This window comes from Meiothermus sp. CFH 77666, assembly GCF_017497985.1.
GTDB lineage: Bacteria > Deinococcota > Deinococci > Deinococcales > Thermaceae > Meiothermus.
The window spans coordinates 171,633-227,269 of the sequence record NZ_JAGDFV010000001.1; the positions used below are offsets into that span (position 1 = coordinate 171,633).

General features: G+C 60.5%; 56 protein-coding genes (2 of these 56 cut by a window edge). 39 read left to right on the forward strand and 17 right to left on the reverse strand.

Going from position 1 to position 55,637, the window contains the following annotated elements; genetic code table 11:
- On the reverse strand, window positions 1-562 hold the beginning of the coding sequence (gene tilS / locus J3L12_RS00770) for a tRNA lysidine(34) synthetase TilS (protein ID WP_208013278.1). It extends 947 nt beyond the left edge of the window; 562 of the gene's 1,509 nt are visible here — the first part of the coding sequence; it begins with the start codon at window positions 560-562; the stop codon falls past the left edge of the window.
- Window positions 563-628: 66 nt separating this feature from the next.
- Here tilS and J3L12_RS00775 point away from each other — a divergent pair, with 66 nt between their 5' ends.
- The gene (locus J3L12_RS00775) at window positions 629-1,744 is read left to right on the forward strand and encodes a tRNA pseudouridine(13) synthase TruD (protein WP_208013125.1); all 1,116 of its coding nucleotides are present in this window, start codon (window positions 629-631) and stop codon (window positions 1,742-1,744) included.
- An 11-nt stretch (window positions 1,745-1,755) separates the two neighbouring features.
- On the opposite strand, the gene J3L12_RS00780 is transcribed toward J3L12_RS00775, so the two are convergent.
- The 3 genes from J3L12_RS00780 to rplM all read right to left on the reverse strand — a co-directional run bounded on the left by J3L12_RS00780 (window position 1,756) and on the right by rplM (window position 3,125).
- On the reverse strand, window positions 1,756-2,226 hold the full coding sequence (locus J3L12_RS00780) for a DinB family protein (protein ID WP_208013126.1): 471 nt from the start codon (window positions 2,224-2,226) through the stop codon (window positions 1,756-1,758).
- 72 nt (window positions 2,227-2,298) lie between these two features.
- Window positions 2,299-2,685 (reverse strand): 30S ribosomal protein S9, encoded by a 387-nt coding sequence (gene rpsI, locus J3L12_RS00785; protein WP_208013127.1) that lies wholly within the window; start codon window positions 2,683-2,685, stop codon window positions 2,299-2,301.
- Entirely contained in the window at window positions 2,685-3,125 is a 441-nt protein-coding gene (gene rplM / locus J3L12_RS00790; protein WP_208013128.1) for a 50S ribosomal protein L13, read from the reverse strand. The genes rpsI and rplM overlap by 1 nt, the downstream gene beginning before the upstream one ends.
- Before the next feature lie 183 nt (window positions 3,126-3,308).
- Here rplM and J3L12_RS00795 point away from each other — a divergent pair, with 183 nt between their 5' ends.
- The 4 genes from J3L12_RS00795 to lpdA all read left to right on the forward strand — a co-directional run bounded on the left by J3L12_RS00795 (window position 3,309) and on the right by lpdA (window position 9,686).
- Window positions 3,309-3,593, forward strand: coding sequence for a 4a-hydroxytetrahydrobiopterin dehydratase (locus tag J3L12_RS00795; protein ID WP_208013129.1), 285 nt, complete (start codon window positions 3,309-3,311; stop codon window positions 3,591-3,593).
- Window positions 3,594-3,855: 262 nt separating this feature from the next.
- Window positions 3,856-6,567: a 2-oxoglutarate dehydrogenase E1 component gene (locus J3L12_RS00800; RefSeq protein ID WP_208013130.1), complete on the forward strand. Its 2,712-nt coding sequence runs from the start codon at window positions 3,856-3,858 to the stop codon at window positions 6,565-6,567.
- A gap of 305 nt (window positions 6,568-6,872) precedes the next feature.
- A complete protein-coding gene (odhB, locus tag J3L12_RS00805) occupies window positions 6,873-8,081 on the forward strand; it encodes a 2-oxoglutarate dehydrogenase complex dihydrolipoyllysine-residue succinyltransferase (protein WP_208013131.1) in 1,209 nt (402 codons plus the stop codon).
- A gap of 222 nt (window positions 8,082-8,303) precedes the next feature.
- Window positions 8,304-9,686, forward strand: a complete 1,383-nt coding sequence (gene lpdA / locus J3L12_RS00810; protein WP_208013132.1) for a dihydrolipoyl dehydrogenase — start codon at window positions 8,304-8,306, stop codon at window positions 9,684-9,686.
- A 345-nt stretch (window positions 9,687-10,031) separates the two neighbouring features.
- Here lpdA and J3L12_RS00815 read toward each other — a convergent pair whose 3' ends face one another.
- The 3 genes from J3L12_RS00815 to J3L12_RS00825 form a co-directional block, all read right to left on the reverse strand.
- Complete coding sequence (locus tag J3L12_RS00815) at window positions 10,032-10,661, reverse strand: peroxidase-related enzyme (protein ID WP_208013133.1); 630 nt, start codon at window positions 10,659-10,661, stop codon at window positions 10,032-10,034.
- 38 nt (window positions 10,662-10,699) lie between these two features.
- On the reverse strand, window positions 10,700-11,113 hold the full coding sequence (locus J3L12_RS00820; RefSeq protein WP_208013134.1) for a cobalamin B12-binding domain-containing protein: 414 nt from the start codon (window positions 11,111-11,113) through the stop codon (window positions 10,700-10,702).
- A 229-nt stretch (window positions 11,114-11,342) separates the two neighbouring features.
- On the reverse strand, window positions 11,343-11,825 hold the full coding sequence (locus J3L12_RS00825) for an SRPBCC family protein (RefSeq protein ID WP_208013135.1): 483 nt from the start codon (window positions 11,823-11,825) through the stop codon (window positions 11,343-11,345).
- Window positions 11,826-11,942: 117 nt separating this feature from the next.
- Here J3L12_RS00825 and trmFO point away from each other — a divergent pair, with 117 nt between their 5' ends.
- The gene (trmFO, locus tag J3L12_RS00830) at window positions 11,943-13,277 is read left to right on the forward strand and encodes a methylenetetrahydrofolate--tRNA-(uracil(54)-C(5))-methyltransferase (FADH(2)-oxidizing) TrmFO (protein WP_208013136.1); all 1,335 of its coding nucleotides are present in this window, start codon (window positions 11,943-11,945) and stop codon (window positions 13,275-13,277) included.
- A 133-nt stretch (window positions 13,278-13,410) separates the two neighbouring features.
- Here trmFO and J3L12_RS00835 read toward each other — a convergent pair whose 3' ends face one another.
- Entirely contained in the window at window positions 13,411-13,893 is a 483-nt protein-coding gene (locus tag J3L12_RS00835) for a hypothetical protein (protein WP_208013137.1), read from the reverse strand.
- Between the two features lie 76 nt (window positions 13,894-13,969).
- Between J3L12_RS00835 and glmM the strand changes: the two genes are divergently transcribed.
- The 5 genes from glmM to rnr all read left to right on the forward strand — a co-directional run bounded on the left by glmM (window position 13,970) and on the right by rnr (window position 20,068).
- Complete coding sequence (gene glmM, locus J3L12_RS00840) at window positions 13,970-15,280, forward strand: phosphoglucosamine mutase (protein ID WP_208013138.1); 1,311 nt, start codon at window positions 13,970-13,972, stop codon at window positions 15,278-15,280.
- A 16-nt stretch (window positions 15,281-15,296) separates the two neighbouring features.
- A complete protein-coding gene (locus tag J3L12_RS00845; RefSeq protein ID WP_208013139.1) occupies window positions 15,297-15,704 on the forward strand; it encodes a thioesterase family protein in 408 nt (135 codons plus the stop codon).
- 28 nt (window positions 15,705-15,732) lie between these two features.
- Window positions 15,733-16,062 carry a hypothetical protein gene (locus tag J3L12_RS00850; protein WP_208013140.1) on the forward strand — a complete coding sequence of 110 codons (330 nt, stop codon included), beginning with the start codon at window positions 15,733-15,735 and terminating at the stop codon, window positions 16,060-16,062.
- Window positions 16,063-16,349: 287 nt separating this feature from the next.
- Window positions 16,350-17,585 carry an aspartate aminotransferase family protein gene (locus tag J3L12_RS00855; RefSeq protein WP_208013141.1) on the forward strand — a complete coding sequence of 412 codons (1,236 nt, stop codon included), beginning with the start codon at window positions 16,350-16,352 and terminating at the stop codon, window positions 17,583-17,585.
- A gap of 20 nt (window positions 17,586-17,605) precedes the next feature.
- Window positions 17,606-20,068 (forward strand): ribonuclease R, encoded by a 2,463-nt coding sequence (rnr, locus tag J3L12_RS00860; protein ID WP_208013142.1) that lies wholly within the window; start codon window positions 17,606-17,608, stop codon window positions 20,066-20,068.
- 6 nt (window positions 20,069-20,074) lie between these two features.
- Here rnr and J3L12_RS00865 read toward each other — a convergent pair whose 3' ends face one another.
- A complete protein-coding gene (locus J3L12_RS00865; RefSeq protein ID WP_208013143.1) occupies window positions 20,075-20,566 on the reverse strand; it encodes a CAP domain-containing protein in 492 nt (163 codons plus the stop codon).
- Between the two features lie 88 nt (window positions 20,567-20,654).
- Between J3L12_RS00865 and coaE the strand changes: the two genes are divergently transcribed.
- From coaE to J3L12_RS00895, 6 genes are all read left to right on the forward strand, one after another.
- Window positions 20,655-21,233, forward strand: a complete 579-nt coding sequence (gene coaE / locus J3L12_RS00870; protein ID WP_208013144.1) for a dephospho-CoA kinase — start codon at window positions 20,655-20,657, stop codon at window positions 21,231-21,233.
- Window positions 21,230-22,033, forward strand: coding sequence for a helical backbone metal receptor (locus J3L12_RS00875; RefSeq protein ID WP_208013145.1), 804 nt, complete (start codon window positions 21,230-21,232; stop codon window positions 22,031-22,033). Before coaE ends, J3L12_RS00875 begins: the two co-directional genes overlap by 4 nt.
- A gap of 191 nt (window positions 22,034-22,224) precedes the next feature.
- Entirely contained in the window at window positions 22,225-23,139 is a 915-nt protein-coding gene (locus tag J3L12_RS00880; RefSeq protein ID WP_208013146.1) for an aldose 1-epimerase, read from the forward strand.
- Window positions 23,140-23,168: 29 nt separating this feature from the next.
- Window positions 23,169-23,930, forward strand: a complete 762-nt coding sequence (locus tag J3L12_RS00885; RefSeq protein WP_208013147.1) for a 50S ribosomal protein L11 methyltransferase — start codon at window positions 23,169-23,171, stop codon at window positions 23,928-23,930.
- A 106-nt stretch (window positions 23,931-24,036) separates the two neighbouring features.
- A complete protein-coding gene (locus J3L12_RS00890; RefSeq protein ID WP_208013148.1) occupies window positions 24,037-24,735 on the forward strand; it encodes a 16S rRNA (uracil(1498)-N(3))-methyltransferase in 699 nt (232 codons plus the stop codon).
- A complete protein-coding gene (locus J3L12_RS00895) occupies window positions 24,732-25,127 on the forward strand; it encodes a hypothetical protein (protein ID WP_208013149.1) in 396 nt (131 codons plus the stop codon). The genes J3L12_RS00890 and J3L12_RS00895 overlap by 4 nt, the downstream gene beginning before the upstream one ends.
- A gap of 120 nt (window positions 25,128-25,247) precedes the next feature.
- Here J3L12_RS00895 and J3L12_RS00900 read toward each other — a convergent pair whose 3' ends face one another.
- A complete protein-coding gene (locus tag J3L12_RS00900; protein ID WP_208013150.1) occupies window positions 25,248-26,141 on the reverse strand; it encodes an AEC family transporter in 894 nt (297 codons plus the stop codon).
- A gap of 134 nt (window positions 26,142-26,275) precedes the next feature.
- Here J3L12_RS00900 and J3L12_RS00905 point away from each other — a divergent pair, with 134 nt between their 5' ends.
- The 10 genes from J3L12_RS00905 to J3L12_RS00950 all read left to right on the forward strand — a co-directional run bounded on the left by J3L12_RS00905 (window position 26,276) and on the right by J3L12_RS00950 (window position 34,416).
- Window positions 26,276-26,722 carry a hypothetical protein gene (locus J3L12_RS00905; protein ID WP_208013151.1) on the forward strand — a complete coding sequence of 149 codons (447 nt, stop codon included), beginning with the start codon at window positions 26,276-26,278 and terminating at the stop codon, window positions 26,720-26,722.
- A 244-nt stretch (window positions 26,723-26,966) separates the two neighbouring features.
- Complete coding sequence (locus tag J3L12_RS00910) at window positions 26,967-27,635, forward strand: response regulator transcription factor (RefSeq protein WP_208013152.1); 669 nt, start codon at window positions 26,967-26,969, stop codon at window positions 27,633-27,635.
- 60 nt (window positions 27,636-27,695) lie between these two features.
- Complete coding sequence (locus J3L12_RS00915) at window positions 27,696-28,655, forward strand: ATP-binding protein (protein WP_208013153.1); 960 nt, start codon at window positions 27,696-27,698, stop codon at window positions 28,653-28,655.
- 22 nt (window positions 28,656-28,677) lie between these two features.
- On the forward strand, window positions 28,678-29,340 hold the full coding sequence (gene phoU, locus J3L12_RS00920) for a phosphate signaling complex protein PhoU (RefSeq protein WP_208013154.1): 663 nt from the start codon (window positions 28,678-28,680) through the stop codon (window positions 29,338-29,340).
- A gap of 354 nt (window positions 29,341-29,694) precedes the next feature.
- On the forward strand, window positions 29,695-30,138 hold the full coding sequence (locus tag J3L12_RS00925; protein ID WP_208013155.1) for a universal stress protein: 444 nt from the start codon (window positions 29,695-29,697) through the stop codon (window positions 30,136-30,138).
- A gap of 98 nt (window positions 30,139-30,236) precedes the next feature.
- Window positions 30,237-30,791: an elongation factor P gene (gene efp, locus J3L12_RS00930; RefSeq protein ID WP_208013156.1), complete on the forward strand. Its 555-nt coding sequence runs from the start codon at window positions 30,237-30,239 to the stop codon at window positions 30,789-30,791.
- A gap of 241 nt (window positions 30,792-31,032) precedes the next feature.
- Window positions 31,033-31,554: an acetyl-CoA carboxylase biotin carboxyl carrier protein gene (accB, locus tag J3L12_RS00935; RefSeq protein WP_208013157.1), complete on the forward strand. Its 522-nt coding sequence runs from the start codon at window positions 31,033-31,035 to the stop codon at window positions 31,552-31,554.
- A 53-nt stretch (window positions 31,555-31,607) separates the two neighbouring features.
- Window positions 31,608-32,951 (forward strand): acetyl-CoA carboxylase biotin carboxylase subunit, encoded by a 1,344-nt coding sequence (gene accC / locus J3L12_RS00940; RefSeq protein ID WP_208013158.1) that lies wholly within the window; start codon window positions 31,608-31,610, stop codon window positions 32,949-32,951.
- A 184-nt stretch (window positions 32,952-33,135) separates the two neighbouring features.
- Window positions 33,136-33,762, forward strand: a complete 627-nt coding sequence (locus J3L12_RS00945) for a site-2 protease family protein (protein WP_208013159.1) — start codon at window positions 33,136-33,138, stop codon at window positions 33,760-33,762.
- A complete protein-coding gene (locus J3L12_RS00950; protein WP_208013160.1) occupies window positions 33,763-34,416 on the forward strand; it encodes a site-2 protease family protein in 654 nt (217 codons plus the stop codon).
- Window positions 34,417-34,510: 94 nt separating this feature from the next.
- Here the strand turns inward: J3L12_RS00950 and J3L12_RS00955 are convergent, their stop codons facing one another.
- From J3L12_RS00955 to J3L12_RS00965, 3 genes are read right to left on the reverse strand one after another with little or no spacing between them, the layout of a single operon-like run.
- Entirely contained in the window at window positions 34,511-35,311 is an 801-nt protein-coding gene (locus J3L12_RS00955) for a deoxyribonuclease IV (protein WP_208013161.1), read from the reverse strand.
- Complete coding sequence (locus J3L12_RS00960; protein ID WP_243454778.1) at window positions 35,308-35,928, reverse strand: septal ring lytic transglycosylase RlpA family protein; 621 nt, start codon at window positions 35,926-35,928, stop codon at window positions 35,308-35,310. The genes J3L12_RS00955 and J3L12_RS00960 overlap by 4 nt, the downstream gene beginning before the upstream one ends.
- Window positions 35,925-36,968 carry a Xaa-Pro peptidase family protein gene (locus J3L12_RS00965; RefSeq protein WP_208013162.1) on the reverse strand — a complete coding sequence of 348 codons (1,044 nt, stop codon included), beginning with the start codon at window positions 36,966-36,968 and terminating at the stop codon, window positions 35,925-35,927. The genes J3L12_RS00960 and J3L12_RS00965 overlap by 4 nt, the downstream gene beginning before the upstream one ends.
- 131 nt (window positions 36,969-37,099) lie before the next feature.
- On the opposite strand from J3L12_RS00965, the gene J3L12_RS00970 reads away from it, so the two are divergent.
- Window positions 37,100-37,843: a hypothetical protein gene (locus tag J3L12_RS00970; protein WP_243454779.1), complete on the forward strand. Its 744-nt coding sequence runs from the start codon at window positions 37,100-37,102 to the stop codon at window positions 37,841-37,843.
- Window positions 37,844-38,008: 165 nt separating this feature from the next.
- Here J3L12_RS00970 and ileS read toward each other — a convergent pair whose 3' ends face one another.
- Window positions 38,009-41,299 carry an isoleucine--tRNA ligase gene (gene ileS / locus J3L12_RS00975; RefSeq protein ID WP_208013163.1) on the reverse strand — a complete coding sequence of 1,097 codons (3,291 nt, stop codon included), beginning with the start codon at window positions 41,297-41,299 and terminating at the stop codon, window positions 38,009-38,011.
- 557 nt (window positions 41,300-41,856) lie between these two features.
- Here ileS and fsa point away from each other — a divergent pair.
- From fsa to J3L12_RS01030, 11 genes are all read left to right on the forward strand, one after another.
- Complete coding sequence (gene fsa, locus J3L12_RS00980; protein ID WP_208013164.1) at window positions 41,857-42,507, forward strand: fructose-6-phosphate aldolase; 651 nt, start codon at window positions 41,857-41,859, stop codon at window positions 42,505-42,507.
- 102 nt (window positions 42,508-42,609) lie between these two features.
- Window positions 42,610-43,887 carry a transcription termination factor Rho gene (gene rho / locus J3L12_RS00985; protein WP_208013281.1) on the forward strand — a complete coding sequence of 426 codons (1,278 nt, stop codon included), beginning with the start codon at window positions 42,610-42,612 and terminating at the stop codon, window positions 43,885-43,887.
- A 186-nt stretch (window positions 43,888-44,073) separates the two neighbouring features.
- Entirely contained in the window at window positions 44,074-45,225 is a 1,152-nt protein-coding gene (locus tag J3L12_RS00990; RefSeq protein WP_208013282.1) for a peptidoglycan DD-metalloendopeptidase family protein, read from the forward strand.
- 250 nt (window positions 45,226-45,475) lie between these two features.
- The gene (gene pdxS / locus J3L12_RS00995) at window positions 45,476-46,357 is read left to right on the forward strand and encodes a pyridoxal 5'-phosphate synthase lyase subunit PdxS (protein ID WP_208013165.1); all 882 of its coding nucleotides are present in this window, start codon (window positions 45,476-45,478) and stop codon (window positions 46,355-46,357) included.
- A gap of 119 nt (window positions 46,358-46,476) precedes the next feature.
- Window positions 46,477-46,833 carry a hypothetical protein gene (locus J3L12_RS01000; RefSeq protein ID WP_208013166.1) on the forward strand — a complete coding sequence of 119 codons (357 nt, stop codon included), beginning with the start codon at window positions 46,477-46,479 and terminating at the stop codon, window positions 46,831-46,833.
- 80 nt (window positions 46,834-46,913) lie between these two features.
- On the forward strand, window positions 46,914-47,498 hold the full coding sequence (gene pdxT / locus J3L12_RS01005; protein ID WP_347708813.1) for a pyridoxal 5'-phosphate synthase glutaminase subunit PdxT: 585 nt from the start codon (window positions 46,914-46,916) through the stop codon (window positions 47,496-47,498).
- Window positions 47,499-47,825: 327 nt separating this feature from the next.
- On the forward strand, window positions 47,826-48,257 hold the full coding sequence (smpB, locus tag J3L12_RS01010) for an SsrA-binding protein SmpB (protein ID WP_208013167.1): 432 nt from the start codon (window positions 47,826-47,828) through the stop codon (window positions 48,255-48,257).
- Between the two features lie 81 nt (window positions 48,258-48,338).
- Window positions 48,339-49,613, forward strand: coding sequence for an N-acetylmuramoyl-L-alanine amidase (locus tag J3L12_RS01015; RefSeq protein WP_208013168.1), 1,275 nt, complete (start codon window positions 48,339-48,341; stop codon window positions 49,611-49,613).
- A gap of 5 nt (window positions 49,614-49,618) precedes the next feature.
- A complete protein-coding gene (locus tag J3L12_RS01020; protein ID WP_243454807.1) occupies window positions 49,619-50,143 on the forward strand; it encodes a GerMN domain-containing protein in 525 nt (174 codons plus the stop codon).
- Window positions 50,144-50,240: 97 nt separating this feature from the next.
- Window positions 50,241-53,459 (forward strand): AAA family ATPase, encoded by a 3,219-nt coding sequence (locus tag J3L12_RS01025; RefSeq protein ID WP_208013170.1) that lies wholly within the window; start codon window positions 50,241-50,243, stop codon window positions 53,457-53,459.
- A gap of 16 nt (window positions 53,460-53,475) precedes the next feature.
- Window positions 53,476-54,015 carry a Uma2 family endonuclease gene (locus J3L12_RS01030; protein ID WP_208013171.1) on the forward strand — a complete coding sequence of 180 codons (540 nt, stop codon included), beginning with the start codon at window positions 53,476-53,478 and terminating at the stop codon, window positions 54,013-54,015.
- A gap of 9 nt (window positions 54,016-54,024) precedes the next feature.
- Here the strand turns inward: J3L12_RS01030 and J3L12_RS01035 are convergent, their stop codons facing one another.
- The 3 genes from J3L12_RS01035 to J3L12_RS01045 form a co-directional block, all read right to left on the reverse strand.
- Window positions 54,025-54,459 carry a phosphate-starvation-inducible PsiE family protein gene (locus tag J3L12_RS01035; RefSeq protein ID WP_208013172.1) on the reverse strand — a complete coding sequence of 145 codons (435 nt, stop codon included), beginning with the start codon at window positions 54,457-54,459 and terminating at the stop codon, window positions 54,025-54,027.
- The gene (locus J3L12_RS01040; RefSeq protein ID WP_208013173.1) at window positions 54,456-55,478 is read right to left on the reverse strand and encodes a tyrosine-type recombinase/integrase; all 1,023 of its coding nucleotides are present in this window, start codon (window positions 55,476-55,478) and stop codon (window positions 54,456-54,458) included. The genes J3L12_RS01035 and J3L12_RS01040 overlap by 4 nt, the downstream gene beginning before the upstream one ends.
- Window positions 55,479-55,604: 126 nt before the next feature.
- Window positions 55,605-55,637, reverse strand: partial view of an S-layer homology domain-containing protein gene (locus tag J3L12_RS01045; RefSeq protein ID WP_243454781.1) — the final stretch only. It continues 1,563 nt past the right edge of the window; 33 of the gene's 1,596 nt are visible here — the last part of the coding sequence; the start codon falls outside the window, past its right edge — the gene reads right to left on this strand; the stop codon is at window positions 55,605-55,607.

The following is a 55,637-nucleotide window of genomic DNA, read 5'->3' on the forward strand; positions in this document are numbered from 1 at the left end:
GATCTTTAAGCCTGGGAAAAATCTCATGGCGCAGAAAATTGCGGTCCATCGAGGTGTCAGCGTTGGTGATGTCCTCGAGCCAGTCCTGATTTTTGCTCCGAAGATAGGCCCGCAGCGTGCTGCGGCTGATTTCGAGCAGCGGGCGCACCACCTTGCCCCGTTTGGGTCGCATCCCCAGGCCCCGACCCGTGCCCTGCAATAGCTGTAACAGTACCGTTTCGGCCTGGTCGTCCTCGGTATGGGCGGTCAGGATGGCCTGAGCGCCGTGCTTTTTGGCTACCTTGGCCAGAAAACCATAGCGCAACTCCCGTGCGGTGGCCTCCAGGTTTTCCCCGCGCTCGCCCGCAATTCGGGCAACCTCGAGCCTTTCCGATTCGAAGGCATACCCCAGTCGTTCGGCCAGCGACTGTACCCACAGGGCATCTGCTGCAGAACCTTCGCGCAGGGCGTGATCGAGATGGGCTACCACCACCTTGCGAGGGGTTGAGGTTAGCAGCAGCAACAAGGCGACCGAGTCGCCGCCTCCCGATACCGCCGCTACCAGGCTGCCCTCCGGCACCATGCGGGTCAGATGGGTGGCAAACTGGGCTTCTAGCTGACTGGTATCCACCCCTATATGCTATCGGGTATGGCTTCTTTTCCCAATCTCCGCTTTGATTTCAATGCCTATCCCTATCTCACCCCGGATTTGCCTGGGCTGGACGGGGTGATTCGCCGCCAGCCCAGGGATTTTCAGGTTTTTGAGGTGCCCGCCTATAGCCCTCTGGGCCAGGGTGAGCATCTGTTGGTGTTGATAGAAAAAGAAGGCCTGACTACCCGGGCGGTATTTGAGTTTATGCGCGACCGGCTGCATATCAACGAGGCCCACATCGGGGTGGCGGGTCTGAAGGACAAGCACGCCCTGACCCAGCAGTGGTTTAGTATTCCAGCCCGCTACCAGGAGCGCCTGGAACGCCTGGCCGAGCTGGAGGGGGTGCGGGTGCTGGATTGGGGCCTGCACCCCCACAAGCTGCGGGTGGGACACCTGCGGGGCAACCACTTTCGCATCCTGATTCGACGAGGTTCACAGCAAGCCGGGCTAGAGCACGGGAGTGAGTCTGCATCTGCAAAAATGCGAGTCGAGGCCATTCTGCGGGCGCTCGAGCGCCAGGGAGTGCCCAACTACTATGGCCCCCAACGCTTTGGGATTGGCGGCATGAACCCCCTCAAGGGCTACGAGCTGGTCAAGCAAGGTAAGACACACGCCCCCTCCTGGCTCAAAAAATTTCTGCTCTCGAGCCTGCAAAGCCTCCTATTCAACGACTGGCTGGCCCTGCGCTTGGAAATGGGGCTTTTTGGTCAGGTGATTGAAGGGGACGTGGCCAAAAAACACGGTACCGGTGGGGAGTTTGTGGTGGAGGATGCGGCCCTGGAAAACCCACGGGCATTGCGCTTTGAAATCAGCGCTACGGGCGCTCTGTACGGCAAAAAATACCGCGAGGCCGAGGGGCCGGCCCGTGCCCTCGAGGATCAGATTTTGCAGAGGTATGCGCTGGAACGCCACCATTTTGCTACGCGCCGCGGGGATCGCCGCCTGATTCGCTTTCCCCTGATGGAATCCCGTGTGGAGGAGACTGCCGAGGGCCTCTGGATCAGTTTTTTTCTGCCCAAAGGGGCTTACGCTACCACTGTGCTGCGCGAGGTCATGAAGAGGAACCCCGAGGAAGCTGAGGTGGAGAGTGAATCGGAAGAATCTGATGCCTAGCGAGGAAAATTTCAAAGCCTGAAAAACCCGATCCAATGTGCCGAAGGGGGCTTTAGACCCAGCATTCTAAACTGGCCGGCCAGCTGGCCTCGGTGGAAGTGGGCGTGACTGGTAAAGTGCAGGACTATCTCGGTGACGGTATTAGTGGCGGTTCCGCCGGTGAAGTGATAGGTAACCCTGGCCTCGGGGTCGGCGGTGGTGAGCCAGTCCTGTCTTCTGGATGCCAGCCGTCGCCAGAACTCGTACAAGCCCATAATGTCTGTCGGGCTAGCCGGAAAGCTGGCCGCTGGGTTGCCCAGAAGCCGCTCGAGCCAGACCGTTTCGGCCCCGACCATGTGGGCCGTGGTCGCCAAAATGCTGGGGAAAGAGCCCCCGACCTCTTGACGGGCCTGCTCGGGGGGTAACTCCTGCAAGGCAGGCCACCACTTTTCCCAGAGCCAGTCGTTTGCATCCACCATTCGCTTTAGCTCGGCTTTGTTCATACCCCAGATTACGTCTCCGATTAGACGAAAAAAAGCCCCCACCGCTCGGGTGGGGGTGCGTAGGAGTGATGCCTAGCGCTTGCTGTACTGTGGCGCACGGCGGGCTTTGTGCTTGCCGTACTTTTTGCGCTCGACTTCGCGGGGGTCGCGCGACAGCAGCCCTGCAGGCTTGAGCTTGGCGCGCAGGTCGCTGTTGTAGTTGACCAGGGCGCGGGCAATGCCGAGCTGAATGGCGTCTACCTGTCCGGCTTTGCCGCCGCCTTTGACGGTAATGTAGGCATCGAAGCGGTTGCTGACATCTACCCGGCGCAGGGGTTCCAAGGCCGACACCGCCTTGACCAGGCCGCCGAAGTAGTCGGCAAAAGCCACTCCATTGACCTCAACCTTGCCACTGCCGGGGCGTAAAAAAACCCGTGCCACACTGGTTTTACGACGGCCCGTGCCGTAATACTGTTCCATTACTTGACCTCCATCTTGACGGGTTTCTGGGCCGCATGGGGATGGCTTGCACCAGCATAGACCTTTAGACGGCGGAACATGATGTTGCCCAGGGTGCCTTTGGGAAGCATACCCTTGACCGCATGCTCCACGGCCTTGACCGGCTTTTCGGCCAGCATCACCGCACCTACGGTGCGCTTGAGGCCACCGGGGTAGCCAGAGTAGCGGGTATAAACCTTGGTGCGGGGCTTGGAGCCCTTCAGAACCACCTTGTCGGCATTGATGACCACCACACAATCGCCCGTGGCCATGTTGGGGGTAAAGTCGGGCTTGTGCTTGCCGCGCAAGACCGCTGCAATCTTGGAGGCTACCCGTCCAATGGGCTGCCCTTCGGCGTCAATCAGAACCCAACCGGGCTCTTTTGGTTCAGGAACAAACGTCTTGAACACTGCTTTCTCCATTTTGCGCCAGCGCCTACCAACGCTGTTGCAGACTTTGATTTGCTTTTGTTTGGGCAGATCGGGGAAATCACCCAAAAAAAGCGCCAACGGGGAGTATAGCACACTTTTTTACGGTCTTGCAAACGCAAAATGGAGGCGATGCTCCAAGGGTAACTGGGATTGGCAAGCTAAGGAGGGGGTTTTATGGTGACCAAACTGGACGAAGTGGCCATTCGGAGTGCTCTGGAGGATCTGCCTGGGTGGGTCTTGGTGGAGGGCAGGCTTGAGAAAACCTTCACCTTTGACTCTTATGCAGAGGGTGTGGCCTTTGCAGTGAAAGTGGCGTTGTACGCTGAAAAAGCCGATCACCATCCAGACAGCCTGGAAATCATGTGGGGTAAGGTTAGGGTAGCCTACGTGACCCACTCGGCGGGTGGGGTCACCCGGCTCGACCTCGAGGCGGCAGCGCAGATCGATACCCTTGCCTAGTACGAGTAGGCAGCAGTACTTCATTGGACAGATAACCCTAAGCCCTTCAAAGATAATCGCACTCTTCACAGACGTGGCAGCCCACGAAAACGAGAAGGGACAAGCAGGCGTGCCTCACCGGGGTGAGACATGCTTGTCTGCGTTGCGTCTGGGCATAGACGCATGTTGCGCAACAAGGGCGTGAAAAGGTACTTCCTGCTTTCTCATAGCTTCTTGACACGTTTTGTCTGCAATAAACCTTGTAGACTGTAAACCTGTGAGTATGGAACACACAGTAGACAGTTCAAACCTGGCTTTTTTAGAGGCGCTCTACCGCGAGTACGAGCAAAACCCTTCATCCGTGCCGCCGGAGTGGTCTAGCTACTTCAAGGCTGTTCAGGCTGAGCCAGCAGGTGGCAACGGTGCGCTGATGCAACGAGAACCTTTGAACGAGGCCTCAGTCTCTGAACTGGCTTCGTTTTTCTTGCGGGCGGTTCGCTTCTTGCGTACTTACCGGGAACGTGGTCATCTGGTAGCGCGAATTGACCCCCTGGAACGCGAACGCCGTACCCCACCTGAACTGGATCCCAGCTTTTTCGGCCTGAGCGAAGCTGATCTGGATCGTCCTGTGCCGGCGGAGCTGGGTGCGCCTACGTTGCGGGCTGTGCTCGAGCAGTACAAAGCTCGCTACGGCGGTACAGTGGGTATCGAGTACGGCCACCTGGACGACCCGGCGGTGCGTAACTGGATTGAGGCGCGTCTGGCCGCAGGGTTTGCCCGGCCCACACCGGAGCAGAAACGAAAAATCCACGAGCGGCTCATGCAAGCCACGCTGTTCGAGGAGTTCTTGCAAAAGAAATACCTGGGGGCTAAGACCTTTAGCCTGGAAGGCACCGAATCCCTGATTCCCCTGCTAGATCTGACCCTCGAGAACGCGGCCAAGCATGGGGTGATAGAGGTGGTGATGGGGATGGCCCACCGGGGCCGCCTGAACGTGCTGGCCAATGTGGTTAGAAAGCCCCTGCGGGACATTTTCCTGGAGTTTGAGGAGCACTTCCCCGAAGGCTACCACGGCGACGTGAAGTACCACCTGGGCTACTCCAACGACCTGCCAACCGCCTACGGTAACGTACACCTTTCCCTGAACTTCAACCCCTCGCACCTCGAGTTCGTTGCGCCGGTGGCGATGGGACGCACCCGCGCCAAGCAAGACCGCTTTGGGGATCGCAAGCGCGAAAAGGGTATGTTGCTACTGGTTCACGGAGATGCCGCCTTCATAGGCGAGGGCATTGTGCAAGAAACCCTGAACATCTCGGGGATTCCGGCCTACACCGTAGGGGGTGCGGTGCATATCATCCTGAACAACCAGGTGGGCTTCACCACCGAGCCGCACGAATACACGGCGGGGCGCTACTCCACCGAGATTGCCAAGATGCTCGAGTCCCCCATCTTCCACGTCAACGCCGAAGACCCTGAGGCGCTGGTGGGGGTGGTGGAGCTGGCCATGGAGTTCCGCAAGACCTTTAAGCGCGATGTGTTCATTGACCTGATTGGCTACCGCAAACGCGGCCACAACGAGACCGATGAGCCCAGCTTCACCCAGCCCGACATGTACCGCCGCATTGCGGCCAAGAAGCCCCTGTACCTGAGCTACCAGGCCAAGTTGGAAGCGGAGGGCATCTGCACCAAGGACGCTTGCAACCTATTGGCGAAGCAGTACCAGGACACCCTCGAGGCCGCCTTTTCGGGGGCTCGCCGTGAACCTACCCCCACCCGCCCTCCTGCAGGCGGCGGGGTGTGGAAGGGTTATTTGGGCGGCCCCGAAGAAGGGGTGCCCGACCCCGAAACCGGAGTTCCCATGGAAAAGCTCTCGGCCCTGATGGAAAGCCTGACCCGCCTGCCTGAGGGGTTCAACCTGCACCCCAAGCTCACCAAGTTTGTGGAGGGTCGGCGCGAGATGGGCCAGAACAAGCGGCCTCTGGACTGGGCCTCTGCCGAGATGCTGGCTTTTGCCTCGCTGGCGGTGGAGGGTCATCCGGTTCGAATCTCCGGTCAGGACGTGATTCGCGGCACCTTTACCCAGCGTCATGGGGGTTATACCGACCATATTACGGGCGAGAGATATATCCCTGCCAACCACCTGGCCGAGGGTCAGGCGCCGGTGGAGCTTTACAACTCTGCGCTATCCGAGGCGGGCGTGCTGGGGTTCGAGTACGGCTACAGCCTGGACATGCCCGAGGCGCTGGTGGGCTGGGAGGCGCAGTATGGCGATTTTGTGAATACGGCCCAGGTGATTATTGACCAGTTCATAGCCTCGGCGGAAGCCAAGTGGAGCCGCTTGTCGGGCATTGTGATGCTGCTTCCGCACGGCATGGAGGGGGGTGGCCCTGAACACAGCAGCGCCCGCCTCGAGCGCTTCCTCCAGCTCTGCTCCAACGACAACATGCAGGTGGCCTACCCCACCACCCCTGCACAGTACTTCCACCTGCTGCGCCGCCAGGTGGTGCGCCCCTGGCGCAAGCCCCTGATCGTCATGACCCCCAAGAGCCTGCTGCGCAACCCGGACGCGGTATCGAGGCTCGAGGAGCTCTCGCAAGGCCGCTTCCAGCGGGTGCTTTCCGGGAACCCCAGCCCTAAAATCAAGCGGGTGGTGCTCTGCTCGGGCAAGGTTTACTACGACCTCGAGGCCGCCCGGCGGGCCGCAGGCAAGGATGACGTGGCCCTCATCCGCCTTGAACAGCTTTATCCTTTCCCGATGAAGGAGCTCGAGGCCGCCCTGGCGCTCTACTCGGCCAAAACCGAGGTCATCTGGACGCAGGAGGAACCCGCCAATATGGGGGCCTGGTGGTTCATTCGGGCCCGCTTTGGCGACCGGATGTTTGGCCACCCCTTGGGTGTGGTGGCCCGTCCAGAGTCCAGCAGCCCGGCGGTGGGCTCCAAGAAAGTGCACGACAAGGAGCAGAAGGCAATCGTATCGGCAGCCCTCGGGTTGTAGTACCAGTCCGGTTGGTTCGTGACCGAACGGTGACTTATCAACCCGGCCAACGGGAGTGTTCTGGGATTCAAAAATGGCAGCTAAAGAACTTTTTGATTATCTCAACTGCCTTTTTGAATCTGGCAAAAGGGGTTCTGGGCCTCGAAATCAAGCGCCATCAAGCGAGATCGAAAAAGGGTTTCAGGTTCAGCGCGTGTAAAGGAGAATTCCCTCTTACCGCTATCCTGCACCCGGAGCGCTGGGCCCTCATTTGAAGTAAAGTTGTACAGGTTAAGGTGCTGCGGCACCCCTGAACGGGAGGCAACATGGCCTTGGAACTCAAAATTCCAGCAGTGGGAGAATCCATCACCGAAGTTGAAATTGGACAGTGGCTCAAGAAGGAGGGCGAAGTGGTGGGGGCAGACGAGCCCCTGGTTGAACTGGTGACCGACAAGGCCACCCTGGAGCTACCCTCGCCCGTCCAGGGCCGTTTGACTAAAATTCTCATCCCCAGTGGACAGGCCAAAGTGGGGGATGTGGTGGCGTTATTGGAGGAAGGGGCTGTTACTGTAAGCAGCCCACCTGCCCAGCCTGCCCCTGCCCCGGCGCCCAGCCAGCCTGCTGCTGCGGTGACCGAAGCTAAGGTGATGCCGTCTGCCGAGCGCCTGGCCACCCAGGCCGGCATTCAGGCGGCAAGCCTGCCCGGAACCGGCCCCGGAGGACGGGTACTGAAAGAAGATGTGCAGCGGGCGGTTACGGCCCCTGCTGCCCCGGTAGCGCCGCCTCCCACGCCCCTGCCCTCGAGCCCCCCCACGCCGGTGGTGGCCAAAGGTGAGCGACGCGACGAAGTGGTGCCCATGACCCCCCTGCGCCGGCGCATTGCTGAGCGCCTGCTCTCCGCCAAACAGAACACCGCCATGCTCACTACCTTCAACGAGGCCGACATGGGCATGGTCATGGAGCTGCGGAAAGAATACGGTGAGGCCTTTCAAAAGAAATACGGGGTCAAGCTCGGCTTCATGAGTTTCTTTGTCAAGGCCGTTACCCAGGCCCTGCAAGAAATCCCGCAACTGAATGCCGAAATTCGAGGTAGCGACATCGTCTATCACCGTTATTACGACATCGGGATTGCTGTAGGGGGTGGCGAAGGGCTGGTGGTGCCGGTTATTCGCAACACCGACCTGCTCAGCATGGCCCAGATCGAGGCCATCATTGCCGACTATGGCGAGCGGGTGAGGGCCAAGAAAATCAAGCCCGAAGAGCTGATGGGAGGCACCTTCACCATTACCAACGGCGGCATTTATGGCTCGCTCAACTCCACGCCCATCATCAACCCACCGCAGGTGGGTATCCTGGGTATGCACGCCATAGTCGAGCGCCCGGTAGCCAAAAACGGCACCGTGGTGATCCGCCCCATGATGAACCTGGCCCTCTCCTACGACCACCGCATCGTAGACGGGCGCGAGGCCGTGACCTTCCTTAAGCGGGTCAAGGAGCTGATTGAGAACCCGGTGCGACTGGCTCTGGAAGTCTAGTATGCCCTCAGGCGCTTGTCATTTGCATCATGTGGACTTGGCTACAGTCCCCTCACCCGGCGACACCGGGTCATCATCAGAAGCGTTAGTGAGTACCGAGCTAAAGGGCAGTGTCGTCACCCTTTCCCGCAGGGGGGAGAGGAAAAGGGGAAAACGATAAAAGCCGGGTTTACCTTTGGCCGGCGGCAAAAGGTGGTTAGCTACGTAACAAGCTGAGGTGTTATGCCAAAACATCAACTGGTGGTAATCGGAGCGGGGCCGGGCGGCTATGTCGCAGCCATCAAAGCTGCCCAGCTTGGGCTGGATGTGGCCTGCATCGAAAAGGAGCAGGCCCTTGGGGGCACCTGCTTACGGGTGGGTTGTATTCCATCAAAGGCGTTGCTCGAGGCCAGCGAGAAAATCCATGCAGCAAAGCTTAACCAAATCATCGGGGTTAAGATCGGCCAGGCCGAGCTTGACCTGACCGCCCTGATGGCCCACAAGGACAAGGTGGTCAAGGCCAATACAAGCGGCATTGACTATCTCTTCAAGAAAAATAAGGTGACCCGTTACCTGGGGCATGGCAAAATTGTCGCACCCCACAAGGTGGTGGTCGAGGGGCCGGAGGGCGTGCAGGAGCTCGAGGCCGAACGCATCCTGATTGCTACCGGCTCCAAAGTGGCTCCGTTGAAGGGGGTTGCGCTCGACTACGACATTGTGGGTACCTCCGACCAGGCCATTGCCTACCCCAAGGTGCCCGAGACCCTGGTGGTGATTGGGGGTGGGGTGATTGGCCTCGAGCTGGGCTCGGTCTGGAACCGCCTGGGCTCCAAGGTCACCGTACTGGAGTACCTCCCCACCATTCTGGGGGGGATGGATAGCGAGATCGCCAAAGCCGCTGAGAAAGTTTTCAAAAAACAGGGCCTGGATATCCGCACCGGTGTGCGGGTGACCGCGGCCTATGCCAGGGACGGCAAAGGTGTTGTGGAGTACGAAGGTGGAGAATCCCTGGTAGCCGACCGGGTACTGCTGGCAACCGGGCGGGTGCCCAACACCGATGGACTGGGTTTGGAGAACGTGGGGCTTTCCACCGATGAACGAGGCCGCATCCCGGTCAATGCCCATTACCAGACCGCCGTACCCAGCATCTTTGCCATTGGCGATGTGATAGCGGGCCCCATGCTGGCCCACAAAGCCGAGGAAGAAGGTTATGCTGCGGTGGAGTACATGGTGACGGGTTATGGCCATGTTGACTACAACTCCATTCCCAACGTGGTCTACACCCACCCGGAAATCGCCTCGGTGGGTAAAACCGAGGAGGAACTCAAGGCCGCCGGAGTCCCTTACAAGAAGGGTTCATTTCCCTTCACTGCCAATGGCCGCGCCAGGGCCATGAACGACACCGATGGCTTCGTCAAAATTCTGGCCCACGCCGAGACCGACCGGATTCTGGGTGTTCACATCATCGGTCCCAGAGCAGGTGACCTGATCGCCGAGGCGGCGGTCGCCATGGCCTTCCATGCTTCCGCGGAAGACCTAGCGCGGGCTTCCCATGCCCACCCCACGCTGGCAGAGGCGCTAAAGGAGGCGGCGCTGGCGACCTGGGACAAGCCCATTCACATTTAGAGCGCTTCCCTTCTCCCCTTGCGGGAGAAGGTGGCGACACCCCGCCAGCAGTTGAGGAGAATAGTGCCTGAGACGTCACTTACTGCATCTGGGGTGCGCCGGATGAGGGGTACAGGAAAGCCACTCAAGAATAACCATCCAGGTAAATTCGGTATCAGGCTACCTCGGCCCTCTTGCTAGAAGATTTGCAAACCCCAGCGCCAGAATGAGTACCATACCCAACGCCCATAAAGGGAAAGTGCTGGAAACCCAACCCTGCCACTGGGCAAGATAAACCAACCCACCCACCAGTACTGCGATCAGTGCCCACAGACCAAATGGCTTCAAACCTTCCATACGAACAGTCTACTTTTTGCTACGGTGCTGATAGTAGTACACCTCGTTAGGAACCCAGCCCATGGCGTTGGCGATGCGGTTGGTGAAGTTGAACATAGCGGCCACCTGAGCCGCTTCAAAAATGGCCTCATCGGAAAGCCCGATAGCCCGCAGCATCTGCACATCGGCAGAACTCATCACCGCGGAGTCTACCGTGATCTGATGGGCGAACTCCAGGAGCGCATGTTCTCTGGGGGTCAGGTGGGCCCGGCGGTAGTTGGCGGCGAGGACATCGGGTAACACGGGGTCGCCGGTAATCTCGCGCAAATAGGCCGAGTGCGAGGCCAGGCAGTACTCACACTCGTTGGCTGAGGATACCACCACCGCAATCATCTCCCGTTCTTTGCGGCTCAGGTGGCTCTGGTCTTCGTTGCGCATTAGGAAGTCGTAGTAACGGAACCAGCGCAGGAAGTGCTCCGGCGTGAGGGCAAAGTTGCGGGCGACATTGGGTACAAAGCCCGTTTTTTCCTGGAACTTGCCGAACAAAACCCGCACTTCCTCCGGGAGTTCACTCTCCTCCGGAACCCTAACCCAGGCCGTGGGCTGGGACTTCGACTTGGTTTTACTAGCGGTTTTTTTGACCTTGGTGGACTTTGCCATAGGGCTTCTCCGAGAGAATGTCGTTTGTAGGGATAGGTTCAACCCTGGGTGGCCCAGCGCTCAGGGGTGGCTTTCTTCAAGAAGTCCACGATGTCCTGGGTGCTGGTACCAGGGCCGAAAACACCAGCTACGCCCATTTCTTTGAGGTGGGGTACGTCTTCATCGGGAATGATGCCACCCCCGAAAAGCAAAATATCGTCCGCGCCCTGCTCCTTGAGGAGTCTTCGCACCTCGCTGAAGTAGTGCATATGGGCGCCCGAGAGCACCGACAGGCCAATGGCGTCCACGTCTTCTTGCAGGGCTGCCGAGACGATCATCTCGGGGGTTTGTCGCAGGCCTGTATAGATGACCTCCATCCCGGCATCACGCAGAGCCCTGGCTACCACCTTGGCCCCCCGGTCGTGGCCATCTAGGCCCGGTTTGGCAATGAGCACACGAATTCTTCTGTCCATGACCCTATCTTACGGGATGAGAGTGTAAAGCTGCCAGGTACGAAATCCCCAGAAGCAGACGTTTACTGTTTTTCGCGTCCCCTAGCCTGGACAGAACAGTAGTCGTCAGCACAGGCGACTGAATTTGTGCAACGCTGCAAATGGGGTGGTGCGGTACTCCGATACGACCCCGAGGCTCAAGCGCTATTGCTGGCGGATTCTATATCGCCCGTTTTGGAGCAGTCTGGATTCAGGTCAGGGCGGTGGATAGCCCTTGCGCTCGATGGGTTTTCTCCAGGTGGGCCTTGAACTGTTCAAAAGTCACCTTGAGCAGCTTGTTGGGCTCGCCAAATACGCTGGCATACCAGTCGGCAGCCTTGTCCAGCAAAGGAGAGTCGTAGTGAGGGTGGCCCTCAAATAGAAGCTCGAGGTGGGTGGTGCCGTCCGGCAGTTCGTCCAGACGCAGCCAGCCTGAAATTTCCAGGTTGTGGGGCACACCCGGCACACTGCGGAAGGCCAAAAACTCCGGGGGCCTGCGCTCGGTAGCCTCGGCCACCCAAACCAGGTCTACCGGGGGCTGACCCCTAGCCTTGAAGCGCCAGGCCGAACCTACCCGGCTCACTTCCTTGATGGCCTTGGCCCAGGTAGGCCAGCTCGAGAAATCCTGAAAAGCGGCCCAGACCGCCTCGCGGGGTGCTTGAATGTTGAGTACCAGCTCCTCCCTGAAACGCATAACTACCTCCCTTTGTGCTTCGGCACACGTTGGAAAGAGGTCGGCTCGGGTTTTGGAACGCTTACATTTTGCCGCAAGAGTGTGTACGTAAGATGAAGCCTGATATACACTTCAGAGATGACGCGGGTTCATGTAATTGGAGCCGGTTTGTCGGGGGTGGAGGCCGCCTACACTGCAGCCCGCCTGGGGGTTCAGGTCAGGTTATACGAGATGCGGCCTGCGCGCATGACCCCGGCCCACCAGACCCCTCGTTTTGCCGAGCTGGTTTGCTCGAATAGCCTGGGCGGCGAGGGCGAGACCAACGCCAAAGGGCTCCTGCAAGCCGAGATGCGGGCGGCGGGTTCCCTGGTGATGCACGCGGCGGATCGGCACCGGGTACCCGCAGGGGGTGCGCTGGCGGTAGAGCGGGAAGGTTTCTCGCAGGAGATAACCGAGCTGCTCGAGGCCCATCCCCGGATTGAGGTCATCCGAGAGGAGCTGCAAAGCATTCCCACCGACGGCGTTACCGTACTGGCTACCGGCCCCCTGACCTCTGACGCCCTGGCCGAGCACCTGCGCTCGTTGCTGGGCGACGAGTTCCTGGGCTTCTACGACGCCGCTGCGCCGGTGGTGCTGGGCGAGAGCATCAACCTGGAAGTCGCCTACCGCGCCGGTCGCTATGGTCAGAGCGCGGATTACCTCAATTGCCCCCTGAACGAAGAGCAGTACCGACACTTCTACGAAGTGCTGACCCAGGCCCGTCGACACACGCCGCACGACTGGGAGAAGCTCGAGTTCTTCGAAGGCTGCATGCCCATCGAAGAGATCGCCCGCCGAGGCTACGATACCCCCCGCTTTGGCCCCATGAAGCCGGTGGGCTTGCCCGATCCCAGAACCGGCCAGGAACCCTATGCTGTGGTGCAACTGCGCGCCGAGGATCGGCGGGGTCAGATGTGGAGCCTGGTCGGCTTCCAGACTGGTCTCAAATGGGGCGACCAGAAGAGTGTGGTGCAAAGCATCCCGGGCCTGGAGAATGCCGAGATTGTGCGTTATGGCGTGATGCACCGCAATACCTATCTGTGCGCGCCCCGGCTGATCGAACCCACCTTACAGTTTCGAATGCGCCGCCATCTGTTGGTGGCCGGGGTACTGAGCGGGGTGGAGGGTTACCTCGAGTCCGCCGCAACAGGTTTCCTGGCGGGCCTTAACGCCGCCCGACTGGCCCTGGGCCAAGAACCCCTGCTGCCCCCCGAAGAGACCATGCTGGGCGGCCTGGTGCGCTACCTCTCGAGCGCCAACCCCGACAACTTTCAGCCCATGAACGCCAACTGGGGGCTGGTTCCTGCTGATACTGGCAAAGGTAAAAAAGCCGAGAAGCGGGCCCGGATGTTCCAGCGCGGTTTGCAGTCTTTTCGGGAATGGGTTGCTCGGGCAATGCCTGCCGAGCCGGTGGATCATGCCGTCTTTACTTGAAAATTTTGGGAGGTGGCGTGTAGGGGGTAGGGGACAGGTGTTGGTGGCTAACTACCTCCTACCAACCACTCCTACTGTGCTTATCGTCGAGAGTTGATAATGCACCCAAAAATGGGCCTAAGCACACCACTTGCTAGCGTGGAAATACCGGCAGATTCAGGGTAGCCAGGCTGGCATAATCCACCTTCCAGCCCTGCTCTGCAAAGAACAGCCGGGCCGTGCTGCTGCGTTGCAGAGTTGTGCCGTTCAGTACAGCGGTAAGCCGGAAGCGGATGGTTGCCTGGTTGCCCGAGACCTGCGTTTGTACTCCACTCAACTCAAAGTTACGGAGGCTGGCTTCGCTGCGGCCAAAGCTGGGGGTGGGGTTTTGCAGGAAGCGTTCGCTCCAGGCCGGGTCGTTACATTTAAGGCCCTCGAACACCTGTCGCAGGGCGTTCTCGGCCAAGAGCGCCGAAGCCTGGGGGCGCTGGTTGGGGTCGGGGCGGGAGATGGCTTCCACAGCGGCCCTGGCCCAGTGGCAGGGCGGCACGTCCAAAAACGGCGAGGTGCCAGCCGGGGGCTGACCCTGTGCCAGGGCCAGGCTGCCCAGAAGCAAAAGAGCAAGAATTTTTTTCATGTTTCAACCCTGGCAGACCGGAGCCCTTCTCACAAGTGAACCCAACACCTTTGGGTATGGGTATAAACTGTGCGAGATGGAACGGAAGTACTTTGGAACCGATGGGGTGCGGGGGGTGGCGGGGGAGCCCCCGCTCACGCCTGAATTTGTACTCAAGCTGGGTCAGGCTGCCGGTGCATTTTTCAAAAGCACGGTCAAGAGGCCGGTGATTCTGCTGGGCAAGGATACCCGCCAGTCCTGCGATATGCTCGAGGCCGCCCTGGCTGCCGGGCTGATGTCCCAGGGGGTGCGGGTGGAGCACCTGGGCGTGCTGCCGACCCCCGGCGTGGCCTACCTGGCCCGTGCGCTGGGGGCTACCGCCGGGGTGATGATCTCGGCCAGCCACAACCCCTACCAGGACAACGGCATCAAGTTCTTCAGCGCCGCTGGCGACAAACTGCCCGACGAGGCCGAGGCCGAGATTGAGGGACTGCTCGACCGGGCCTTCAAGACCGATGGCATCGGTACGGTCTCCGACTTCCGCGAGGCCGAGCGGATGTATCTGGACTTTCTGGCTTCCAAGGGCGGTAGCCTGGAAGGGCTCAAGGTCGCCCTCGATACTGCCAACGGGGCTACTTTTCGCCTGGCGCATCGGCTGTTTCAGCGGTTGGGGGCCGAGGTCTTTGTGATGTTCAACACCCCCGATGGGCGCAACATCAACAAGGGCTGTGGCTCCACCCACCCGGAGTTTTTGCGGCAGCAGGTGGTGGAGATGGGCTTCGACGTGGGGGTGGCCTTCGATGGCGACGGTGACCGGGCCATCCTGGTAGACCGCCGGGGGCGCGAGTTCCACGGCGACCACGTGTTGTACCTGAATGCCATGGTTCGGTGCGAGCCGGGGGTGGTGGGCACCCTGATGAGCAACATGGGCCTCGAGGTCAAGCTGCGAGAAGCCGGTATCAACTTCTACCGCACCGCTGTAGGCGACCGCTACGTCTACGAGAAGCTCAAAGCCTCGGCCCTCACCCTGGGCGGTGAGCAGAGCGGCCATGTGCTGTTCCTCGACCACGCCCCTACCGGCGACGGCATGCTCACGGCTATCCTGACCCTGAAGGCCATGCGCGAGTCCGGGCGCGACCTGGCCGAATGGTACGAGGCCCTGCCGATGTACCCCCAGCTCCTCAAAAACGTGCGGGTACGCGATAAGCACAGCCTGATGAAAAACAGCGAGCTTCACGCAGCCATCCAGCAGGCCGAAAGCCAGCTGGCCGGTCAGGGCCGGGTCAACGTGCGGCCCTCGGGCACCGAGTCGCTGGTGCGGGTAATGGTGGAAGGCCCAGCAGAACTGATCGAGAAGGTTTCGGCGGAGCTGGTTGCTACCGTAGAGCGCCTCGACAGCGCGTCCTGACGGCCAGGGGGCTCTTATGACGGTTCGCCTTCCCATCACCGTTCGCTACGCCGAGACCGATGCCATGGGCGTGGTGCACCACAGCAGCTATGTGGTCTGGCTCGAGGCCGCCCGGGTGGAGTGGCTCGAGCAGATCGGCCTGCCCTACACCCAGATCGAAGCCCAGGGACTGGCTTTTGCGGTCATTGAACTTGGCCTGACCTACCGCAACCCGGCCCGCTTCGGGGATCGGGTCGAGGTCGAGACCTGGCTCTCAGAGGCTTCCTCTCGCACCCTGCGCTACCGGTACCGGGTGTGGCGGGGTGAAACCTTACTGGCCGAGGGTTTTACAAGGCATCTTTGTCAGGATGCACGGGGCAAGGCGGTGCGAATCCCGCAGAACATTGCAGACCCCCTGGCGGCACACCTGCGTCCGTCGAGCTGAAAATTCCCAGGCCCTAACCTGGGGATGTATGGACAAGGTGAAGGAGCTGTCCCGGCTAATCAGCGACCGAGAGCTTCGCCTGACGGCGGTGGTCTACGCCCGGCTGGGGGTGGTGCCCTACCTGCGGACGCACGGGCGGCTGCCTGACCGGATTGGCGGTCCCTGGAACCTCATTCCAATGCGACTGGTGATTGAGCAACGGGGTACCGACCCCGAACTCACCGACGACGAGCGCCTCGTTTACGAAGCCATCTTGCGGGAGGGCCGCTTACCGGGGGGGTCGGTGGTGTTGCTCGATGAGGAAGAAAAGCGACGCAAACAGGAAAAGAAGCAACTGCGGGGTAGAAAAAAACCATGACTGCCCGGTCAGATAATCCACACATTCTCGCAGGAATCCTGGAAGTCTTCTGGTCATTGCGAGCCTCCGAAGGATGCGAAGCCATCCAGTGCGCCCTGCCCAGCCGGTAGCCTGGGAAGCCTCCTCTGGATGGCTTCGTCGACCTCTGGATTCCACGCAAAGACGAAAGTTCGCTACGGTTTTCCACCGCAGCCCCCAAGCTGAGAGAGGTAACCGGTTTTTGGTTGTAACCGAACTTCTTTTAAGCGCCTCGAGCTACCCGAGGCGTGATAAACTCGAGCCCGACCATGACCATCTTCGAGCAGTTCGAGCGGCACATCAACCCCGGTCTGGCGGGGCTTTTGCGGTTTACCGGGCTGGACAAAGTGGAGTCCCATGCCGAGGGCGTGTATGTGTGGGACACCGAGGGCAAGCGCTACCTGGACTTTCTGGGGCTTTACGGCACCCTTTCGCTGGGGCATCGGCATCCGAAGGTGGTGGCGGCGGTCAAGGCGCAGCTCGACCGGATGCCCATGTCGGTGCGGGTGCTGGTCTCCGAGCCTGCCACTCGGCTGGCGGCCCGCCTGGCCGAGATCACCCCTGGCGAGCTTTCCATGGTGTACTTCGGCAACTCCGGCACCGAAGGGGTGGAGGCTGCGCTCAAGTTTGCCCGCTTCTACACGGGCAAGCCTGGCTTCATCACCACCCAGGGGGGCTACCACGGCAAGACCATGGGGGCCCTTTCGGTCACGCCCAGGGAGCACTACCAGCTCCCGGCGCGGCCCCTGGTGCCGGGCGTGACGGTGGTTCCCTTTGGCGATGCCGGGGCCCTCGAGGCTGCCATTGGCCCCGATACGGCAGCGGTCATTGTAGAGCCCATCCAGGGCGAAGGGGGCATCCGGGTGCCGCCCGAAGGGTATCTGCGCGAGGTGCGGCGCATTACCCGCGAAAAAGGCGTGGTGATGATTGCCGACGAGGTGCAGACCGGCATGGGCCGCACCGGCAGGCTCTGGGCGGTGAACTGGGAAGAGGTTGAGCCCGACATTCTGGTGAGCGCCAAGGCCCTGGGCGGTGGGGTGATGCCTATCTCGGCGACCATCTGCCGTCCGGAGATTCTGAGCATCTACAAAACCGAGCCCCTGATTCACTCCACCACCTTCGGCGGCAATCCGCTGGCGGCAGCGGCGGCCCTGGCGGCCATCGAGGTCACACTCTCCGAGGACATCCCCTCGAGGGCAGCCCAGATGGGCGATTATTTGCTGGGCCAACTGGTCGGGCTGCAAAAAGCCTACCCCGAGTTCATCCAGGAGGTGCGGGGGCGGGGTTTGCTGGTGGGCCTCGAGTTCAGCGACGCCGATATAGGCGCGGTGGTGGTGGCCGAACTGGCCACCCGAGGGGTGCTGACCGCCTTTGGCCTCAACAACCCCAAGGTGGTGCGCCTGGAGCCGCCTCTAATCGTTGAAAGAGCTCACATTGACCAGTGCATCGAGGCGCTGGATGGTGCCCTGAAAGCCACCCAGCTGGCCTTCGAGGGCGTATTGTAGAGCTGGCGTTTCGCCCACCTATGCTCGAACAGCAGATTTACGCATACTTTAAAAAACACCCCAACAAGCGTTTCAGCCTGCGTGAGGTGGTGCGGGGCTTGCGGCTCGACAAAGACCAAGCCAAGGAAGCCCTGGATTTGCTGGTGGCCGAGGGCAAGGTTCTGGAGCCCCGTCGCAAGCTCTACGAACTGCCCGAAGCCCAGTCCCGCAAAGGCCTGGAGGGTCGGTTGCAGGCCCACCCGGCGGGTTTTGCCTTCGTCATCCCGACCAATCCCGACCGGCCCGACCTGTACATCCCCAAAGGCCACCTGAACGGGGCCTGGCATGGCGACCTGGTGCGGGCCGAACCCCGCCCTCCGGGCCGCGACGGCAAGCCCTGGGGGGTGGTTACGGAAGTACTGGAGCGGGCGAACCATCAGCTGGTGGGCCGCCTCTACTTCAAACAGGGTTTTGCCTGGCTCAAGCCGGACGATGCCCGGCTGCCGGCCCTCAAACTGAAGCCCGAGGGGCTCGAGGGGCTGGAAAGTGGCGCCCGACTGGCTGCCCGGGTGGTATTTCCCAGCGGACGCAAGGCCCAGGAGCCCCACGGGGAGATATCGGGCTACCTGGGTCAGGGCGAGGGCCCCGAGGTCGAAACCGAGGCCATCATTGCCAAATACGAGCTAAGGAGCGTGTTTCCGCCCGAAGTTCTGGCCGAAGCCGAACGTATTGCCCATCTGGACGCCAAGGAGCTGGCACGGCGCGAAGACTTCCGCTCGCTACGGGTTTTTACCATCGACGGCCCCGACGCCAAAGATTTCGACGATGCCATCCACATAGAGCTCCTTTCCAACGGCAACTACCGGGTGGGTATCCACATTGCCGATGTCTCGCATTACGTGTGGGAGTTTTCTGCGCTCGACCACGAAGCCTATGCCCGGGCGACCAGCGTCTATCTGCCGGGCCGGGTGCTGCCCATGCTGCCCGAACCGCTTTCCAACGGTATCTGCTCGCTCAAGCCTTACGAAGACCGGCTGGTGCTTTCGGTGCTGGTAGAGCTCACCCCCAAAGGAAAGGTCAAAAATTACCGCTTTGCCGAAGGGGTCATCCGCAGTGTGGCCCGCCTGACCTACCCCGAGGTAGAGCGGTTTGCGGCCACGCTTGAAGCGCCGGAAAGTCTTGCAGAGCCGGTTCCGCCTGACTGGAGCCAGGAACTCAAAACCGACCTGATACATTTGCTTCAACTGACCCAGACCCTCAAGGAACGCCGTCTGGAGCAGGGTGCGCTTGATTTTCACTTCACCGAGGTTAAGGTAGAGGTTGACGAGGACGGCAACCTGCATCTGATTCCCCAGCAAGAACCCAGAGCCCGCAGTTTGATTGAAGAACTGATGCTGCTGGCCAACCGCACGGTGGCCCAGCACCTTTCCGAACGGCAGATTCCCGCACTCTTTCGGGTGCACGAAGACCCCAGCGAGGAGGCTTTCAACAAGCTGGTGGCGGCGCTGGGCAAGCTGGGCTACAGCCTGCCGGGGGGCGAGCTCAGCCCCAAGGCGCTGCAAAGCATCCTGAAAAAAGCCGAGGGCCGACCCGAGGCGCCAGTGATTTCGACCCTGCTGCTGCGCTCCCTTCGCCTGGCCCGTTATGCTGCCGAAAACCTGGGACACTTTGGCCTGGCTGCCGAACACTACCTGCACTTTACCAGCCCCATCCGCCGCTACCCCGACCTGGTGGTGCACCGGGTGCTGCGGGCGCTTCTGCGCCGCAAAGCGGGGCCGGCCCAGCGAGAAGACTGGGCCAAGCGTTTCCCCAAAATTGCCGAGCACACCTCCGAGCGGGAGCGGGCCGCCGAAAACGCCGAGCGCGAGCTGACCAAGTACTACCAGTGCCTGTGGGCCCAGCGTCACCAGGGCGAGACCCACCGGGGCACGGTTTCGGGCGTGACCGGCTTTGGGCTGTTTGTGAGCCTCAGCAACGGGGTTGAAGGCATGATCCGACTGGGCGCCCTCGAGGACGACCACTACCACTACCACGAAGACCTGCTGGCCCTCGAGGGTCTGCGAACAAAGCGCCGAATTCGCATTGGAGACGAGATGGAAGTGAAAATAGCCGGGGCCAACCCTTCGGCCCGCCAGATAGACTTTGTGCCCACCGAGAAGTTTTATCAGGATAAGACCCAGACGAACCCAGAGCAAAGTGCCAGGAAAAACCGAAAAAAGAAGCCAGCAAAGCGTTCCAGGCCGGCCTCAGCGCAGCAACCTGAGCCTGCTCTGCCCGCCCAGCGCTCGCGCAAGGTGGTAGCCACCGAGCCCAAAAGCCCGGCCCCGCACGCCAGGGCTCGCTCGAGGCGGGTGGTGGGGCCCCCTGACGAACGCCGGGGGTTCAGCAAGCCGGTCAAGGTCAGGGCGCAGAAGATTTACTTTGGCGCCTGGGGCGGGGAAACGGCCAACGCGCCTGCCCAGGAGAAACCAAAAGCCCAAAAGAAACGTCGCAAACGGCGGTGAGCGCCACTACTGCGGCTCGGCGGCCACCAGCACCCAGTAGTCGCCCGCCTTTACCATGCCCATCTCGCGCAGGTTTGGGGCCATTAGGGTGTTGCAGTGGCCCTGGGTACTGGCCAGCCAGGCATTTACCGCGTCTGTTGCAGTGCTATAACCCTGGGCCAGGTTCTCGCGGATTTCCCTGTAGCGGTAGCCGTTCTGCTGGCTGCGGGTGGCCACTGCAAAGGTGGAGCTCGAGCCCTCATAGTGGCTAAACTCCCCGGTTTGTCTGATGTGTTCGGCGCGCTGGCGGGCTACCTCCCCCAGCAGACCGTTCCAGGAGAGGGCCGGGGCGGCTGCGTACGATTGGGTGTTGCTGCCACTGGTACAGGTGCGGGCGACGGCTCGAGCCTGATTGACCGCATTCAGCGCAGTCTGAAAATCGGCAGGGGTGTACAGAACCCTGGGGCTACTGGTGCAGGCCGCCAGGAGGGCGATCGCGGTAGAAAGTAGCCAGCGCATAGCCCCAGTCTGCCAACCTTTTATTGTGCCTGCGGTGAAGAAATCACCGTGGAGCGTTACATGAAGGGGGAGGGTATGCTAGGGCCTGATGCGCTTGATTGGCCTGACAGGGAGTATTGGTAGCGGCAAGAGCACGGTGGCGCAGCGCCTGCGGGAACTGGGCGTGCTGGTACTGGATGCCGACGAGTACGCCCGGGAAGGAGCCACAGCCCTCAAGGCGGAAATTTGCCGCGCATTTCCGGAGGTCTGCCGGGAAGGGGCGATAGACCGAGCGGCCCTGGGCCGGCGGGTGTTTGCCGACCCCGAGGCCCGCCGGCGGCTCGAGGCCCTCCTGCACCCCTACGTGCGCCGCCGGATGCGCGAGGAGACCGAGAAAGCCCTCTCGGCGGGTCAGAAGATAGTAGTACACGACATCCCCCTGTTGTTCGAGACGGGGCGTGAAGCCGACTTTGCGGGCGTGCTGGTGGTGGCAGCGCCGACCGAACTGCGCAAGGCCCGGGTCATGGCCCGTAGCGGCTTGAGTGAGGCCGAGTTCAACGCCCGCGACCAGAGCCAGATGCCTCAAGAAGAGAAGGTGCGCCGGGCCACCTGGGTGATCTGGAACGATGCCGACCAAGAGACCCTGCGGGAGCGGGTGGATGCCTGGTACCGGGAGGTGGCACGATGAAGCTGGTGCACGACTGGCTGGGCCCCCTCGAGCTGCCCGATGAACCCCGGCGCATGGTGTCGCTGGCCCCCAACGTTACCGAGACGCTGTTTGCCCTGGGCCTGGGGGCGCGGGTGGTGGGGCGCAGTGCTTTCTGCTACCGCCCGGCAGGCACGCTGGCGAGGCCGGTGGTCTCGAGCTATACCCGCCTGCGCTGGGAGCTCTTAGACAGCCTGAAGCCCGACCTGGTGCTCATCAGCACCGGGGTACAGCGCGACCTGCTCCAGGAGCTTCACCGCCGGGGCTACCCCATTTTTCCGGTGCCCCTGCCAAATAGCCCCTACGGCATTCTGGAAAACATTGTGCTGGTGGGGGCTTTGCTGGGAGTAGCTGAGCAGGCCACCCAACTGGTAGCTCAGCTCTCGCGGCGCTATGGGGCGCTCTACCAGAGCCTGCCGCCCTACCGGGTCTACCTCGAGTTCGACCTGGGTGGCCCCATCACGGTGGGGCGGGGTAGCTACGTGGGGGAAGCCTTGCGGCACCTGGGTTTACAAAATATCTTTGCCATGCACCCCCAGAGCTACTTTGCGCCCGACCTGGCCGAGGTGATCGAGCGTGAACCGGAGCTGGTGATTTATGAGCCCAAGCCCCACCGCTCCCGTCCCCACGAAAAAGCCCGGCGCCTTATGCTCGAGCGAAACTGGTCCTACCCGCTGGTGGTGACCGGCGGGGATGAACTGGCCCACTACGGCCCGGGTTTTTTTGACTACCTGGAGGTGCTGGTAGCGCAGATACGTACGTCTATGGCCGATAGTCTATAGCCGATGGTCTGAAGTCGAAAACAAGGGGCGTGCCACTAAACTAGCCCTGTGCTGCATCGGATTCCTCGTCGGCGAACGCCTCCTCGGAAAGACAGGTGGTTTTGTTGCTAGATTCGATGACCCTTGTGCCGCTATCGCAGTTGTTCTCACCAAGAAGACGGAATCCGGCCCGATCCAGTACCCTTTAGCGGATGAGCCTCCAGATTTTGCAAAATCAGCGGTTACGCCTTACGGTAGCCCCCGAGCTGGGGGCCAGTGTGGTGGGCCTCGAGCTTTTCCAGCAGGGCTTCTGGTTGCCCGTTCTGCGCCCGACCTCGCCGGCGGCGCTGGCGCAGCGAAGCTCGCCCGATACCTCGAGTTACCTGCTGGCGCCCTATTCCAACCGCATCCGGGAGGGGCGTTTTCGGTTTGCCGGAAAAACCTACCAGCTTCGCCCCAACTGGGTAGACGGACGCCAAACTATCCACGGCGAGGTGCATGGGCGGCCCTGGGCGGCCCAGCGTTTTGACGAACATATTTTGCAATGCAGTTTCGATTCCCGAGCCTTTCCAGACGTGAATTACCCCTTTCCTTTTACTGTAGACATCCTGTACCGGCTGCTCGAGGATGGAATCGAAGTCGTTACCGCTTTGCAAAACGTCGGCGCCGAGCCCATGCCGGCGGGCTTGGGGCATCACCCCTACTTCATGCGCTACCTGGGTCATTCATCCGAAGCGTTGCTGTCCTTCCGGGCTGCACGGGTCTACCTGACCGATGCAAGCTGCCTCCCCACCCGGCCTGCCGAAGCCATCCCTTCCCGCTTCGACTTCTCGAGGCCCAGAAAGCTGGGGGATACCTTGCTTGACCATGTGTTCACCGGATGGGAAGGGGTGCTGCACCTGGAGTGGCCGGGTTCGGGCTGGCGGATGACGCTTCAAGCCGACCCCATCTATTCGCATCTGGTGGTCTTTACCGCGCCGGACGGGAGCGTGGCCCTCGAGCCCGTCACCCACGCCACCGACGGCTTCAACCTGCTGGCCCAGGGCTGGCCGGATACCGGGGTGCGGGTGCTGGAACCGGGCGAACAGATGGAGGGAAGCATAAGACTGAGCCTTCAGCAGTGCTGATTGCCATCCATGCATTAGACTTTAGAGGTATGCACGTCTTTCGCCTGCGCGGCGACTTTCAGACCGTGGACATTTATTCGGCGGCCCTGTTCGAGCTGGGGGCTCGCGGCCTCGAGGAAAAACCCGGCGAGGTCTGGGCCTACTTCCCCGAGCGTCTCGAGCTGCCCTTTCCGGGGGAGTGGGCCGAGCTACCCGACACCGACTGGCTGGAAGCCTACAAACGCGACCTCAAGCCGGTGGTGGCCGGGCCTTTTGTGGTGCTGGCCCCGTGGCACGAGTGGAGCGGCGAGGAAAAGCGCATCCTCCTCGAGCCCGGCATGGCCTTTGGCACCGGGCACCACGAGACCACCCGCATGGCCCTGGAAACCCTGGCCCAGCGGGTGGAGCCGGGTATGCGTGTCCTCGACCTCGGCACCGGCTCGGGCATCCTGGCGATTGGGGCCGCCCTGCTGGGAGCCGAGGCGGTGGGTGTGGACATAGACCCGGCGGTAATTCCCCAGGCCATTGAAAATGCCCGCCTGAATAACGTTAATCCCACATTTCAACTGGGTAGCCTGGAGGATGCGGAAGGGCCATTTGACCTGGTAGTGGCCAACCTCTATGCTGAGCTACACGCCTATTTTGCCGGGCAGTACCGAACCCGGTTTGGTATTTGTGGAACCCTCATACTCACGGGTATTTTGCTCGAGCGGGAGCCGATTGTGCGGCAGGCGCTGGAAGCCAACACCTTTGAACTGCTCCAGCGTCGCCAGGAGGGCGAGTGGGTCTGCCTGACCTATGCGGCGGTATAGGCATGATGGAGTGCCGATTCGCATGTTGTACGCGAGTATCAACACCTGATTCCGAATGCACCTGGAACTAAGGCTCAAGTCTCTGGAGTCCCATACCCCGCACCCTATGCGCCCCCACCGTGCCTTTGTCCAGGAATTGCTGCCCGAGATCGAACTGGGGGGCCTGGAAGCCCACCACTTAGTTGATGTACTCCGGGCCAAAGCAGGCGATACCCTTACGGTTTTTGATGGCCGGGGCCTGGAGGGTCGTGCGACCGTGGTGCAGGTTACCCAGGGATGGGTGCGTTTGCGCCTGGAGGAAACCTGGACAGCTCGCAAGGAGACCCCCCAGCCCATCACGCTCTATGTGGCGCTGCTCAAAGGCGACCATCTGGCCGAGGTGGTGCGGGCCGCTACCGAACTGGGCGCAAGCCAGATTGTGCCCATCCTGACCCAGCACTGTGTGGTGCGGGAAATGGGCGAACATAAACTGCTGCGCCTGCGCCGCATCGCCCTCGAGGCTGCCAAGCAGTGTGAGCGCAGCGTCGTACCTGAAGTTACGCCCATGCGACCCCTCAAAGACATTCCTACCGTCGAGCAGGGCTTTGTAGCCCACCCCAGGGTCTCGCGGCGGTTGCGGGATGCCTACGACCCCGAAAAGCCCACGGCCCTCCTCACCGGCCCCGAGGGGGGCCTGAGCGAGGCTGAAATTGGGCTGCTCGAACAGCGCGGCTTCACCCCCGTCACATTGGGGCCCCGTATTCTGCGGGCAGAGACCGCGCCCATTGCGCTTTTGAGCCTGGTCACGGCGGGGGAAGGAATATGAACTACCTGCGTTGGCTCTTGCTGGTGGGCTGGCTACTGCTGCCAGGCTGCCGCTATACCTTCCTTCCGCTTGACCCTGGCCGGGCTACACTACCAGATCGCACCAGCCTGAGCGGAACCCTGGAAACCACCGAACGCGGAGCGGTCGCCAGGCTGACCGTCCGGCGCATCGCAGAGCCCGGCTACCTCGAGCTCCGCTGGTACAAGGGCGACCAGCTCTTCCAGGAGCGTTCCATCTGGGTCGAACAGCCCGGCACTTTCGAGGCCCGCTTCGAACGCCTGGACGATGGCTACTATCGGCTAATGGTGCTGGTGCAGAATAGCCCCGTGTTGCAGCTCGAGGTTGGCACTCCCTTGCTTCCACCGCCGCCTGCGCTGCCACCTGATTCCTGAACCTGGGGAATAGGGGTAAGGGGACAGGCGTTTGAAAGCTGCAACCCCCCACCCAGTTATCACTGAAAGCTGGCTACCCGCTTGAAGTGGGTTGGTATAGTAAGGGTTGTTTCCCTCGGCCTAGCCCAGGCCAATCCACAGGAGCACTACCGGAATCGTCAGAAAAGACAGAACCGAGGAAGCCACCACCGCCCGGGCGGCCCGGATGCCGTCCCCCCCAAACTCCCCTGCCATCAGAAAAGCATTCACCGCAATGGGCATGGCGCTTTGCAGCACCAGTACCTGAATGTCCAGGCGTTCAAGGCCCAGCGCCCACCCGGCCAGCCCAGCCAGTAGGGGGGCTGCCAGCAGCCGCAAGCTGCTGGCCTGAAGCTCAAACCGGCCCCACTCGGGTCTGGATTTGGCAATCTGGATGCCCAGCGTAAGCAGCATCACCGGAATGCAGGCTTGACCCAGAAGGTGTACCCCTTCGTCGAGCCCCAGGGGTAGCGGAATACCCAGCCCGCGCACCAGCAAGCCGCCGGCCAGGGCCCAGAACAGCGGTAGCTTGAGGGTGAACCAGAGGCTTTGCACCACCCCACCCCCCCGCAAGAAGGCGGGCCCCAGCCCAAACATCAGCACACTGCTGGCAATGAAGAACACAATGGCCCGATCCAGACCGGGCTGCCCCAGGGCAAAAAAGGTGAGGGAAAGCCCCATGTTGCCCGAGTTGGGAAAAGTGGCCGAGGCAATCAGGGTCTTGGTCGAGCCCTGGTCGAGGTGCAGCCATTTGCTAAAGCCCAGCCCCAGGAAATACAACGCGATGGAAGCCAGGAAAAACGCGGCCGTAATCCCGATCACGCTGGCCCCGGTCAGTTTGGCCCTGAGCATGGCATCGAAAATGAGCACCGGGACCAGTACGTAAATAGAGAGTTTGGAGAGCGTTTGCAGGTCAAAGTCAATACGTTTGCCGACCAGATAGCCCGTTAGAACGATAAAGGCGACGGGGACTACCGTGTTGAGCAGGGCTTCCATACCAGCGCGTAGCTTACCCGAACACACCGAATAGAACCATACCAACGGGGTTCGGGAGGCTTCCGTCTGTGATGTGCGGTCAACTATGGGGAACCCGATTCGGCTATAAAGGCAGAAGTCAAGAGGTATCCACCATGAACGACGGGCTGTTCAAGGGCATCCTGGTTTTTCACTTTGTGGCTACCTGGTTTTTGGTGGGACTCATCTGGATGGTTCAGGTGGTTCATTATCCGCTCTTTGCCAGGGTCGGGTCGGCGGAGTTTGCTGGTTATCAAACAGCCCATGCCAACCTGATTACCCTGGTGGTCGGGCCCTTGATGCTGCTCGAGCTGCTGACTGCTGTTGCTCTCCTGATTTTGTGGCCCTCGAGCCTGCCGAGCTGGGTGGGGTGGTTGGGCCTGGCTCTGGTGGGGGTGATCTGGCTTACCACCCTGCTGGCATCGGTGCCACTGCACGCAAGACTGGCCGCAGGTTTTGATACCGAGGCCCATGCCCTGCTGGTGGGCACCAACTGGATTCGAACCCTGGCCTGGACGGCGAGGGGTTTCCTGCTTGCCTGGGTGCTGTACAGGGGGTTGTAAGTTTCCGCGCCAACTTTGCCCGAACGCCTGGCGAACCATAGGAACAGTGAAGTAGGGGACAGGGGTTAGGGTTCAGGGGATAGGCGATAAAATCCCGCCGCCTGCCTGATACCACCTGCTCCTACCTGATCGGTTACTGAAAGTTAGGCATACGGCTGAAGGCGGTATCACCCTTGGCAGGGGGTGGGCTTCTGCCTACCTTGCATGACATTTGCTTGACAAGAGTGGGAATAAACTATGAGAGATGTCGAAACTGCTCCTGGTCGAGGACGAACCCTCTGTTCGGATGGGGTTGCGGCTTTCATTATCCAAGGCCGGGCATCAGGTTCTGGAGGCGCCCACTGCCAGCGAAGCCTGGGACAAGCTTGCCAGTGCCGACCTGGTTATCCTCGACTGGATGCTCCCGGATGAGCCCGGTGTACGGCTCCTGGAGCGCTTGCGCCGCGATGGGCGCTACGAAAACCTGCCGGTGCTGATGCTCACGGCCAGGGCCAGCGAAGGTGACCGGGTGGAGGGACTAACCCGTGGAGCTGATGATTACCTGACAAAGCCATTCTCTACCCCCGAACTCATAGCACGGGTACAGGCCCTGTTGCGTCGGGTGGGCAAGAGTGGACGGTTGGAACGTGGGGCGCTGAGCCTGGATTTGGAGCGCCACCAGGCTTTTCTGGATGGACACGCCCTCGAGCTCACCCGCCGGGAGTTTGAACTGCTGGCCTTTCTGGCCCGTCATCCCGGGCGGGTGTACACCCGCGAAGAACTCCTGGAGCGGGTCTGGGGGCAGGAGTTCTTGGGTACGGCTCGCACTGTGGATCAGCATGTGGCCCAGTTACGCGATAAGCTCAATGAAGACCCCAAGGCTCCCCGCTTCCTGGAAACCCTGCGCGGTGTAGGGTATCGCTTCAGAGAGTGAGGATCGGCGTGCCCAGCAACCAGCCCCGGCCCGGTTCGGTTCCACCCAGCCCATAGCCTCATGAACACCCTCCTGCAAGATGCCTGGGAAAAAGCCCGCGAAGGGGTGCTGGTCTTTGCCGAAGACCGGGTGCTTTACCTGAACCCTGTGGCCGCCGAACTGCTGGGGGTCGAGCGCGAAAAGGTGCTGGGTCGCCCGTTGCTGCTGGCCTTGCGCGACCACAAACTCGAGGCCCTTTGTCGTATGGGCGGCGAGACCACCATCCAGACCCGCAACCGTACCGTGTGGGCCAAGGCCGTGCCCGGCATCCTGCTTTTGTGGGATCAGACCGAGGAGAAAAACCGGCTCGAGGCCCTCGAGGAGTCCAGTCGGGTGCTGGCCCACGAGTTTCGTACCCCCGTGGCCGGGATGCTTTCCTTGCTGGAGGCTTTGCAAAGCGGCCTGAAGGGCCCGGAGGCGCAGGAAGCCTTGCAGATGCTCTACCAGGAAACCCAGCGCCTGCGTCGCCTGGTTGAAGACCTGCCCCTGACCCGCCGCCCTTCGCAGGAGCGCACTTTTGCCCTGGAAGAGTTGCAAAGCCGCCTCGAGCGCTTCCTGGCCCCCCAGCTGGCCGAGAAGTCGGCCTGGATTCACTGGCAAATTCCCCATACCATCCGGGCCAACCCGGATGCCGTGTACCAGGCCCTGCTCAACCTGCTGGATAACGCGCTGAAGTATGGAACAGGTGCTGAAATTGTGGTTGTCAGCGGGCAAAACGCCGATGGGGTATGGCTCGAGGTGCGCAACCAAGGCCAGCCCCTGGAGGAGTTTGAGAAGCTCTTCCAGGCCGGCCAGCGCGGCGTGCATGCGGCCAATGTGCGCGGCACAGGTCTGGGGCTGGCCCTGGTGCGGCGGCTGGCGGCTGGATGGGGTGGCACCGCGTATGGACGCGCCCTCGAGAACGGCAACGCCTTCGGCCTGACCTTTCCCCACCATGCAGACGTTACATCAGAACCTCGAGCCACTAGAGCATCGGTTTAAACTGGAGATATGGAGAATGGCTATGCGTGAAACCCTGGATCGTGAACTGAACCGCCTGACCGAACAGACCATCCGCATGATCTCGCTGGTGCGCGATATGGTAGATAAAAGCGCCAGGGCGCTCAGTGAGCAAGACCCCCGACTGGCCCAGGAGATCATCGCCCAGGACGCTGAGGTGGATGCCCTCGAGCTGGAAATCGAGGCCCAGACCATCACCCTCATGGCCCGTCAGGGGCTGGTGGCCTCAGACCTGCGTTTTGCCTTTACCATCATCAAAGCCCTGACCGACCTCGAGCGGGCTGCCGACTATGCTGCCCACGTGGCCGAAGACGTGATTGTGCTGGCCAAGGAGCCCCCGCTCAAAAACTACATCACCCTGCCCGATATGGGCCGCCGCCTGACCCTGATGCTCGACCTGGTTTCCAAGGCCATTGCCGAGCGCGACATCGAAGCTGCCAAAGAAGTATTCCGCCGCGATGACGAAATAGACGGGCTCTACGAGGAGGTCTCGCGCGAACTCCTGACCTACATGATGGAAGACCCCCGCACCATCACCAAGGCCCTCACCCTGGGTCGGGTGGCTCGTAGCTACGAACGTCTGGGAGACCACCTCGAAAACATTTCGGAGCGTATCCTCTACTGGCTCACCGGCAAGATGGAGAAAAAGCCCGAGGATGTATTTTGAGCTTCATACTGAAACAAGCTCGCCTGTTCTGATAATGAACCCGTACAAAACTCGTTTTTTGCTGCCGTGTAAGCGCCAAGAGAGAGCACCGGAACAATTCTTGCTTACAGCTTAGCGCTGCTCTGGATATTATCGCGCTCCTCAAAGGGTGTGGCCGCCTACCCGGGCGGCCCCTCTGCTGCTCATGACAAGATTTTATTGAAGTCGGATGGCTCAAAATATGTAAAGAGCGCTCTAATTGTGCTGCCGGCGCATTTCTTCCGAGGGACACAAGCCCCTGGGGTACAGGTTTAGGGTATAGAACAGAGCAAAAGCCTTGTGCTGTATTGACCTATACGACCCGAGGAGGCTCCAATGTTCAAAAAAATCTTGATTCCTACGGATGGCAGCGATTTTTGCCAGGGCGCCCTCGAGCAAGGATTTGATCTGGCCAGACTGTCGGGGGGAGAAGTGACATTACTGTATGCCATTGAGAGTCCTTACGAGGCCTTCCAGAGTTATTCCACTCAACCCCCCGAATACATCGAGAAGCTCATGACCGATTTCAAAGCGGAGGCCCAGAAAGTTCTGGATCGTATTGCAGCCGAGGCGGAATCGAAGGGGGTTCATACCCGTGCGGTGATTGTCGAGGAACACCCGGTGCCCGCTATTCTCGAGGCCGCCAAGGAACACGACCTGGTGGTGATGGCAACGCATGGACGTAAGGGAATTGACCGTGTGTTGATGGGCAGCGTCACCGATAAAGTGCTGCATAACTGTTCCACGCCTGTTCTGGTGGTTCGGGGAGCCAGCGGATAGAGGGCTCTATATCGGCTAGATGCAGGCACGAAAGTCGATTCGCCTTTTCTTTGCTAGCTTCATCCTGTACACTCTTGCTTTGGGTACGAGGAGGACAAATGATTAGCGTTACCGATCTGCGGAACGGAACCAAAGTCAAGATGGATGGGGCACTCTGGCAGTGCGTGGACTACCAACACCAGAAAATTGGGCGGGGTGGCGCCAAAGTGGTCGCCAAGTTCAAAAACCTCGAGACCGGCGCAACCGTAGAGCGCTCATTCAACTCGGGCGAGAAGCTCGAGGATATCTACGTTGAGACCAAAGACCTTCAGTACCTCTATCCAGAGGGTGAGGAACTGGTGTTCATGGATCTGGAAACCTACGAGCAGTTCCATGTCTCGCGGGATATTTCCGAGGCCACCAAGTTCCTCAAAGAGGGGATGACGGTGCAAGGGGCCATGTACAATGGCCGTCCCCTGGACATTACCCTGCCCGCTTCGGTGGAGCTCAAAATCGTCGAGACCCCCCCTGGAGTGCGTGGGGATACGGTTTCGGGCGGCTCCAAGCCTGCTACCCTCGAGACCGGGGCGGTGGTGCAGGTACCGCTGTTTGTTGAAAGCGGAGAGGTCATTCGGGTGGATACCCGCACCGGAGAGTATCTAGGTCGCGCCTGAGCCAGCCCTCAAGCTGCATTCTGAATCAAACGAGCCCACGCCGGTTGTATGGCTCAAAACCAGCACCGGCGATTTGGGGAGTTGGTTTGCTTTCACACCAACTACATCCTTTATTGATGGGGCCTTGCGAGTACTGGCAGATGATTGCACCTGCCCTTAGGCAGTAAAAAAAGCTGCTGGGGGCTTATACTTCTATAGGCAGTCTGTGAAGCTATAGCTCAGCGCTCTTTCGGAGGCAGTCATGAACGCAAAGGAACTGAAGTCCATCCTCCAAGCCTTGCAAGAACATGAGGTGTCCGAGTTGACCCTCGAGACCCCTGATTACAAACTAACGGTCAAGCGAGGCGGCGAGGTGCAGTATGTAGCGGCCCCGGCTCCCGTAGTCATCCAGCCCCCTGCGGTGGCCCCGGTTGCACAAGCCGTGACCCCTGCGCCGGCAGCTACCCCAGCCCCAACCCCTGCGGCGGCTCCAGCCCCAAGTCCAGCTCCCAAGGCCGAAACGCCCAAGGAAGACACTGACAAATACGTTGAAGTTAAGGCGCCCATCGTCGGTACGTTTTACCGCGCGCCCTCTCCCGATGCCGAGCCCTTTGTCAAGGAAGGGGACACTGTCAAGAAAGGCCAGGTCTTGTGCATCATCGAGGCCATGAAGCTCATGAACGAGATCGAGAGTGAAGTTTCGGGCGTGGTGCGGAAAATTCTGGTGGCCAATGGCGAGCCCATCGAGTACGGCCAAACCCTGTTTTTGATCGAGCCTGCATAAGCGCTGATAGCCAACTACCGCTATGAGCTACCAGCGTGCCTGGAGAGCCCTTTATGTTCAAGAAAATAATGGTTGCCAACCGAGGTGAGATTGCCCTGCGGGTATTGCGGGCTGCGCGGGAGCTGGGGGTTAAGGTGGTGGTGGCCCACAGCGAAGCCGATAGCCAGTCGCTGCCCGTTTTGCTGGCCGACGAGGCTATCTGCATTGGGCCGCCCCCTTCGGCCCAAAGCTACCTCAATATTCCCAATTTGCTGTCTGCGGCCATAATTTCTGGCGCTGAGGCCATTCACCCTGGTTATGGTTTCCTGGCGGAAAACCCGCAGTTTGCCGAGATGTGCCGCGACCACGGGATCGTCTTCATCGGCCCTACTCCGGAGTCCATGCATAGCCTGGGCTCCAAGGCGGGGGGGCGGGAGATTGCCGCCAAGTCCAACGTCCCCACCGTTCCGGGCACCGGGGTTTTGCAGTCGGTAGAGGAGGCCCTCGAGGCCGCCGAAAAAATCGGCTATCCGGTGCTCCTAAAGGCCAGTGCAGGGGGTGGAGGCCGAGGCCAGAAGGTGGTGCGCTCTTCAGAGGAAATGAAGACCGCATTTGCCCAGGCCCAGGTCGAGGCGCAGAACTACTTCTCCGACCCTTCGCTGATTCTGGAAAAGTACATCGAGCTGTTCCGCCACGTCGAAGTGCAGGTGATGGGGGATGGCAAGGGGCACGTGGTACACGTGGGTGAGCGCGACTGCTCGATTCAGCGCCGCAACCAGAAGCTCATCGAGGAAGCGCCCAGCCGCCTCGAGGAGTCCCTGCGTCAGGAAATCCTGGCGGCGGGGGTGCGCCTGGCCAAGTATGTCAACTACCAGGGTGCGGGGACGCTCGAGTTTATCGTAGACCCCGACGGCAATTTTTACTTCATGGAGATGAACACCCGCATCCAGGTTGAGCACTGCGTCTCCGAGATGATCTCGGGTCTCGATCTGGTCAAACTCCAGATTAAAATTGCCGCCGGTGAGCCTTTTACCCTTCAACAAAGCGATATAGAGCTCAGGGGCCACGCCATCGAGTGTCGCATCAACGCCGAGGACTACGAAAAAGATTTCCGCCCCAGCATCGGCAAGATTGAAACCCTGCATTTTCCCGGTGGCACCGGTGTTCGCGTGGACTCGCACCTCTACGCAGGCTATAGCATCCCCCCCAACTACGACTCCCTGGTAGCCAAGCTCATTGTGCACGGTGAGAACCGGGAAGAGGCCATTGCCCGGATGCGCCGTGCGCTCTCCGAAACCGTCATCGAGGGGCCCGGGGTCAAGACCACCGTGCCCTTCCATCTCAAGGTGATGGACAACGCCTTCTACAAGCGGGGGGCCATTTACACCAACTTTGTGACCACACGAATGTCGGAATAACGGGTTGGTTTGTTTGGCGTACTGGCTCTGGTCTGAAACGCTCTCAAGGACGAGGATCGGAAGTTGTTGAGCTTCAAGTAAAGCTGCCAGACTGAAATTGAGGCATTTGGTCAGAACCACTCACCCCGCACTCTGAGTCTGGACAGCCAATCTTGGGGCCTAAAACCCGTAAACTGGTAGCGACATGTTTTTCTTCGAGCTTCTTGGTAGAGACCCCCTGGCCTATCTGGTCGCTTTTGCGGCGGGTGCTTTCGGCCTGGTTGTGCACAACCTGTTTCAAGCCTATCTGGCCGACCGCTACAAGGATGGCGACCCTCGGCGCTACGGCTTTCTGACAGCAGAACCCAGGGTGCACCTGGATGGCCTGGGGCTCATTTTCCTGGCCCTGATTGGCTTTGGGTTTCCCCGCCTGGTGCCCTGGCGGCTCTTCGGCCCCAAGGGTGCGCAGACTGCCCTGATGGGACCGCTGGGCTTTTTTGTGGCGGCTTTTGTTTACATACTTCTTGGAAGGCTTTTGGAGGGCCTAGGCCCGGCCACCTCGAGCATCGCCCTGGGTCTGCAGGTAGCCGGTTCCCTCATGATCGGCCATGCGGCGGTGTTCTTGTTCCCGGTGCCCCCGCTGGATGGCGCCAGGGTGGTTTACGCCATTGGCAGTGCCGAGGCCCGGCGCTTTATGGATCAGCTTCAGAGCTACGGCTTTGTGGGCTTCTTCCTGATTTTTCTGGTGCTGAACTTGAGCGGAATACTGCCGGCCATCCGGGCGGGGCTCAGTGGTTTGCTCAACAGCCTTTTTGCGGCCATTGGGTTGTAGATGGGTCTATTACCGCTTCTGCAAAGTGATCCCCTGGCATTTGTGCTGGTGATATTGGTGTTGATGTTTTCATTGGCCCTGCACGAGTGGGGGCATGCCATCACGGCGCTCTGGATGGGCGACCCAACTGCCAAAGAGCAAGGCCGGGTGAGCCTTAACCCCCTCAAGCACCTCGACCTCATTGGTTCGGTGATGATACTGCTGGTGGGCTTTGGGTGGGCCAAGCCCGTGCCCATCTACCCGCCCAACTTTCGCCACTACCGGGCGGGGCTATTTTTGGTCTCTATTGCGGGTATTGTGATTAATTTGCTGATTGCTGCCGGGCTGGCTCTATTCTTACGCTGGATGCTGGATATGGGTTACTTGCAGAGCCCCACAGATGTGCTTGAGGTGGTGATTCAGGCCGCAGCCGTAGCGGCGAGCATCAACCTGACCCTGGCGGTTTTTAACCTCCTGCCCATCCCGCCCCTGGATGGCTCCAAAATTTTGCAGAGCTTTTTACCCCTGCACTGGCAACCCTACATCTGGCGACTGGAGATGAACCCTACCTACGCGATTGTGGCCATGCTGTTGTTGCTAACAGTGTTCCGCCAACCCCTGAGCAGCTTTTTGAGCACGGTGCGTACGCAGTTCTTCAATCTGTTTGGTTTGTAGTGTGCAAGGGGTCAATAGCCGATAGTCCACAGTCTATGGTCGGTTCAAGAGAGCTTCTCTAAAGTAATAAACCAGCGATAACGGAACATCCCTTTCAGGTCGAGCTCAGCCACCCGCGCAAAACACGCAGGTTGTGGGCATCCTCGAGGGTGCCGCGTGGGGTTTCCATGATGAAGATCTTGTCCTGGAGGCGGGGGTCGAGTACAAAATCCATTAGCTCCTCGCCAATCTTGCCTTCCATCAGGCTGGCGTGGTGGTCTATCTGCGAGCCCCGTTCGCCTACAGAGTCGTTGAGGTGGATTACCGGCACCCGGTGCAGGCCAACGGTTTGCTCGAGCTCGTCCAGGGCTTCTGCAAGACTGTAACCGGCGGCAAAGGCATGGCAGGTATCGAAGCAAACCCCCAGGGGGGTACCCTCGACTAACTCGGCCAGGGTGCGCAGGCTGGCGCCCAGCTTTTCGCCGCCCCCGGCAGTGTTCTCGAGCAACAACCAGGATCCATTTTTACCCAGTCCGGCCAGCTCGCAGGCCTTCAAAGCCCCCGCCCTGGCTTTTTCGGCGGACCCCGAGCCCGGATGCACCACCACATACTCGATACCCAGCATCTGGGCTTTGGCCAGGTCGTCGGCCAGGCTGAACACACTTTTTTCCCATAGCTCGCCCTCGGCGGCCAGGTTCACCAGGTAAGAGGCATGAATCACTGTGGGCAGGCCGCCCAGGTTTTCCCGGCGGGCCCGAAAGCCCTCTATCTCGCCCGCTTTCAGGCTGCGGGTTTTCCAGCTGCGCGGGCTTTTGGCAAAAATCTGAATGGCGCTCAGGCCGAGCAAATGGGCCTCTTCGGCAGCCCCTGCAACACCCAGCTTGCCCGCAATGGACACATGAAAACCGTATCTCACCGGAGGATCTCCACCTTTACCTGAATAACCCCTTGCCGGTGCATTCCTAGCTGTCGCGCGGCGGCATAGGAGAGGTCTATGATGCGGCCCCGGATGTAAGGGCCGCGGTCGTTGATCCGCACCACAACACTCCGGCCATTGTGCAAGTTGGTCACCCGAACCCGGGTATTGAAGGGCAGGGTGCGGTGGGCGGCGGTTAGGCGAAACTTGTTGAACCGCTCCCCATTGGCGGTACGGCGGCCATGAAACCGCGGCCCATACCATGAAGCCCAGCCCTGCTGGATGGCCTGTGCCGATGCAGGCACTCTGGGTTCCTCGGGGGCCGGGAGTGGGCGGATAAAGACCCAGCGAGGTGGCTCCTCCGGTTCTCTAGCCTCATCTTTTGGCTCGGGCAGGGGTGGCACTTCCAGGTTCATAGGGTCCCAGTCGGAGGCCGGAATTTTCAGCTCCATACCCACGGGCAGGGGGTCTTCAACCAGGCCGTTCAGCATCCTCAGGTCGGCTTCGCTCACCTGGAACAGCCGGGCAATGCGCTCGAGGGTATCGCCAGGCTGTACCACGTAGCCCTGTCCCCAGGCCACTCCACAAAACAAAAGCAGGGCAGCCCAGCGCTTCATAGCTCGATCAAGTGTTTGGGGCTTTTGGAAAGGACTTCGTGCCCCTGCTCGGTGACCAGTACCAGGTCTTCAATACGGCAACCGCCTAACTGGGGGATGTAGACCCCCGGCTCGATGGTGACGATGTTACCGGCCTCGAGTACGTCCTCCGAGGTCTGGCCCAGACCGGGTGCTTCGTGAATAAACAGGCCCACCCCGTGCCCCAGCCCGTGGGTGAAGTGCTCGCCGTAGCCCCGCTGGTTGAGGTGGTCGCGGGCCAGCGCATCCAGTTCCTGGCCCTTCTTGCCGGGAGCAACCGCCTCGAGCGCCAGCATCTGGGCCTCCAGCACGGCCTGGTAGATGCGCTGTAGCTCGGCTGAAACCTGCCCCACCGCCATGGTGCGGGTCATGTCGGAGCAGTAACCGCCCACCACACAGCCAAAATCCAGCGTGACCAGCTCCCCCGACTGAATTATGCGTTCGCTGGCCCCCCCGTGGGGCATGGCGCTGCGTTCCCCCGAGGCCACGGTGGTACCGAAGGCCAGTCCCTCGGAGCCTTGCTTACGCAGGAAGTATTCGAGTTCCAGCGCCACCTCGATCTCCCGTACCCCCGGCTTGATAAATGGCAGGATGTACTCAAATCCCCGGTCGGCCAGTTGGGCCGCCTTGCGGATATAAGCAATCTCTTCGGGGGTCTTGCGCTTGCGCAGGTTTTCGATAATCCCGGTGGTGGAAACAAACTCCAGGTCTGGAAAATCCTTTTTGAAGCCTTCCAGGGTGGCCACGCTCAGGTGGTCGGCCTCGATGCCTATGCGGCCCTGGAAAAACTCGGCGAGCAGCTTGTTCATCTCCGTGCGCTTCAGCAGGATGCGGTGGGGAAAGCGCTGCTGGGCCGCCTCCACCATGTAGCGTCCGTCGGTGATGAGGGTGGCCCCGGCGCGGGTAATGACAACCTTGGCGTCCTTACCTTCCACAAACCCCGATAAGTAGCGGACGTTGTGGGGATTAGAAACAAAGAGCACGTCGAGATCATGTTGGTTCAACAAGTGGTTGAAGTTCACCCTTGAACTTTACCGTAGGTTCCGGGATTCTAGCTAATATTTTTTTCACGAACAGTCTTTATCGTGAAGAAAATCACGAATATCTCATAGAATCCAGGCTTTCTCGTGTTAAGTTCATACAGAGAATGCGTATGCGCCAAATTGCTTTCTTCTGGTTTTTGCTATCGCTCAGCTCCCTGGCAATAGCCCAGATCTCGCCCGAGGCAGCCCAGCTGCTCGAGCGGGGCCGCGCGGTGCTGGGCGGGTCGGCCCTGGCGAACCTCAAAACCTACCGCGAAGTGACCACCAACATCTACTACACCCCCGATGGCAAGGAGGAGAGCCGCATCGTGACCCTGTTGCTGGTGGATTTTGCCAACAGCCGGGTGCGCCTGGAAATCTACGACCCTCAGAGCCTAAACAGCCCTAGCCCCATTCCCCTGGCCTTGCAACAATACAGCCCGCAGGAGAGCTTTTTCTGGAGCCGGGAAACCTCGCTCAGGCCGCTGCCTTCAAGGGAACGGGAGATACTTCGCTCGAGTCTCTACACCGGCTGGCTGGGCCTGAAATATGGCAGCAGCAACCGGGAGCGGGCCAGCGTATCTCAAGGCAGCCTACGCAACCAGTCGGGCCGGCTGCTCACCGTGAGTACCCAGGGGTGGGTGAGCACCTACCTGTTTGCCGCCGACGGGCTGCTCTTAGGCGAACGACTGAACATCCCCGGGGTGGGGGAGAGCATTACCTTTTTTTCCAACTACCAGACCGTACAGGGGGTACGCCTGCCGCAAAAGTGGGAGAACTACGTGGACGGCACCCTGGCCGCTCGCGGCGAGCTGATGGAGGTCGAGATCAACCTCACCTTCACCGAAGCCGACTTTTTCAAGCCGGTGCGGTAGAGCGCTCTTTACAAACTGAGCAACAAAGCAACCGAATCTGGCATAGAACCATTTTTTGGAGTGATAAAGCGGGGAATAGGGTAGTTGACATAAAAACCTACTACCTTCCTCCTACCTTCCACACCCACCTTGTTTGTCGAAAAAAGCATACGCACGATATGCGCATCAGGCTTTGCGAAGTCCAAACTTGACGGCGCCTTCCTCGTCGGACAGCTCGGTGACATAGCCCACCGGCGCTGTCTGCACCAGCGAGAGGGCCAGGGTTTCTTCCTGAAGACGCTGGCCAAACTGCACCAGGGACTCAGCGTATCTGCCCTCGGCGGTATAGGTCAGGTGGATGCGATCCGAGACGTTCAGCCCCATCTCTTTGCGGGCTTGCTGCACCAACCGGATCAGGTCGCGGCTCAGGCCCTCGAGCAACAACTGCTCATCAAGTTTGACCTCGAGGGCAGCCAGGTACCCATCCTGCTCCTGGGCCGAGTAGCCTTCGGGCGAGAGCGCCTCGAGCAGCAGCTCCTCGGGCGAAAGGCTAATCAGAGTACCATCCGCTGCTCTGACCTCGAGGGTCACGCTCTGCCCCGCCTTGATGGTTCTGGCTACCATCTTGCTGTCAAGCTCGGCCAGGGCGGCCCGAATGGCGGGCACCAGCTTGCCGTACTTTTTGCCCATCACCGGTAGATTGGGCAACACCCGGTAGGTCAGGAGTTCCTCGCCCAGTCCCAGCACCTCGACCTGCTTGACGTTCAGTTCCTCGGCAATTTCATCGGCAAAATGACGCAACCCCGCCAGCTCGGCTTCGGTAGGGGCCGTTACCAGCACCCTGGGCAAAGGCATCCGGGTCTTGACCCCGCTGATGGCCCGCGCACTCCGGGCCAGCCCCACCACCTTCACCACCGCCCCCATCTGGGTGAGCAGGGTCTGGTCTATCAGCGCAGGGTCGGCTTTGGGCCAGTCAGACAGGTGTACCGACTCAGAGGCCTCGGGCTGCACCTTCCGCATCAGGTTTTGCCAGAGAGCCTCGGCCACAAAAGGGGTGAAAGGGGCAGCCAACTGCGCTACGGTAACCAGGGCCTCCCACAGGGTGGCGTAGGCCGACTCCCGGTCGGTGGGGTCGTCGTTTTTCCAGAAACGCCGGCGGTTGCGGCGCACGTACCAGTTGGAAAGCTCCTCCACAAACTGCTCGAGTTCCTTCCCAGCGCCCCTGGCATCGTAGGCATCCAGCCTGGCCGTGACCCGCTCAATTAGCTGCTGCTGGCGGGCTGCGAGCCACCGATCCATCTCGGGCCGATCCGCCACCGCAGGGCGGTTTTGCAGGTTGGGCCGATCCAGGTTGGCATAAAGCACAAAGAAGCTGTACACGTTCCACAGCGTGCCCAAGAAGCCCCGCTGGGCCTCCTGCACCAGCCGCTCGGAAAAGCGCTTCTGCTCGCCCGGCTCGGAGCCGGTAAAGAGGTACCAGCGCACCGCGTCGGCCCCGTACTTATCGAACATGGGCAAAGGCTCGACCACATTGCCCTTGCTCTTGGACATCTTGTGGCCCTTCTCGTCTACCAGGTGCCCCAGGCAGATGACGTTCTTGAAGCAGGGCTGGTCATAGAGCAGGGTCGAGATGGCGTGCAGCGAGTAAAACCAGCCCCGGGTCTGATCAATGGCCTCACAGATGTAGTCGGCGGGGAAGTGGCGTTGCCAGAGCTGATAGTTTTCCTCGGTGCCGGGGAGGGGCTGGCCCTGTTCGTCCAGTAGCAGATGCCACTGGGCGTAGGGCATGGCCCCGGAGTCGAACCAGACGTCGAGCACCTCGGGCACCCGGCGGAAGGTTTTGCCGTTTTTGACAAAGGTAATTTCGTCCACGTAGGGGCGGTGCAGGTCCAGGTCGGAGAGGTCGCGGCCTGCCAGCTCCGAAAGTTCGCGCACGCTGCCCACGCAAATTTTTTCCGAGCCATCCTCCGATACCCAGAAGGGCAGCGGGGTGCCCCAGTAGCGCTCGCGGCTGATGGCCCAGTCCACGTTGTCCTTGAGCCAGTTGCCGAAGCGCCCGTGTTTGATGTGTTCGGGGAACCAGTTGATCTTTTCGTTGTTGTCGTAGAGCGCTTGCCGGAAGTTGGAGGTTTTGATGTACCAGCTCGGCTTGGCAAAGTAGAGGATGGGGTCGCCGGTGCGGTCGTGGAAGGGGTAGCGGTGGCGAATCTGGCCTGCGTGGTACAGAACCCCCCGCTCCTTCATAATGCGGATGAGCCCCTTGTCGGCATCCTTGAAGAACTTGCCGCGCTCGTCGGTGACCTGCATAAGCCCGTACTCGTTGGTGCCAAAGAGCAGGGGAGTGCCGTACTGGCGGGAAAGCTCCAAGTCCTCGGCCCCGTAGACCGGGGCCTCGTGAGCCACCCCGGAGCCGTCTTCGGCGCTCACAAAGTCGGCCAGGGCCACAAAGTGCATCACCGGCCTGCCGTCCGGACGCTTTTCGCCCTGCTCCTTCACCACCCCCAGCTCCACACCTACTTCGGGGAAGGGGGGGGTGTACTCCCACCACTCGAGGTCTTTCCCCTTGAGGTGCGCGACGACTTCCAACTCTTCTTTATGCAGCTCACGGAGCCGCTCCACCGCCTCGGCTGCAAAGATCAGATGCCCCACCGAGGGTGAACGCACCACCGCGTAATCCATCTCGGGATTCACCGCCGCCATGGTGTTGGAGGGTAGCGTCCAGGGGGTGGTGGTCCAGACCAGGATGGCCAGGTTGTCCAAATTTTCAAGCCGCACCCCCTGGGCCTTGAGCCGCTCGAGCACCGCTTGGGGGGCGGTTTCCAGCTTCAAGGGGAAGCGCACGTACACGCTAGGGTCGTCCACCTCGCGGTAGCCATCGGCGATTTCGTTTTGCGAAAGGGTGGTGGAAATGCGAGGCGAGAGCGGTACCACCTTGTAGTCCTGCACCACCATGCCCCGATCCCACATGCGCTTCAAGAGGTTCCATACCGACTCGATGTAGCTGTTGTGGTAGGTAATATAGGCATTCTCGAGGTCTACCCACATGCCCATCCGCTCGGTGAAGTAGTTCCAGTCCTCAATGTTGGCAAACACCCACTCGCGGCACTGCTGGGTGAACTCGGCAATCTGCTCGCGGTTCAGGGTCTTGCGGCCCAGCACCCCCAGCTTTTTTTCCACCGCAATTTCCACCGGCAGGCCGTGGGTATCCCAGCCCCCTTTGCGGGTGACGTGGTAGCCCTGCATGGTTTTGTAACGTGGAAAGATGTCCTTGAAGCTGCGGGCCAGCACGTGGTGCATGGCCGGCTTGCCGTTGGCCGTGGGCGGGCCTTCGTAAAAGACGAACTCCCCTTTTGGCGCGGGCTTCCGATCGGATTTGGCAAAAATCTGCTGCTCACGCCAGAAAGCCAGCACGGCTTCCTCTAGTTTGGGGAAATTGGTCTCGGACACCTCTTCAAATAGCTTTTTTTCCTCCACCATGGTTGGTTCCTTTCTGAGAAACCTTTCCGGCCCAGGGTTTTCATCAACAAAAACGCCCGACCTGTGACCCTAAAGCTCCTCAGGTGCGGACGAGAAGTATATCCCGCGTTACCACCGCACTTCCTGAATGGTGCCTATGGCTGATAGTTCATAGCTGCTAGCGTAGATGGTAAAAAGCTTTGGCTATCGGCTATAGACTATTGGCTATAGGCCTACTTCAGGCACTCTAGCGCGCTGTATCGGGCGCACCCGTTGGGGTCTACTGGGGCTTGGCCTGTTCTTCCCAACTGTGCACGGGGTGATTTTCGGCCTTCAGGTTGCCGCCTGGCTTGCACCCTCCCAGGCTCGCTCTGTGGTCGCTGAAGGCGTACTCGTCCCCGGCTCTTTACACCAGGTGCAGCATGTGCTATATTTCGCTGCTGGCAACCGGCTAACCTGAATGGTAGCAAGCTGCTATCCCCGCGTCAACAATCTCTTGCTTCTCATCCCAACCCAGCGATATACTCGCCTGGAAATCCGCACAAATGTGGTCAGACGCGGGAAGGAGTGAATGCCGTATGGATCTATACCTCGATACTGCCGAAGTGAGCGAAATCAGGGAAATTGCGGCCTGGGGCGTGCTGGCAGGGGTCACTACCAACCCCTCCTTGATTGCCCGGTCGGGCCGTCCGCTCGAGCCCACCATCAAAGAGATATGCCAGATCGTGCAGGGGCCGGTCTCGGCAGAGGTGGTTTCGACGGCGGCAGCCGATATGGTTGCGGAAGGGCGCCGCCTGGCAGCCATTGACGAGCACGTGGTGGTCAAGCTGCCCACCACCATTGAGGGCCTCAAGGCTTGCAAAACCCTCTCCGGCGAGGGTATCCGGGTAAACATGACCCTGGTGTTCTCGGCCAACCAGGCCCTTTTGTGCGCCAAGGCCGGGGCCTGGTGCGTCTCGCCCTTCCTGGGCCGCATAGACGACATCTCCTGGGAGGGCATGGAGCTGATCCGCGAGATTGCTGAGCTATTCCAGGTGCAAAACCTCAGCACCCGCATCCTGGCCGCCTCGATTCGCCACCCCCGTCATGTGACCCAGGCCGCCCTGCTGGGCGCCGATATCGCCACCATGCCCGCCAAGGTGTTTCAGCAGCTCATCAAGCACCCCCTAACCGACCTTGGTCTGAAAGCCTTCCTGGAAGACTGGGCCAGGGCCAGCGCCAGGATCTAGCTCCGCGAACCCCCAGGAACTGGAGAACGAGCAATGCCAAAATCGAGTACAGCCGACCCCAACGCCGAAGCCCAGGTCACCGTGACCCGTACCGGCAAGAAAATTCGCCGCAAGACCGAGAGCCAGGTGCCGCTCAGCTACCAGGAACTCTCGAGCCGCATCCTGCCCGAACTACACCTGCTGGCCGCCGAAGCCGGAATTCCCAACTACAAGAAGCTCTCCAAAGATGAGCTGGTGATGCTCTTGCTATCGCAGGAAGCCACCGAGGAGGGCCTGGCCATTGCCAAAGGCTACCTGGAGATTAGCCAGGATGGGTATGGCTTCTTGCAGGAAAGCCTCTACACCATGGAATCCCGCACGGTGATTGTCTCGGCGGGCCTGATCAAGCAGTATCAGCTTCGCACGGGCGACTACGTTGTGGGTAAGGCCCGCCCGGCGCGAGAAAATGAGCGTTACGGCACCCTTATGAAGGTGGAAGCGGTCAACAACCTCGACCCCGAGGCCGCCGCCAAACGCCCGAAGTTCGACGACCTGATTCCGCAGTTCCCCGACCGGCAGATAATCCTCGAGACCACCGGCGAGGAGTCCTCCAACCGGGTCATAGACCTGCTGGCACCAATTGGCCGGGGTCAGCGCGGCCTTATTGTGGCTCCACCCAAGGCGGGCAAGACCACCCTCCTGAAGAAGGTGGCCCGGGCGGTGCTGCGCAATGAGCCCGACATCAAGGTAATTGTGCTGCTGATTGATGAGCGGCCCGAGGAGGTTACCGACTTCCGTGAGTCGGTAGAAGGGGCTGACGTGATTGCCTCGACCTTCGACGAACCCCCGCAAAACCACATCCGGGTGGCCGAATTCGTGCATGAGCGCAGCCGCCGCATTGTGGAGGAGGGGGGCCACGTGCTGATTCTCCTGGACTCCATAACCCGACTGGCCCGGGCCAACAACCTGGTCACACCTCCTACCGGGCGTACGCTGTCGGGGGGTCTGGACTCGGCCGCGCTACACTTTCCCAAGCGCTTTTTAGGGGCGGCCCGCAACATTCGGGGCGGGGGGTCGCTAACCATCCTGGCTACGGCACTGGTTGAAACCGGCAGCCGCATGGACGATGTGATTTTTGAAGAGTTCAAGGGTACGGGCAACATGGAACTCCACCTCTCCCGTCGCCTCGAGGAGCGCCGCATCTTCCCGGCCATAGACATCCTCAAGTCGGGCACCCGGCGCGAAGAGCTACTGCTGGGCGAGGAGGTTATCCAGAAAATGTGGCTCTTACGCAAGGTGCTGGCCGATATGGATCCGGCCGAAGCCATGGAGATGTTGCTGGCACGTCTTTCCCGTACCAAGACCAACAAGGAGTTCCTTGCAACTTTGGGGGGAAAGTAGGTATACTCCCTGCGGAAGTCTCGGGAGCACAGGGTGCTTAGGTTAAGGACTCAGACACCCTGAGGTTCCGCGAGCGGGAGTAGCTTTCCAGCCACTCCAGAGCGATAATCGCAGTTTTGGAGGTTGACTTTGGCTATAAGCGAACTCTTGAGCAGTGTGCTGGCGACGGGCGTACTCGGTTTACCGATGGGGCTGGCCCAGGCTAACCTGCCAGGAACCGAAATTCCGGTTGACTCGCCCGCCCGCAAGGGTTGGGTGATGTACACCGTCCAGCCTGGTGATACCCTAAGCCAGATTGCACGCCGATACCGGGTAGATGCCAGGGCCATCATGTACAGCAGCGGCCTCAAGGGGGTGTCCTTACGCCCTGGACAGGCGCTACGCATCCCCCTGGTCGAAGAAACTAACGACGAGAGCCGCCTGCCGCCGGGGGTTCGCACCTATATCGTTCGTCGGGGCGATACGGTGCAGTCGGTGGCGAACCGCTTTGATCTGACCGTGTTAGGGCTGGTTTCGGCCAACCCGGGCCTGCCCAGCCTGGATCGCCTCGAGGTCGGCTCCACCCTCTACATTCCCACCGGAGAGCCGGGCCTGCTGGTTCGCCTCAAGCGGGGCGAGACCATCCAGGATCTGGCCAGCCGCTTTGGTCTCTCGGTTGCCGAAGTGGCCAGGGCCAACGAGCTCACCTCGCCAACCGATGTGCAGGCGGGGGATCTGGTTTTGCTGCCCGGGGTGCAGGCCAAAACCACCTACGACCGCTTGCTGCAAATCCGCGAGGCGGAGCGCAAAGCCCGTGAGGAAGAGGAACGCCGACTGGCCGAAGAACGGCGTCAGCGCGAGGAAGCCCGCCGCAAGCAGCTCGTAGAACAAAGGCGCCAGGAGCAGCAGGCACGCATGCGTCAGCAGCAGCAAGCCCAGAGCCAGCCCCGCCTCCGGCGGGCCAATGCGGTGGTGGCCGCAGCAGGGTATCGCTGGCCCATGTCGAACTTTACCATCACTACCTACTTTGGCCGGCGCGGGGTATTCCAGCGCTTCCACACCGGCATAGACCTGGCTGCACCGACCGGTACGCCCATCTATGCGGCCAGAGCTGGCCAGGTAGATACCGCGGGCTGGAGCCGCTTTGGCTATGGTTTGCACGTTATCCTGGATCACGGTGGAGCCCAGGAGACCCTTTATGGTCACATGTCGCGCATTGTGGTGCGTCCGGGCCAGTGGGTTGCCAGGGGCGACTTAATCGGCTACGTGGGTTCTACCGGGTGGAGCACCGGCCCCCACCTCCACTTTGAAGTACGGGTGGGGGGTGCAGCCCGCAACCCCATGGCCTATCTGCCCTAACCTGGTTTTCGAGACGGCTCAGGGGCCGTCTTCTTTTTATCATCACCGTAGCCTGGTAAGGGGGCAAGCCACTGGTCAATGGCTGTGAACCAAACCCCTGTGGCGAACCTCACGAACCGTTGCTGCCCTTATAGTCATCAGCGGTCTTGTCTGGGATAGGGGATTCTCAAACCTAGATGGCTCCATCTTTGTGAAGAGCGCTCTAGGAGGCTAAGCGAAAAAGCCTTATGCTACGGTGCTGGAGGGAGTTATGGAAAAAGGAACTTTGCGGGTCAAAACCGGATTCGCTGAAATGTTCAAGGGGGGCGTGATCATGGATGTGGTCAACGCCCAGCAAGCTGAGATTGCCCAGGAGGCCGGAGCGGTTGCGGTGATGGCCCTCGAGCGCGTACCCGCCGACATACGTGCGCAGGGGGGCGTGGCCCGCATGTCCGACCCCAAACTCATCAAGGAAATTATGTCCGCAGTCTCGATTCCGGTGATGGCCAAGTGCCGTATCGGGCACACTGTGGAAGCTCAGATTCTCCAGGCGCTGGGGGTAGACTTCATTGACGAGTCCGAGGTGCTGACCCCGGCGGATGAGTCGTTCCACATTGATAAACACGCCTTCAAGGTGCCCTTTGTTTGCGGGGCTACCGATATTGGCGAAGCTCTGCGGCGGATTGGAGAGGGGGCCGCCATGATCCGCACCAAGGGCGAGGCCGGCACTGGCAATGTGGTGGAGGCCGTGCGCCACGCCCGCAGCGTGATGGGGGCAATCCGGCAGATTCAGGCGCTCCCCCGCGAAGAGCTCATGACCTATGCCAAAAACCACGGCGCCCCCTACGAGCTGGTGCTCTGGGTTCATGAAAACGGCAAGCTGCCGGTGGTGAACTTCGCGGCCGGTGGGGTGGCGACTCCTGCCGACGCTGCCCTTATGATGCAACTGGGTATGGACGGGGTGTTTGTGGGTTCGGGCATTTTCAAGTCGGGCGACCCCCGCAAGCGGGCCAAGGCCATCGTGAGGGCGGTGACCCACTACAACAACCCCGAAGTTCTGGCCGAGGTCTCGGAAGACCTGGGCGAGGCCATGGTGGGCATCAACCTGGATTTCCTGTCGGAAGAAGAAAAACTGGCCAAGCGCGGCTGGTAGTTTTTGCCCTGAGAAGATGTACGCCCTCTCGCTTTACCGGCGGGAGGGTATTTTTTACTGGGTTCAAGTTACGGCAGAGTTACAAAAAACGTAACGTACTGGTGTATAGTTGTAACGCTATGCAAGCAGAAACCTTTGGCCTGGTTTTCTTTGCGGTCACGGCTTTGATTGTGTTGATTCCAGGTTGGCTGATACCAGCTTTGAACCGCAGCCGCCAGGAACGAGAGTTGCTTGCACTGGAAAAGATGCATCGCTTTGCCCTGAAGCACAACACCTTTGTTCGCAATCATCGGGGGGTGCGTTATGTGGTGGTTCTGGGCAAGCAGGGCTTCTACTACATGCTGGGGGGGCAGTTTGTGTCTCGAGAGCGGCTTTTGAAAGTGTTGGGAGAAGAACACGAAAAGCATCTGCTCAAGGCGGAGGGCGAAGAGAGCCGCCACGGCCCGACGATGACCCTGGTTACCGGTTCAGCCTAAAATCGGTTTGCCTCGAGGCCAGGGCAAGCCTGGCCTTCTTTTTGTGGGCGAAACAGACAGCTTGCTATAGGATTGAGGTTGTGAAAATTGGTGTAATGGCAATACAAGGTGACTTTCGTGAACACAAGCAAATGCTCAGATCGCTGGGGGTGGAGGCTGTTGAGGTGCGCCTTCCCAGGGATTTAGAAGGCCTGTCGGGGCTTATTGTGCCCGGGGGGGAGTCCACTACGATCGGCATGCTGGCCCGGGAGTATGGCCTCGAGGGCGCGGTACGTGAGCGCGTTCGGCAAGGCTCTTTGGCCGTCTGGGGAACCTGTGCGGGCGCGATCTGGTTGGCCAAAGAAATTCCGGAGTTTCCCGATCAGCCTCGGCTGGCTGCGCTGAATATTGCCGTGCAGCGCAACGCCTATGGGCGTCAGGTGGATAGTTTCGAGGAAGATTTAGAGATAGTTGGTTTTGACCGGCCTTTTCATGCTTTTTTTATTCGGGCACCACGTATTTTGAGCGTTGGTGAAGATGTTCGTATTCTGGCCAAACACAACGAGGAGGCTGTACTTGTGCAGTCGGGTGGGTTATTTGCCGGTACTTTTCACCCCGAACTGGGTGGTGACGCCCGAGTACATCAATTATTTTTGAGTGAGTGTAGAAATATTTCACCAGCATAGATTATCGTGAAAGAAATTACTTACTCGTGGCAGAGTATTACAGACGAAGGTAAAGGTTTCTCATAACTGCCTTTCCAGGCGGCGGCTGCTCTGCTCATTCTGGCACAGGCTTTTATCGTTTTCCCCTTTCCCTCTCCCGCAAGGGGAGAGGGTGGCGACAGCGCTGGCTAGTTTGGCGCCCTTTTTGCCAAATAAAGCAACTCTGGCGGTAACCGCTGTCGCCGGGTGAGGGGTTGAAGCGACGATGCCCAGGCAAATGATAAGAGCTTGATTCTGGCATTAGCAGGGCCCTGGGAAGCCTAGGAGAGTCGTACAATAAAGTGCTCTATGGCTGGACTCGAGAACCGCAAAGCCCGTCATGATTATGAAATCCTCGAAACCCTCGAAGCGGGCTTGGCCCTTAAGGGCACAGAGGTCAAGTCCATCCGGGCCGGCCAGGTGGACTTTACCGGAACCTTTGCCCGGTTTCAAAACGGCGAGCTTTTTCTGGAAAACCTCTACGTTGCTCCCTATGAGAAAGGTGGCTTCACCAACCACGACCCCCGCCGTCTGCGCAAGCTGTTACTCCACCGCCACGAGCTCAACAAGCTCAAAGCCCGCGTCGAGCAGAAGGGCCTGACCCTGGTGCCACTCAAAATTTATTTTAACGAACGGGGCAAGGCCAAGTTGCTGCTGGCCCTGGCCCGCGGCAAGCGCGATTATCAGAAGAGAGCGGATGATAAAAAACAAGCGGTTCGGCGAGAACTGGAAAGCTGGTAGCCTTTGGCTGCCCGACCCTCGACTTCTATGGTCTTGCGCTTCTAATCCGGGCCAAGTAAAACTGTAGCGACTGGAATCAGCATGCAGCGCTTATTGTTAGTAGGATTGCTATGGCTTGGCCTGGGCTGGGCCCAGTATGAAAACCGTTTACTGGTGGGCTTCCAGGAGAGCCAGGCCATCTACCCGGGCGGCAGTACGGTAGCCTATGGGCCTGCAAAGTTTATTGCAGAAGCCTTGGGGCTAGGCTACCTCGAGGCCTCAGGCAAGGTCTATCTGAGCCTGGGTAGCCGGGTCGCAGCGTTTGGTGTTAGCAGTCAGGGCGCTGATGCGGCGCGATTGCTGAACGCCTACCGCTATCAGGGCAGCCTGTGGATTCCGGTGCAGGAGCTGGCTCGAAACCTTGACCTGTACTACCGCAACGACTATGGCGCGCCGGTTTTGGCCCTGCGCCCGGCCAGGCTACTGGAAGTGCAGCGAGCCGTGGCGGGCTCGAGCGAACGCTACATCCTGCGCTTTGACCGCGATGTGCAGGTACGGATTCTGGCCAACAACCCCCCACGCCTGGCCATGATAGGGGTGCGCGAGGTGCCGGAGGCGCCATCCAACTCGCCCATCAGCTTTAGTCGAGAGGACTGGGGCAGCGAAATTTACCTGCCCCAGGGCAACGACCCTCCGCGCCTTTTATTCCTGCCTCGGCAGGTCATTGTGGAACGCGGCGGCCTCAATCGGCTGCCCAGGGTGGTGCTCGATGCCGGACACGGGGGAGCCGATACCGGGGTAGTGGTGGGCGGCTTGCGGGAAAAAGATCTGGTATTGAGCGTAAGTCAGCGATTGCAAAGCCTGCTTCAAGGCAGGCTCGAGGTGATCATGACCCGCAACGCCGACCGTGCTGTACCCCTCCTGGCCAGGGCCCAGTACGCTACTTCAGCCCAAGTATTTATCAGCCTGCACGCAGCGCCAGGAAATCGGGTTACGGTTTACAGCCACCCCGAGGTGCAGACCCTGCGCCTGCTGGAAAAAGGCCGCGAGCTATCGGCCCGTACCCCCGCCAGCCAGCGAGCGGTTCTGGAGCGCTATGTGGCGGCACCCGGCTCGGCCGCGCGGTTTGCTCAGGGGGTCTCGGAAGGCTTTGCCGCCGCGGGCATTCTGGCCAACACCAGCCAGGATGCCATGTACGTGTTATCAATGGCAGGAGGAGCCGCAATTCTGGTGGAGGTGGGCTTTGAGCAGCTCCGTACTCCCCAGGGACGCGAGCAGGTAGCCGAGGTGCTGGCTAGGGCGGTTTTGGCCTACCTGGGCCTGCCCAAAACCACGTCCTTATCGAACTCCAGTTCCACGGGAGGTACCAGGCCGTGAGACGGATGCTGAGCTTTACCAACCTGCTGGGGCTGGTTGTGCTGCTGCTGGGTGTTTGGGCGCTCTGGGTGCAGCAGGGGGATACCGGCTCGAGGTCGCTCAACCTGCCTTCCGATCTGGAGAACCAGGGGCCCCGCGTCCTTAAGCTACACTTTGCGAAAGACACTGGGGATGGCCTGTTAGTGGAGGAGCGCACCGTACAGATTGCCGAAGGTGAGTACGTGCTGGGGCGGGTGATGGACGAACTGGTACGGGGACCCCAAATACAAGGGGCCGCACCCCTGGTTCCGGCGGGAACCCCTGCACCCACCGTTTTCTTGCGCGACAGCACCGCCCTGGTAGACTTACCAGCAGCCTATGGGCGGCTGAACTACGGCACTAAGGGTGAACTGGCCCTGATTTACGGCATCACCAATACCCTGCTGGAATTTAAAGAAATACAGCAGGTCAAGTTTTTGCTGGAGGGCAAGGAAGTCGAGAGCCTGGGGCACCTATCCCTCCTGGATCCGTTCAAGCGACAAGGGCAGTGAAGAGAGGTCAATGGTCAATAGTCGATATTCAATGGTCATTTCGTCGCCTGAAGCACGAGGATTTTGACCAGTAACGTATTTGGATATTTGAACCCTTATGAAGATCGAGCGACTTATCCTGCAAGGCTTCAAATCCTTTGGCGAACGCACCAGCCTCGAGTTTGGCCCGGGCATCTATGGCATTGTGGGCCCCAACGGCTCCGGTAAGAGCAACCTGGTGGAGGCGCTGCGCTGGGTGGTGGGGGCGCGTGCGCGGGAGCTGCGGGGGGAAGAGGCCCTTTCGCTGTTGTTCCACGGCTCTGACGGTAAAGCGCCGCTGGGGTTTGCCGAAGTGGGCCTCGAGCTGGGGGGCAACGGCCAGCGGGTGAACCTGAGCCGCCGCCTCGAGCGCGACGGCAATAGCGAGATACGCCTCAACGGCTCGCGCAGCACCCTGCGACAGGTGGAGCAGGCTCTGATGGGCACGGGGCTTTCCCGAACCGGTTACGCCATTGTGGGGCAGGGCGAGGTGGGGCAAATTTTGCAGGCGGGGCCTGAGGTACTGCTTTCCTACCTGGAGGAAGCCGCCGGTCTGCGGGCCGTCACCCAGGCCAGCAAAACCGCGCACGAACGTTTGGAGAGTGCTACCCTCGAGCTGCAAACCCGTATCCAGGAACTCTCCGAGCGCAAGGCCTCGGTAGCCGAAAAAGCCCAGCAGGCCGAGGTTGCCCGCAGGGCCGCTACCCTGGCCGCCCGCAGCCTGGTGCTGCGCCGCAGTGTGCTGGCCGCCCGTATTCGCGAAGCCGACCAGGAGGCCAAAGCTGCGCGGCAGAAAGCCCAGGCGCTGGAACAGGAGCGCACCGAGGCCAGCCAGCGTTTGCGCGAACTCGAGGCCGAGAAAAGCCAGGCCCTGGAGGCCCTGGAAGCCGCCCAGAATGCCCACAGCGAGGCCCTAAGGCAAGCCGAGGCCCTGAGCGGCGAGCTGCGGCTGGCCGCTCAGGAGCAGGCTTCGCTCGAGGCACTGTTGCGCCGCCTGGCGCAGGACATGGCCGAAAGCGAAACCAGACTGACCCGGCTGCGCTCGCTCCCGGAGCCTGTAGCCCCCGGCGAGCCGGAGCCCAGCGCTGAGGCCACCCGGGGCTACCAGCAGCGCTTACAGGACCTGCAAGCTGCCATACAGGCTGAAGAACGGCGGCTGAAGGAACAGCAGCAAGCCTTCGAGCGCTACCTGCAAGCCCAGGCCACCTACGAGGCACAGAAACTGGCCTACGAGCAGATGCTGGCCCAAAAAGCCGCCCTCGAGGCCGACCAGGGCCGTCTCGAGGCCGAATTGAAACACCTGCAGGAGCAGCTTGCGATGGCGCAGGCCCGTGAAAACGAGCTTCGCGCTCAGTTGAATGAACTGGTCAGGCAAGAAGGCCAGACCCTGAGCGAGGCCCGTGCAGCCGATGCCGAAGCCCGCCGCCTCGAGGCCACGCTGCGTTCCGGCTCCGACCTGGCCGAGGGCCCCAAGCGAGCCCGCGAGGCCGGCATTCCGGGCCTGATGGGGGTGGTGGCCGATCTGCTGCAGGTGCCCGCTGGGCTCGATCTGGCCATCGAAGTAGCGATGGGCGGGCGAATGCAATGGGTGCTGACCGAGCACGAGCAGGCTGCCCAGGCCGCTGTGCAGCACCTCAAACAGCACGGGGGCCGGGCGACCTTTCTGCCGCGCACCCTGCTGCGAACCTTCCGGGAACGGGAGCGCGACTGGAGCAAGGAGCCAGGCGTGGTGGGGGTGGCCCGCCGACTGGTGCAGCTACCGGCCTGCCCCGAGGCCCTGCCCACGCTGCTAGGCGAGACCCTGGTAATGGAAAACCTGGAGGCTGCGCTTGCCCTGGCCAGGGCGCATCCCGACCATCCGCGCATCGTCACCCTGGAAGGCGAGTTGCTAGAGGCGAACGGAGCCATCACGGGGGGGCGCGTGCAGCGCGGCGGGCAGATGCTCACCCTGCGCCGCCGGTATCAGGAAGTAAAGGCCGAAGCCCTTCGACTGAACACCGAGGCCGAAGCCCTGCAAACCCAAACCAAAAGCCTGCGGGCCGAACTGGCCAGCCTCGAGGTATCCCAGTTGCAGCGCCGTCAGACCGAGCTGGGTTCCGAGCTCAAAGCGGTGCAAAAAAGCCTGGCCCGACTCTCGCAAAACGCCGTTCCACTAGCGCCACAGCCCGTACCCCCACCCCAGCCCGAACGCCTGCAAGCCCTGCGCCATGAGCGCGAGGTGCTCAGCATGCAGGTTACCCAGGAGCGTGAGCTGGCCGCGCAGTGGCGGCGCTACCGAGAGGATCTCGAGCGCTACCACCAGGCCCAGAAAGAAATGGGTGAACTCGAGGCCCGCCTGCACCACCTGCGAACCGAGCAGGCCGAGTTAGCCCAGAAGCTCACCGCTACCCAGGCCCGTAAAGCCGAACTCGAGCAGGCCCAGCGCGGCCTGAACCTGCGCCAGCTTGAAAGCGCTCTGCACACTGCCCGGGGCCGAACTCGAGCGCTGTCGGAGGAAGAAACCCGGCTGATCGGGCGCACCAACCAACTTCTAACCGACCTCGAGGCCCTTCACCTGACCCAGGCCCGGCGCGAGGCCACCATCGAGACCCTACAGCAAGAACTGACCGAGCTGCCCCCGGGGCCGGTGGAGGAAGGTTCCTCGCGCAGCCTGGCCCGCGCCCTCTCGGAAACCGAGGCCGCCCTGGAAGCCCTGGGCCCCATCAACCACCTGGCCGAGCAGGAATACGCCCTTCTGAGCGAGGACATCCAGAAGCTCGAGGTAGCCTTGCAGGAGTCGGAAGAGGTCGTGCGCAAGCTGGAGGCCGAGCTGCGCGGGGTAGAGTCCGAGTACCGCGAACGAATGCATCAGGTTTATGCGGTGTTCAAGGAAAAATTCGCCCACTACGCCAGCGCCTTACTCGACGCCGAGGTCAAGCTCGAGCGCACCCATCATGGCCTGGATCTGGTGCTCAAGCCCGCCGGCAAGCGCACGGTGAACCTGAACCTGCTCTCCATGGGCGAGCGAACTATGGGCGCTCTGGCTTTTTTATTCGCCTTATCGGAGATAGGGGAGAGCAACACCACCGGCGCAGGCGGTTTGCCCATTGCCGTTCTTGACGAGGTGGACGCGCCGCTGGACGAGGCTAATATACAGCGCTTTTGCCGCTTCTTGCAGCACTTCAAAGGCCAGACCCAGTTTATACTGGTCACCCACCAGAAGCGCACCATGGAAGCCTGCGATGCCCTCTACGGCGTGACTACCGACAGGGGCCTGAGCCGGGTGTACAGCATCAAGCGCGAGGAAGCTATTACCTGACTGCTAAACTATAGCCATGAACCCCACCCTGCTCAGCGTGAAGGAGTACTTAGAGCTCGAGGAGCGCGCAGAACTCCGCCACGAATATGTTGATGGGCGACTTCTAGCCATGGCCGGGGAGACCCAGGAGCACGAAGACATTGTACTCAACCTGGTTGAAGCCCTCCGTCCGCTGGCCAGGGGCAAGGGTTGCAGGCTGTACACCACCAACATCAAGTTGCAAGTTCGACCTACCCGATTCCGCTATCCCGATCTGATGGTGATTTGCAGCCCTAAGGTTGAGCCGAGAATTGAATTTGCCCCCTGCTTGATTGTGGAAGTTTTATCGGATAGCACCGAACAAACCGATCTCAGTGAGAAACTGAGTGAATACACTGCGCTGCCCAGCCTCGAACGCTACCTACTGGTCTCTCAGACCCACAAACTGGTTCTGGTCTATATCCGGCAGCCTGACGGCTGGCGGCTCGAGACCCTTGAGAATAGCGGCGAAGTTTACATCCCTTGTCTGGATGTAAGCCTTACCCTCGAGGAAATTTACCGGGGACTTGCCCTTTGATAGGTGAATCTACTGCTTTGGGCGTACCATTTTGCCGTAAGGGAATGCAATTGCCAAGGCCCGGGCGATAACCAGAGCCAGTATGCCCGCACTCCAGACCAACACATCCGCACCCTTAATATCTCCCGAGAACAGCCCCAGCATCATCTCACGTAGAACAAATATCACTGCCACTTCAACCAAAATCTCGGCCCGGATGCGGTCGTACTCAAAGTAGTCCACAAAGGCCCGTACCAGCTCGAGCACCACTACCAATGAAAGGATATTTGTGACCAGATCTTTCAGGCCCAGACGAACCGTGGGCTGGCTGACCGCAAGGCCTAGGTCCATCAGGGTGCGCCCTACACTCACCAGCAGGCCTATCAGCAGGGCTACAAGTGCAAGGTTGAAGATAACCCGGGTGATGATCCGAAAAATGTTGAGCAAGTTTTGTTGGGTGATCATGCGTCCTCCAACTTGTCCACCACCTCAAACAACCCTTCCAGATCCATTTTGGCGTAGATGGCGCTGGTGTTGATGTTGGTGTGCCCCAGCAGCCTTGCCGTGGCGTGCAGGTCGCGGCTAGCCCGGTAGAAGCGCGTTCCGGCGGTGTGCCGCAGCATGTGGGCCCCGTAGTAGCGCTTGGGAAAGCCCAGGGTTCGGTAATGTCGGTTCAGGATTTTCCGCAAGGTTTTGTCGGTCATGGCCTGGCCGCTGGCCTTGCGCCCCCCCAGGTTGACGAGCAAAGCCCGCTCGCCCGCAGCAGCGTGCACCAGCCGAAGTTTCAGCCAGCCCTCTAGCTCCCGCACCAGTGCGCGTGAGAGGGGCACGCTGCGCTGTTTGCCGCCCTTACCGTTGCGGATAAGCAAGAGCCGCTCCTCGAGATGCACATCCTCCACCCATAAGTTAACAAGTTCACTAATACGCAGCCCGGCCTCGGCCATGAGCCGCACCGCCAGGCGATCCCGGTAGGTTTGGGGCTCGCCGCCCGCAAGGTACGCTAAGAGCTTCTGGTACAGGCCCTGAGGCAGGGCCGGGCGACGTTCTTCGGGGGGTGTGGGGTCTTTGGGCGAGCGTACCTGCGGTAGCTTGGCAGCACCCGCCCACTCGAGCGCCCGGTACAAAGCCCGCACGCCCGCCACGTAGGTTGCAATGGAGCCCGGCTTCAGGACTTGACCATCGGAGCCTGTCAGATGACCGCCCTGGGTTTGCAGGTCGGCGATGTAGCGGTCGAGGTCGTCGGCCTCGGCCTTCAGGATGTCGAGCGACTGCGTCTCCGACCAGGCCCAGGCCAGGAAGTCGCGCACCGCTAACTGATAGTTCTCCAGGGTTCTGGCGCTCAGGGTGGCGCGTTTGCGGCCCTTGAGCACCATGTAGGCCCGGAGCAGCTCGAGCAGACCTGACTCGTTGCGCTCGTGTGCCGCCCGAACGGCCTCGAGGCGGCGCTTGGTGGGGTTGTGCCAGTTGGCAAGCGGCACCAGCATGGTTCCAGTATACAAAAAGCGCACTTATTTATCTAAGTGCGCTTTTTATTTCCGCCTTTTGAAAGCAATAAACCCCAGGGAAAAGTCCTGGGGTTTTTGACCAGATGCAATTCTACCAGTCTTGCTTCACCACAGCGGTTTGGAGAAGCTCAGTTTGAC

Coding starts and splice junctions, on each gene's coding strand:
- J3L12_RS00775 (WP_208013125.1), top strand. CDS start 629: ATGGCTTCTTTTCCCAATCTCCGCTTTGATTTCAATGCCTATCCCTAT.
- J3L12_RS00780 (WP_208013126.1), bottom strand. CDS start 2,226: ATGAACAAAGCCGAGCTAAAGCGAATGGTGGATGCAAACGACTGGCTC.
- rpsI (WP_208013127.1), bottom strand. CDS start 2,685: ATGGAACAGTATTACGGCACGGGCCGTCGTAAAACCAGTGTGGCACGG.
- rplM (WP_208013128.1), bottom strand. CDS start 3,125: ATGGAGAAAGCAGTGTTCAAGACGTTTGTTCCTGAACCAAAAGAGCCC.
- J3L12_RS00795 (WP_208013129.1), top strand. CDS start 3,309: ATGGTGACCAAACTGGACGAAGTGGCCATTCGGAGTGCTCTGGAGGAT.
- J3L12_RS00800 (WP_208013130.1), top strand. CDS start 3,856: ATGGAACACACAGTAGACAGTTCAAACCTGGCTTTTTTAGAGGCGCTC.
- odhB (WP_208013131.1), top strand. CDS start 6,873: ATGGCCTTGGAACTCAAAATTCCAGCAGTGGGAGAATCCATCACCGAA.
- lpdA (WP_208013132.1), top strand. CDS start 8,304: ATGCCAAAACATCAACTGGTGGTAATCGGAGCGGGGCCGGGCGGCTAT.
- J3L12_RS00815 (WP_208013133.1), bottom strand. CDS start 10,661: ATGGCAAAGTCCACCAAGGTCAAAAAAACCGCTAGTAAAACCAAGTCG.
- J3L12_RS00820 (WP_208013134.1), bottom strand. CDS start 11,113: ATGGACAGAAGAATTCGTGTGCTCATTGCCAAACCGGGCCTAGATGGC.
- J3L12_RS00825 (WP_208013135.1), bottom strand. CDS start 11,825: ATGCGTTTCAGGGAGGAGCTGGTACTCAACATTCAAGCACCCCGCGAG.
- trmFO (WP_208013136.1), top strand. CDS start 11,943: ATGACGCGGGTTCATGTAATTGGAGCCGGTTTGTCGGGGGTGGAGGCC.
- J3L12_RS00835 (WP_208013137.1), bottom strand. CDS start 13,893: ATGAAAAAAATTCTTGCTCTTTTGCTTCTGGGCAGCCTGGCCCTGGCA.
- glmM (WP_208013138.1), top strand. CDS start 13,970: ATGGAACGGAAGTACTTTGGAACCGATGGGGTGCGGGGGGTGGCGGGG.
- J3L12_RS00845 (WP_208013139.1), top strand. CDS start 15,297: ATGACGGTTCGCCTTCCCATCACCGTTCGCTACGCCGAGACCGATGCC.
- J3L12_RS00850 (WP_208013140.1), top strand. CDS start 15,733: ATGGACAAGGTGAAGGAGCTGTCCCGGCTAATCAGCGACCGAGAGCTT.
- J3L12_RS00855 (WP_208013141.1), top strand. CDS start 16,350: ATGACCATCTTCGAGCAGTTCGAGCGGCACATCAACCCCGGTCTGGCG.
- rnr (WP_208013142.1), top strand. CDS start 17,606: ATGCTCGAACAGCAGATTTACGCATACTTTAAAAAACACCCCAACAAG.
- J3L12_RS00865 (WP_208013143.1), bottom strand. CDS start 20,566: ATGCGCTGGCTACTTTCTACCGCGATCGCCCTCCTGGCGGCCTGCACC.
- coaE (WP_208013144.1), top strand. CDS start 20,655: ATGCGCTTGATTGGCCTGACAGGGAGTATTGGTAGCGGCAAGAGCACG.
- J3L12_RS00875 (WP_208013145.1), top strand. CDS start 21,230: ATGAAGCTGGTGCACGACTGGCTGGGCCCCCTCGAGCTGCCCGATGAA.
- J3L12_RS00880 (WP_208013146.1), top strand. CDS start 22,225: ATGAGCCTCCAGATTTTGCAAAATCAGCGGTTACGCCTTACGGTAGCC.
- J3L12_RS00885 (WP_208013147.1), top strand. CDS start 23,169: ATGCACGTCTTTCGCCTGCGCGGCGACTTTCAGACCGTGGACATTTAT.
- J3L12_RS00890 (WP_208013148.1), top strand. CDS start 24,037: ATGCGCCCCCACCGTGCCTTTGTCCAGGAATTGCTGCCCGAGATCGAA.
- J3L12_RS00895 (WP_208013149.1), top strand. CDS start 24,732: ATGAACTACCTGCGTTGGCTCTTGCTGGTGGGCTGGCTACTGCTGCCA.
- J3L12_RS00900 (WP_208013150.1), bottom strand. CDS start 26,141: ATGGAAGCCCTGCTCAACACGGTAGTCCCCGTCGCCTTTATCGTTCTA.
- J3L12_RS00905 (WP_208013151.1), top strand. CDS start 26,276: ATGAACGACGGGCTGTTCAAGGGCATCCTGGTTTTTCACTTTGTGGCT.
- J3L12_RS00910 (WP_208013152.1), top strand. CDS start 26,967: ATGTCGAAACTGCTCCTGGTCGAGGACGAACCCTCTGTTCGGATGGGG.
- J3L12_RS00915 (WP_208013153.1), top strand. CDS start 27,696: ATGAACACCCTCCTGCAAGATGCCTGGGAAAAAGCCCGCGAAGGGGTG.
- phoU (WP_208013154.1), top strand. CDS start 28,678: ATGCGTGAAACCCTGGATCGTGAACTGAACCGCCTGACCGAACAGACC.
- J3L12_RS00925 (WP_208013155.1), top strand. CDS start 29,695: ATGTTCAAAAAAATCTTGATTCCTACGGATGGCAGCGATTTTTGCCAG.
- efp (WP_208013156.1), top strand. CDS start 30,237: ATGATTAGCGTTACCGATCTGCGGAACGGAACCAAAGTCAAGATGGAT.
- accB (WP_208013157.1), top strand. CDS start 31,033: ATGAACGCAAAGGAACTGAAGTCCATCCTCCAAGCCTTGCAAGAACAT.
- accC (WP_208013158.1), top strand. CDS start 31,608: ATGTTCAAGAAAATAATGGTTGCCAACCGAGGTGAGATTGCCCTGCGG.
- J3L12_RS00945 (WP_208013159.1), top strand. CDS start 33,136: ATGTTTTTCTTCGAGCTTCTTGGTAGAGACCCCCTGGCCTATCTGGTC.
- J3L12_RS00950 (WP_208013160.1), top strand. CDS start 33,763: ATGGGTCTATTACCGCTTCTGCAAAGTGATCCCCTGGCATTTGTGCTG.
- J3L12_RS00960 (WP_243454778.1), bottom strand. CDS start 35,928: ATGAAGCGCTGGGCTGCCCTGCTTTTGTTTTGTGGAGTGGCCTGGGGA.
- J3L12_RS00970 (WP_243454779.1), top strand. CDS start 37,100: ATGCGCCAAATTGCTTTCTTCTGGTTTTTGCTATCGCTCAGCTCCCTG.
- ileS (WP_208013163.1), bottom strand. CDS start 41,299: ATGGTGGAGGAAAAAAAGCTATTTGAAGAGGTGTCCGAGACCAATTTC.
- fsa (WP_208013164.1), top strand. CDS start 41,857: ATGGATCTATACCTCGATACTGCCGAAGTGAGCGAAATCAGGGAAATT.
- J3L12_RS00990 (WP_208013282.1), top strand. CDS start 44,074: ATGGGGCTGGCCCAGGCTAACCTGCCAGGAACCGAAATTCCGGTTGAC.
- pdxS (WP_208013165.1), top strand. CDS start 45,476: ATGGAAAAAGGAACTTTGCGGGTCAAAACCGGATTCGCTGAAATGTTC.
- J3L12_RS01000 (WP_208013166.1), top strand. CDS start 46,477: ATGCAAGCAGAAACCTTTGGCCTGGTTTTCTTTGCGGTCACGGCTTTG.
- smpB (WP_208013167.1), top strand. CDS start 47,826: ATGGCTGGACTCGAGAACCGCAAAGCCCGTCATGATTATGAAATCCTC.
- J3L12_RS01015 (WP_208013168.1), top strand. CDS start 48,339: ATGCAGCGCTTATTGTTAGTAGGATTGCTATGGCTTGGCCTGGGCTGG.
- J3L12_RS01020 (WP_243454807.1), top strand. CDS start 49,619: ATGCTGAGCTTTACCAACCTGCTGGGGCTGGTTGTGCTGCTGCTGGGT.
- J3L12_RS01025 (WP_208013170.1), top strand. CDS start 50,241: ATGAAGATCGAGCGACTTATCCTGCAAGGCTTCAAATCCTTTGGCGAA.
- J3L12_RS01030 (WP_208013171.1), top strand. CDS start 53,476: ATGAACCCCACCCTGCTCAGCGTGAAGGAGTACTTAGAGCTCGAGGAG.
- J3L12_RS01035 (WP_208013172.1), bottom strand. CDS start 54,459: ATGATCACCCAACAAAACTTGCTCAACATTTTTCGGATCATCACCCGG.
- J3L12_RS01040 (WP_208013173.1), bottom strand. CDS start 55,478: ATGCTGGTGCCGCTTGCCAACTGGCACAACCCCACCAAGCGCCGCCTC.